This is a genomic window from Bradyrhizobium sp. AUGA SZCCT0182 (assembly GCF_018130185.1).
Taxonomy (GTDB): domain Bacteria; phylum Pseudomonadota; class Alphaproteobacteria; order Rhizobiales; family Xanthobacteraceae; genus Bradyrhizobium.
The window spans coordinates 1-56,142 of sequence record NZ_JAFCLY010000018.1 but is presented as its reverse complement, the minus strand read 5'-3'; the positions used below and the strand labels follow the sequence as shown (position 1 = coordinate 56,142).

Below are 56,142 nucleotides of genomic sequence, written 5' to 3'. Positions count from 1 at the left end.
TCCTGTCGACGGTGCAGATCGGGATCACGCTGATCGGCGTGCTGTCAGGTGCGATTTCCGGCGCCACGCTGGGCCAGCGCCTGACCAGCCTGCTGGTCGAATCCGGATTGTCGAAAGGCCTGGCTGACGCGATGGGCGTCGGCGTCGTGGTGAGCGTCATCACCTACGCCTCACTCATCATTGGCGAACTGGTGCCCAAGCAAATCGCCCTGCGTGACCCGGAATCGGTGGCGGTGCGCGTGGCGCCCTACATGATGCTGCTCTCGAAAATTTCGTCGCCCCTGGTGTGGCTGCTGGACCGCTCGGGCAAGGGGCTGTTGTGGCTGCTCGGTCACCGCGGTGAAGCCGAAGAAAAGGTCAGCGAAGACGAAATCCGCACCCTGGTGGTCGAGGCCGAGAACGCCGGCGTGCTCGAGCCCGGCGAGAAGGAAATGATCGCGGGCGTCATGCGTCTCGGCGATCTTCCGGTCGGCGCCGTCATGACTCCCCGCCCGGAAGTCAGCATGATCAATCTGGCGGATACGCCTGACGTCATTTTCGCGGCGCTCGCCGGCCGCAACCATTCCCGTTTTGTGGTGTTCGACGGGGATCCGGATGCGGCGCTCGGCATTGTCCAGGCCAAGGACATGCTGGACAGCTATCTGTCTGGGCAAGCACCGGACATTCGGAAGCTGGTCCGGGATGCGCCGATCATTCCCGAATTCCTGGATGCCAGGGATGTCGTTGCCATCCTGCGCGACTCCGCGGTGCATATGGGATTGGTGCATGACGAATACGGCGTCTTCCAGGGCGTGGTAACCAGCGCCGATATTCTCGAATCGATCGTCGGTGGTTTTCATACGGAGGAGGGGCCTCCCGAAGCGGCGGTCGTGAAGCGGGACGACGGCTCCTACCTGATCTCGGGCTGGATGCCTGCCGTCGAATTTGCGAATTTGCTCCAGATCGTTCTGCCGTCGTCGCGGCAGTATCAGACCATGGCCGGTTTCCTGCTCCAGCAGTTCGGCGCAATTCCGACTGTCGGTGAGCAGGTCGAGGCGCAGGGTTGGCGCTTCGAGATCGTGGATCTCGACGGCCGGCGTATCGATAAGACATTGGCGACACGAATCGACGATGGGGCCGCCGACGAGCAGGCGTGATGGCGCGATGCCGATTTTTCTGACGTCGGGGCTCAGAACTCGCCGTGCAAACGGCCCGAGAAGATCGAGACCGGGCCACGGTCGCCATTATAGGCGGGGTTTGCGATCAGCTGATAGTCGGCGGTGAAGGTGAAGGTCTTGTCGAGCGCGAACGCGTAGTAGGTCTCGAAGATGCTTTCATTGCGGTAGTTGAGCCGGCCGTCGCCGATGAGGAGGCCGAGGCCGCCCGCCGCCAGGAAGTCGCGATGGTCAGATGAAAGTCCATTGACGGCGCCCCCGATGGCGAACGTGTCGTTTGGACGGCCCCAATAGCTGCCCTTGACCGACAACCCGGCGGAGACGCTGCGATCCACATCGGTGAAGGACAGGATTTCGTTGCGCCCGTCGTTCCAGCTCGCGCGAGCGAATATCCCGACATCCCTGATGATCTGCTGTTCGGCGTTGATGTAGAATCCGTACTTGGTGTTTTCGCGCCGGATGCCGACGATGACGTCGTTGATATCGAGCGTTGGGTCCGCCGCTGCTATCCCCAGCGCGTTTCGGTAGCTGCCGGTGTTGCCGCGATTGCCGAAAATGCCGAGCCGGAGCTTGCCGGGCTGATCGAAGATCGTGTGACGTTCCTCGAATTCAACCACCGCGCCGCCGGACTTGAACACGAGGACGTCGCTGTTGGGCGCGTTGGGGACCTGGAACAGGCCGGCCCGGATCGCCCAGTCCTTGCGGTTGAGTTCGACCACCGCGCCGCGGGTGAAGCCTGGAAGGTCGGCAGGGAAGTCGTAAGCCGCGGCCGACCACATCGCCCAGTTCATGAAGTCGACGCGGGGATCCTTGGCGTAGGAATTGCCGTCGAAATAGTCGCCGACCGCAAAACGGCCGACCGTGACCGTGACGCGGTCGATGTCGCGCTTGCCCGCGAGTTGCATCGGAGCGTCGGTGACATCTTCCTGTTCGCCGCCGAGGCCGAAGGTCTGGCGAAAGACGTAGCGCTGCGGACGATATTTTGGATAGGGCGCGCCACCTTTCTGGGCCTCACCGTTGGGAAAGCCTGCAAGGCCCAGCGTGCTGTTGAGGCCAAAACCCTGCGCCAGTTCGGGGTTGAAATAGAACTCGCCGCCCTGCCACAGCCGCCAGCCAATGAATGCATCCGCAGTCCATGTCTGGCGGCCCTGGCCGCCGCCCGGAAGACTGTTGGTGCCCTCATAGGGCGAGCGCATGCGGGGATAGGCTTGCGCGATGACCGTGGTCTGCCCGTGTACGTTCCAGTTTTTCGGCTCGGCAAGCGCGGTGCGTCCATCGACCGGAGTGGGGCCCGCCCAGGGCGGCGTCTCCCACAGCCGGTAATTCAGTCCGAGCTTGATCAAGTGAATGTTGGGATCGACGTTGACGCGCGGCAATCCGACGTCGGTCAGGTCGTAGGTCCGCCGCGCCAGGTCGACGTAGTTGTATTCGGCCTTGGCGGTCCAGTTGCCGCCGACGGCCACCTCGATGCCCAGCCCGGCGGTCCAGCCGCCATGCGTGAGGTACCGCTTCGGCGGGATGATGATCCCGAGGTCGTTTAGGCTGACATGGGTGCTCCCCCATGCGAGGCCGCCCGTGACGTAAGGCATCCACGTTCCCATCGCGTAGCCGACCCGGCCGCGCGCGGTTGCGACATAATCAATGGTGGCGTCGAACGGAGCCGGCGCGAGCCGCGGAATGTCCACCGGGCTGCCGAACGATATGTCGGCCTCGATACCCAGCACCAGATTGTTGGCGAGTTGCCTGACATAACCGGCCTGGTAGCCGCCGGTCAGTCCAGTCACGCTGTGGGGGAGGAACACGCCCTGCAAGGGCTCGGTGTTGGTGCCCGGGCCAAGGCTGCCGGCGCCGTAACCGACATGGCCGCCCACATAGAAACCGGTCCAGCTGTAGACAGCCTTGAGCGCGGGCGCCTTGAGCGACATATCGGCCGCCAGGACGGGACTGGCGAGCGTCATGGCACCGACGGCGGCGCCAGCCAAAACATGCTGCAGGGATTGGTGGTACGAACCCATGGTGCGGCCTGTTCGAGCGCGAAGTGGGCTGCGGTCTCGCACCATCACTGCAGATTTGAACGCCTGCCGCCACCCAAGAAATGAAGTCATCAACCCCGCCGCCCCCGGTCGGCTTCTTCCCGATTCGTCGGCTCAAAGCCAGATCGGGAAAACGCACCATACACCCCCAATCCCAGTTGCAATTAATTCGCAACAATAAGGCGATGGAGTCCGTCTTGGATGGCATTGCTACATGACAGTTTTGCAACAGCGGTGGCGCAGGGATGGTTGGCCCAAAAAAAGTGACCCGCCCGGGGGGACAGCCGGGCGGGTCGGGTTCGGCACAGGGTGGATGAGGCGCCATGCCGGACACAGGAACCACGAGAGCAGCCGTAAGGCGGTCATCGTGGTCCGCACCCAGTTGGACGGAGCCATCCCGATTCCGGTTCGAACGAAGTTTCGGGAATCCGGATTGAAGACTATTCGGCAGTCAAAACAGCCGCTTAGAGGATGTAATCCGGCCCGGTCGCCAGCCGCTTCACGTCGAATTTATCGACCTCGTCAAGCAATTCGCAGAACGCGCGGGCGCCGTGATCGAGCAGCTTTTCGCCCTTCTCGGCGGAGGCCTGGGTAGCGTCTCCGACGGCGCCGCTGCCGTGCAGGTCCTGCGCCTGCCAGGCGAATGGCGCGGGCCGCTGCGTGGAAAGCCAGCGATGATCCTTTTCCATCGCGATACTGGTGGGCCGAAAATCCATGATCGCCTCCTGGCGCACGGTTTGCGGATATCGCGCCAGCATGATCGAGGTCTCAATCGCGCCGCCATGGATGCCGTGGCGCAGTTCTTCCGCCGAGAACAGTCCGTCCGGGACGCCGAAGCGCGACCAGCTTGTCGTGACCACGAGCAGTCCATGCTGCGCGCGAAGATCCTGCGCGACCAGCGTCATCGCCGCGCTGTTGCCGCCATGGCTCGTCACCATTATGAGCTTCCTGACGCCGGCGCGCGCGACGCTTTCGCCGAGCGCCATCCAGCTCTTCAGCGCGACTTCAGTGGGTAGCGTCAGCGTGCCCGGATAGTCGATATGTTCGGTGGAAATCCCGACCGGCTGCAGCGGCAGGAACGTGGCCGGAACGCTCGCCGGCAGCAGCTCGCGGACCCGCGCCAGATAGGCCTCGCCAATCATGACGTCGGTACCGAGAGGCAAATGCGGGCCGTGCTGTTCGGTTGCCGCCAGCGGCAGCACCGCGATCCAGCGCTCGGGGCCGCTGGCTGCGATCTCGGGCCAGTGGATGTCGGTCCAGTTGCGGGGCGGAACAGGCGAAGTCATCGAGCCAAGCGTTTCTTTGAATGGATTTGCAGGGTAGTTTGTTAGTCAACCAGGGACGATATCTCCCTCCTTGGGGGCGTGATCCACGTCCACACCCTCCTTATCATGGGCCAGAATGATCGACGGAGTCCAACCATGAACCCGGCCTTTTTGCCGCGAACGTTAACCGCAGCCCTATTGGCGCTGGTGGCCGCGCTGGTGCCTGCGCGCGGGCAGACCCTCGACAAGGTCTCGTTTGGAACCAACTGGGTCGCGGAAGCCGAGCATGGCGGCTTCTTCCAGGCGGTCGCCGACGGCACCTACAAGAACTACGGGCTTGACGTCACCATCGTGCCGGGCGGCCCCAACACCAACAACCGCATGCTGCTGATCGCCGGCAAGCTCGACTTCTTCATGAGCGCGAACACGCTGCAATCCTTCGATGCGGTCACCAACAAGGTGCCGCTGGTGGCGGTCGCCGCCATCTTCCAGAAGGATCCGCAGGTCTTTCTGACCCACCCGGAATTCAAGATAAGCAAACTGGAAGACCTCAAGCCGCTGACGCTGCTGGTGTCGAAGGAAGGCGTCGCAAGCTATTTCCAGTGGTTGAAGTCCGAGTATGGGTTTAGCGAGAGCAAGGTCAAACCCTACACGTTCAATTCACAGCCTTTCATCGTGAACAAGCAAAGCGCGATGCAGGGATATGTCACCTCCGAGCCGTATGCGGTCGAAAAGGCCGCCGGCTTCAAGCCGAACGTCGTGTTGCTGGCCGATTACGGCTTCAACGCCTATTCGACTCTGATCGAGACGCGCACCGAGATCGTCGACAAGAAGCCCGACCTGGTGCAGCGCTTCGTCGATGCGTCCATGATCGGCTGGTACAATTATCTCTACGGCGACAACACGCCGGGCAATGCCATGATCAAGAAGATCAATCCGGAAATGACCGATGAACTCTTGAAATATTCCACGGCCAAGATGAAGGAATACGGCATCGTCGATTCCGGCGACACCTTGAAGGACGGCATCGGCGCCATGACCGATGCGCGCGTCGCCAGCTTCTTCGACAAGATGGTGCGCGCCGGCGTGGTCCGCCGCGATATCGACTACCGCCAGGCCTATACGCTGCGCTTTATCAACAAGGGCGTCGGCCTCAATCTGCGGCCGAAGAACTAGGCGTGATGGCCGGACCCGCTTTGTCTGAAGCCGATGCGATGGCGGTGCGCCTTGGTGACGTCACCAAGGTCTATGACAACGGCGTGGCCGCGCTTGGACCGCTCGACCTCGACGTCAAGCGTGGCGAATTCGTCTCCTTGCTTGGTCCCTCCGGTTGCGGCAAATCCACCGCCTTGCGGCTGATTGCGGGACTGACGACGCCGAGTTCAGGTGTGGTCGGCGTTTCGCAACCCGCGAACGAAACCCGCGCGGGTCATGCCATCGGCTTTGTGTTTCAGGAGCCGACCCTGATGCCGTGGGCCAGCGTGCGGGACAATGTCCGTCTGCCGCTGAAGCTTGCCGGCATGCCGCCGACGGAAGCGGACAGGCGGATCAGCGAGGCGCTGGCGCAGGTGGCCCTGTCGGAGTTCGCCGCTGCATACCCGCGCGAATTGTCCGGCGGCATGAAGATGCGGGTATCGCTGGCGCGGGCGCTGGTCACCCGTCCGGATATCCTGCTGATGGACGAGCCGTTCGCCGCACTCGACGAGATCACGCGCTTCCGTCTCAACAACGATCTCTTGGAGCTGTGGCGCAAGCTGAATATGACGGTCATCTTCGTCACCCATTCGGTGTTCGAGTCGGTGTATCTGTCGCAGCGCGTGGTCGTGATGTCGTCACGGCCCGGGCGCGTCAGCGCCGAATTTCGTATCGACACGCCGGAGCCGCGGGTCGAGGACTTCCGGATGTCGGCCAGCTATGCCGCCTATTGCCGCGAGGTCTCACAGGCGCTGGTGCCCTCCTATTCGGGGCCAACAAGCGTATGAGTTCTTCACGGGATTTTGTTCGCTTTTTGCTACCCGTCGTGGTGCTTGCCGCCGGCATCGCGCTGTGGGAACTGGTGGTGCGCGTCAACGACATCCAGCCCTATGTGCTGCCGGGGCCATCAGCCGTGTTCCAGACGCTGGTCGCGGACTGGCCGGTGCTGTCGGAATCCCTCGGCGTCACCTTGCTGACCACGCTGGAGGGCTTCATCGCCGCCGCCATCGGCGGCGTTGCGCTGGCGCTGTTGTTCAACCAATCGAAATGGCTGGAATATTCGCTGTTTCCCTATGCGGTGATCCTGCAGGTCACGCCTGTGATCGCGATCGCACCATTGCTGCTGATTTATCTGCAGCAACAAACCGCGGTCATCGTTTGCGCCTGGATCGTCGCCTTCTTTCCGGTGCTGTCCAACACCACGCTCGGGCTCAATTCGGTCGACCGCAATCTGGCCGGCCTGTTCAGCCTCTATGGCGCGTCGCGGCTGCAGACGCTGCGTTACCTGAAATTGCCGGCAGCATTGCCCTTTATTCTCGGCGGATTGCGGATCGCAGGCGGGCTGTCCCTGATCGGCGCAGTGGTCGCCGAAATCGCGGCCGGCACGGCGGGCGCAGGCTCGGGCCTTGCGTTCCGTATTGCCGAGTCCGGCTACCGTCTCAACATTCCTCGAATGTTCGCCGCTCTGCTGTTGCTCTCCGTCGCCGGGATTGTCATCTATGGGCTGCTGGCGCTAATTTCGCATCTGGTACTGCGGCGCTGGCATGAAAGCGCGCTTCGAAAGGAAAACTGATGGCTGCCGGGAATATTTCGTCCGAAAAGATCGATTTGCTGGTCTATGGGCCAATCAGGCCGATCCTCGAAAACGGCTTCTCCGACCAATATGTACTGCACAAGGCGGAGAGCCGGGCGGATCTCGAACGGTTGACGCCGGACGTGCTGGCCAAGACCCGCGGCATGGCGGTCACCTATCATTCGGTGCCGGCCGACGCCAAGGCGTTGTCGCATTTTCCCAAGCTCGAGATCATCGCCAGCTTCGGCGTTGGCTACGACCACGTCGATTGCAACTATTCGCGTGAACACAATGTCGTGGTCACCAACACGCCCGACGTGCTGACTGAAGAGGTCGCCGACGTCGCGATGGGGCTGTTGATCTCGACCTTGCGCGAATTCGTCAAGGCCGACCGCTATCTGCGATCGGGCCTGTGGCAGACCCAGAACTATCCCCTGAGCGTCGGCTCGCTGCGCGACCGCAAGGTCGGCATCGTCGGCATGGGTCGCATTGGCCAGGCGATCGGCCGTCGGCTCGAAGCCTCGCTCGTGCCGGTCTCCTATCATTCGCGCAATCCGTCATCGGCTGTCTCTTACAAGCACTATGGCGACCTGATGGAAATGGCGAAGGCGGTCGATACGTTGATCGTGATCGTGCCCGGCGGCGCCTCTACCGCGAAGATGATCAACGCCGACGTCCTCAAGGCGCTTGGGCCGCGCGGTGTATTGATCAACGTGGCACGCGGCTCCGTGGTCGACGAAGAGGCGCTGGTCGCGGCGTTGAAATCGGGAACGATCCTGGCGGCCGGACTCGACGTGTTCGCCAAAGAGCCGAGCGTGCCGGATGAACTGAAGGCGATGCAAAATGTCGTGCTGCTGCCACATATCGGCTCAGCCTCGGTGGTAACGCGCAATGCCATGGATCAGCTCGTGGTCGATAACATCAAGAACTGGTTTGCCGGCAAGGCGCCGCTGACGCCTGTGCCGGAAACACCGATGAAGGGGCGCTGATGCAAGCTGGCTGCCGCCCGGGCGTCGCAGTTGCCGCGTTATCGGCGCTGCTCGCCGTTCTGCTTGACCCTGGATCGCCGGCGCGGTCGCAGGGGACTCCAAACCTGCAGAAGGACATGGTCGGCCAGTGGGAGCTCGCGACCACCGAGCGCAGCAAGACCTGCGTCGTCACGTTCAAGGGCGATGCGACGCCGCAGGGCTTGAAGCTCGAGCTCGAGCCCGGCTGCGCGGCGGCGCTGCCCTTCACCAAGGATATCACCGCCTGGAATATCAAGGGCCTTGGCGATATCGTGCGGATGCAGGACGCCGCCGGCCAGCCGGTGATCGATTTCACCGAAGTTGAGAGCGGTATTTTCGAAGGGCTGCGGACCGGCGAAGGCGTCTACATCCTGCAGAATCTGGCGGCCGCCCGCTCGCTCGCCAAATCCATGGACCAGATGATCGGCGACTGGTCGATGGTGCGCGGCAATGGCAAGGCCATCTGCGGCCTGACCCTCACCAACACCGAGGCGACTGGCGACAATTTCCAGGTGTTTTTGAAGCCGCGCTGCGATCCCGCGGTGGCCGCGTTCGCGCCTAACCAGTGGCGGCTCGATCACGGCCGGATGATATTGATGTCGGCCAGCGGCCAGACCTGGCAGTTCGAGGCCGACGACAATGCGCAATGGCGGCGGGTGCCCGACAGCGCCGATCCCCTGATCATGATCCGGGGCCAGTAGGCACCATCGGCGCCGGTCCCGACGACAGGAGGGTCCGGCGGAACCTTTTCGCTGTCGCCGCCTTTCTTCGAACCACCAAGCCACAGCGATCACCAATTGGTGTCGCCAGGTCCCGCGTACGCGGTCCAATCGTGTGGAAGCTGAACTGCGGCGGGCCGGGAACCATAGGGATCAGTCATGTCGCTCTTCCGCTATGTCAGGCGCATGTTGATGGCGCCCATTACGCTGCTGGTTTTGACGGCCGCTGGATCGGCATCGGCGCAGTCATCGGTTCCGCCCCACCTTGCGGGCTGGTGGATCGCGGTCGACAACGTCGCCTTTCCGCCGCTGTGGCGGGACGGCACCATCGTGCCGATGGAGGAGCTTCTCATCATCGAGAGCGACGGGCGGTTCGAGAACCGCATGATGGGATTCTATGGTGTCGACCCCGGCTATTGCGCCAAGGAAAATCTCTGCAGCGATGCACCGCTGGTGGCTACCGGACGGCTCGCGCTTTCCGGTTCGGCCCCCGCCACCGGCAAGGAACAGATCCTTGCGTCCGGAAGCAAACTCCTTTTCAGCGACGTCCGTACCGCCGCGAACCGAATCGACTCGCCGCGCGGCGATCCGATCATCCGCGCGCGCAGCGTGAGCGCAACCAGTGCCTGGATGGTCGAGGGTCGGCTGGATGTGGACGACGGCATGCTTTTGTTGCGTCGGACCGCAGGCGAGGAGCCGCGTGCCTTTGTCACGATTGCACCCGAGAAATTGCGACGGCTGCGCGCGGGCCTCATGGCGTCCGATCTCTCCGCCCTGCAGCATTGGCGCTGCTATCTCGCTTCGGCCACCGGCGGAGACGTCAGGTTGATGCCGCTGCGCAATGACAAGCCGATGCCGCCCGCGGTCCGCGACTACATCGCCGCTGCGCACTATTATTTGACCGCACTGACCTACGCGAACCGCCCAATGGTCGATGATCCCGATCCCGCCCAGCGTCGGCTTGCCGGGGTCGCGCTCGAGAACCTGATGGTCGGTTCGCTGGCAAAGCTGCCGCAGCCCAGGACCGTTCAGGAGCGGCGCGAGGTCAAGGCGGTTGCAAGATATCTCACCGTGGTGATCAAGGGCGAGCAGCCCGAGGCGGCAAAGGCCATGATGGCGCGGGAATTCCCCGGCGTCCCCTTGCGCCAGGATTTGACCGAACCGGAAATACTGGCGTTGACGACCTATTTGCGCGGCGGCGCAGATCGAAACCGGCTGTTTTGCACCGGGTGAGACCGGTATTATGGCCGGGCTTGCGCTGATCCCGGATCGGCGCGTCCATTAGTCCCCTCGAAAAATTGTCAAAACCGCTGTCGATTCCCGGCAATCCCGTTCGTCGTCTCAAATAGCGGGACAGTTCCGCGGGCTGGGTGCCTGCGGCTCGCCTCAAACAGGAGTTTTTCATGCGCTTCATGTCGATCGTCATGTCGTCCCATCCGCCCGCAGAGCCGCCGGCAGCAATGATGGAGGCGATGAACAAGCTCGCCGACAGGGAAATCAAGGCCGGCCGCATGCTGGACACCGGCGGGTTGATGCCGCTCGCGATGGGCGCGCAGGTGCGCATCACCGACGGCAAGCTCAGCGTCGTCGATGGGCCGTTCGTGGAGGCCAAGGAAGTGATCGGCGGCTACGCGATATCAGAACTGCGCAGCAAGGAAGAGGCGGTGGCGCTGGCGAAGGAATTCATGCAGCTCCACATCGATCACATGCCGGGCTGGGAAGGGACGTGCGAGATTCGCGCGTTCTTCGACGGCGCGCCGGGCGAGTGTTCCTGATCATCGCCGTTCGCCATCCCGGCCGCCGCTAACCAGCGATAGCGGTGGCTAACTCACAAGGGAGTTCTTCACGTGCGCTTCATGTATATCGTTACGCCTGTCCACCCCACACCGCCGACGCCCGAATTGATGGCGGCCGTGCACAAGCTTGCCGAACGCGAAATCAAGGCCGGCCGTATGGTCACCAGCGGTGCGCTACAACCGCGCACATTGGGCGCGCAAGTGCGGATCACGGACGGCAGGCTTGGTGTCGTGGACGGGCCGTTCGTGGAAGCCAAGGAGGTGATCGGCGGCTATGCGATCTTCGAACTCCGCGACAAGCAGGAAGCGATCGAGAAGGCGGTCGAGTTCATGCAGGTCCACCGCGACTACATGCCGGGCTGGGAAGGCACGTGCGAAGTCCGCGCTTTTGTGACGGCGGATTGGGAGGCGGCCTGCTCGGTCAGTGCGCGGGCCGCCTCTTGAAGCGGGTGCGGCGCGGACGGTGTTGGCGGCGATGACCGCCGCCGACATCCATCGCACCGTCGTCGCCGTCTGGCGCATCGAGCAGCCGCGGCTGCTCACCAGCCTGTCGCGGATGCTGCGCGACGTGCCGCTGGCCGAGGACCTGACGCAGGAAGCGCTGCTGGCGGCGATCGAGCACTGGCCTGTCACGGGCGTTCCGGAAAAGCCCGGCGCCTGGCTGATGGCGATCGCCAAGCGGCGGGCGCTGGATCAGCTGCGCCGCCGCCAGATGCTCACCCGCAAGCACGAGATCGTGGCGCGGGACATGGAGCAGGAACAGCAGGCCATGCCCGATTTCGACAGCGCGCTCGACGACGATATCGGCGATGAATTGCTGCGGCTGATCTTCATGGCCTGCCATCCGCGCCTGTCGCGCGAAGCCCGCGCCGCGCTGGCGCTGCGGATGATCTGCGGCCTGACAACGGACGAGATCGCGCGCGCCTTCCTGCTGCCGGAGGCGACCATTGCTCAAAGGATCGTGCGCGCGAAGCGGACGCTGTCGGAATCCGGGCTCGCTTACGAGACCCCGCGCGGCGAGGAGCTTTCCGAAAGGCTCGCTTCCGTGCTGGAGGTCGTCTACCTCATCTTCAACGAGGGCTATACGGCGGCCCGCGGCGACGAATGGCTGCGGCCGCAGCTTTGCAACGATGCGCTGCGCATGGGGCGCGTGCTCACCTCGATCGCACCGCAGGAATCCGAGGCGCACGGCCTGCTGGCGCTGATGGAGTTGAACGGGTCGCGCACAGCCGCACGGACGGATCAGGCCGGCGATCCCATCCTGCTGATGGACCAGAACCGCGGACTGTGGGATCAACTCCAGATTCGCCGCGGCCTGCTGGCGCTGGCGCGGGCGCGCGATCTCGGCGGCGCCGGTGGTTTCTATGCCCTGCAGGCGGCGATCATCGCCTGCCACGCGCAGGCGTCGGCGCCCAATGAAACCCCCTGGTCGCGCATTGCAGAACTCTACGCCGAACTGGCCGCGTTGGTGCGCTCGCCCATCATCGAACTCAACCGCGCCGTTGCGGTCGGCATGGCCGAGGGGCCGGCGGCAGCGCTTGTGATCGTGGACCGTCTCGCGGGCGAACCCGCGCTGAAGACCTATCATTTGCTGGGGAGCGTTCGCGGCGATCTCCTGCACAAGCTCGGACGCTTCGAAGAAGCGCGCGCCGCGTTCGAGGCCGCTGCCAGGCTCGCCGGCAACAAACGCGAACAGGAATTGTTGAAGCGGCGCGCCGTCGAAGCAGGCAGCGGCGCGCCGGCTTGAGCCTAGATGAAGCGGAACTGCGACCGTTCACGCTTCGCAAGTTTTGGAATCGCCTGACCCTGGATGATGTTCTTGAAGTGCGGCGTTTGCTGATGATCGGCGAACGCTGCTTCGCCAGCGAACACCTCATAGAAGAAATATTTGCGCGGCTCCGCCAGGTTCTGATGGATCTGGAATTCCTTCACGCCGGGCTCGCGCTGCGCCTGCGGCAGGAAGTCTTTCAGTAGATTCGCGACCGCCGCTTCCTCGCCCGGATTGACTTCCCAGAACGCGGTGACGACCAGGCTTTGGTTGGCGTTGTCGATTGCTGCCATGTTGTTCTCCTGTGAATGCAGCGCCGGTTCGATCCGGCGACTGCGATCATCATGGCAGGGGTTGCGACTTTAATGCTTCGACATCAATCGAATTGTCGTATGAGGACGGCGTGCGGAACCAGCGAAAGGATTCGATGCGACGACAGCGCCCCGCGCCAATCACCAACAGCACGGCATCGTCTCCGCCGGTTCGAACATCCTTCCCGCTAGCTTGCGGAGCCCGTGCGCGCGCTCGCACGCTTCTTTCGGTAGTCGAGCACGGGAAGGCCGCCCCAACCCCAATTGCCGGTGTCGACTTCGTCGATGACGACGAAGGTCGATTCCAGCGGCTTCTTCAGCACGTCGAGCAGCAGCTGGCTGACGCCCTTGATCAGGGCAGCCTTTTCTTCCGGCGTGGCCGCGTCGGCACCGCCTTCGGTGCCTTCGCGGGTGATCTGGATGGTGACGATGGGCATTTTTATTGTCCTTGCTGGAGTTGTTCCGAATGGCTGTCAGTGACCGGCACTCTGGCCGCCATCGACATGCAGGATCTCGCCGGTAACGAAGGCGGCGCTTTCCAGGAACAGCACGGCGTCGACGATGTCCTTAGCTTCGCCCATGCGCCCGACCGGATGCAGATTGGCCAGGAATTCGTGCGTTTCAGGTTTGTGCATCGGGGTCTTGATGACACCCGGGGAGACAGCGTTGACGCGGATGCCCCGCTTTGCGTACTCGATCGCGAGCGATTTGGTGGCGGCGTTCAAGCCGCCCTTGGTCAGCGAAGCAAGCACCGAGGGAACGTTGCTGTTGGCATGGTCGACCAGGCTGGTCGTGATCTGCACGATGTGACCGGAACCCTGCTTCAGCATCTCGGCCGCGGCGAGCTTGGAGAGGTGGAAGAAGCTGCCGAGATTGATCGCAATCACGTACGCGTAGTCTTCCGCGCTGTACTCGGTGAACGGCTTGGCGATGAAAATGCCGGCATTGTTGACCAGGGAGTCGATGCGGCCGAAACGCTCCAGCGCCTGCGACACGATTTTCTGCGCGGTCGCCGGGTCGGAAACGTCGCCTGCCACAGCCAGAACATCCGGATCGCTGGACGGCTTGATCGAACGGGAATTGGCGACGACGCGGTAGTTGCGGTCGCGATATCCCTTCACCAGATCCGCGCCGATGCCCTGCGATGCGCCGGTGATGATGACGACTTTCTGTTCCTTACCCATGGTAGCCTCCTGATCTCTGTGAAGCGGCAGGTTTGCCGCCGGGCCGTGTGGCGCCGATTGAGATCAGGCTAGTTCTTCCGGATTTCGATGCGAATGCCCGCTATTCGGAAGGCACCCTTCCGCCGCGCGAACGAATGGCGCTGGCGTTCTTGTCGGCCTCGTTCGAAAGCCGGGTGAAATACCGCTTCAGGCGCGGCGCGGCGAAATCGACAAAGGCCCGCACCTTCGGCACCGACAAACGCCCCTGCGGCGCCAGCAAATGAACCGGCAGCGGCGGGTGTTCGTCCTTGCCGAGCAGCAGTTGCAGCCGTCCGTCGCGGATTTCGTCGGCGATGTGATAGGAGAACAGCCGCGTGACGCCATGCCCTTCGGTCACCGAGGCGATCGCCGCGCGAACCGTGTTGACGACCAGCCGCGGCGCGAACTGGACCACCCGTGGAACGGAGGATCCCTTCAGCGGCGGGAAGCTCCAGGAATCCAGCCCGAAATGGGTGATGGCGACGATCCGGTGCTTTGCCAGATCGGCCGGTTCGCGGATGACGGGATGCCGCGCCAGATATCCCGGTGACGCCGCGATCACGCGGCGAACTTCGCCGACACGCACTGCGACGAAATTCGAATCGGCGAGATGCGCGATGCGGAGCGCAACATCGATGCCCTCGTCGATCAGATTCACCGGCCGGTCGAGCAGAACGAGCCGCGCCGACACCGCCTGATATTCGTTCATGAAGGCTTCGAGAATCGACCGCAGGATATCTTCACCGGTGATGATGGGCGCGGTGAGGGTCAGCGTGCCGCGTGGCGCCGAGCGCTCGCTGCCGGCGACGAGATCGGCCTCCTCGAGTTCGACGAGAACGCGGCGGCACGCAACGACATAGCGCTCGCCGGCCTCGCTCAGCTTCAGCGACCGCGTGGTGCGATGAAGCAGTTCAGCCCCGACATGGTTCTCGAGGAATGCGATCGCGCGGCTCACGGCGGCCGGTGACCGGCGCAGGCGTCTGCCGGCACCGGCAAGGCTGCCCTCGTCGACGGCGGAGACAAAGACTTTCATCGCGTCGATGCGGTCCATTTGTTCTTCCGCCCAGGGGAACACTGGCCGTCCGGTCATAGGCATTCTTCCGCAGATCGGCAAGGTGGGTAACCGGCTGACGAAATGTAGCTCCGGTGCCGACCTCGGTTGCGGTGCGCAACGGCGATTGACATTCCGATCCCAGGTCGCAAAAGTTTGAGCCCACAATCAAGCGGCGAGGCGTTCATGCCAAACATACGATCTGCCGTTTCAGGGTCCGCGCTCGGCATGCTCGCTCTGGCGGCCCTGATCTGCGGCCCCGCAGCAGTTGCGCAAGCGGAAGCAGAAGGCGTCTGGCCAACCCAGCAATGGCAAACATCCACGCCGGAAGAGCAGGGCATGGATTCGATGGCGCTCGCCAATCTGCTCGATTTCGGGAAAACCCGCAGCCTCGACAGCCTCCTGCTGGTTCGGCATGGACGTATCGTGCTGGATGCCTATTACGCGCCCTATACATCAGACATTCCGCACCGGATAAACTCTTCGACCAAGGCGGTCGTCGGGACGCTGGCGGCGATTGCCCACAAGGATGGTCTGCTTGATAGCTTCGACCATCCGGTGCTGGATTTCTTTGGCGATCGCAGCGTCGCAGATGCCGACGACAGAAAGAAAGCCATCACGGTTCAGCACCTGTTGGATATGACATCGGGAATCGACTGGAAGGAGCCGCTGGACGGGCGTCCGGAGTCGGTCATCGAAATGAGCCGCCAGCGGGACTGGATCAAATTCATTCTCGATCGTCCGATGTCGAGCGCGCCGGGAGAGGCCTTCAACTACAACAGCGGCGGCACGCACCTATTGTCCGGCATCATCACCAAGCTCACCGGCATGAGCGCCGCGGACTATGCGAAGGCCAAGCTGTTCGGGCCGCTCGGGATCACCGTCTCGAACTGGTGGCGTGATCCCCAGGGTAATTCGACCGGCGGATACGGTCTGGCCTTGCTGCCGCGCGACATGGCGAAGATCGGCTATCTGTATTTGCGCAACGGCCAATGGGAGGACAAATCGCTGCTTCCACCCGGCTGGATCGACAAGGTGAGCCACGCCACCGTGAACATGAATATGCCGAGAGCGCCGGATCTGCGGTATTCCAATTTGTTCTGGGCGCTTCCCGACAAGCACGTCTACATGGCGAACGGATACCATTGCCAGCTCATCATGGTTTTGCCCCGGCTTGATATCGTCGCGGTGACGACCGCCAGGGATTTTTGTCCGTTAGGCAGGCTGGCTGATCTGATTTCTGGCGCCGTCAGATCCGAAACGGCATTGCCCCCTGACACCACCGCCTCGAATCGGCTCGCGGACAAGATTCGCGAGATATCGACCGAGAAGGCGACGGAAATTGGCGAAACGCCGGGGACCGCAGCCGCGGTCTCGGGACGCTCCTACAAGTTTTCGGCCAATGCGCTGAACGTGAAATCGATATCGCTGATCCTCGCTCATCCGAGCCCGCACTACGACCTCGAGTTATACGCATCCGATCCGAGCCAGCCGTCGCGCCGGTTTATCGGTCCGATTGGACTCGATGGCCTGTATCGCAAGGCAGACTCGATCGCCGGCGGCGTATTTGCGACCAAGGGGAAGTGGTTGAACGGCTCCACGTTTGAGATTGAGCGGCAGGCGGTGGGGATGGACGAACTACAGAAGTGGACCCTGTCGTTTGACGGCGACAGGCTTCACCTTCGCGGCAGGGACAGGACCGGCCGCGAGGTTTCCGCTGATGGCGAAGCCGGCGGCTAATCGGGGAAAAGCCGGTTATGCGGCACGCGTTGGTCCAGGCCTCGATCTGGCCAGGCTGAAAACTATTCGACAGCGCTGATCGCGATGACGATCGCATCCGACGGGACGCCGCTGACCTGCAGGGTGAACGGGGTGGCACCAAGCTCCAGGCGCAGGCTTTTGCGCAATCCCGGGCAATCGCTTCGCCCGGTGCTGCCGACGGAGCGTGCGTAGCGGCTGTCCTGGACGATATCGATCCACGCGTCCTCCGAGAGGGTCACCTGATAGATGCCTGGCCGCTCAGTCGCCGGAAATCGAACGGCGCCGCCAAACCATCGTTCGATACGCGGCTTCCGCTCCGGCGGCATTTCGAATACGGCCTCACCGGCCGGCTGCAGACGAATCGCAATGGCGGCCTTCGGAAATGCTGCGAGCGTTACACCGGACGCGACGCTCGTTTTGTCGGATGCCGCAAACCATGCCCGCTCGCGTGCCAGCGACCACGCGAATTTTTCGCAGCCGTCGTCGGCCGCGGCCGCGGGTGCAACCAGAGCAAGGAGCGTGATGCCGAGCAGGCCGATACGGCGCATCTTCAATCCATCCCCTATGGCGCCGCGCCCGGCGCGGCAAAACCGTGCTTGGCGAGCAGCTGCTGGCCCTCGGTCGAAAGAATGAACAGCGCAAATTTGTAGGCGCTCGCCGACGCGTCGTTGATCACGGTCAGTCCGTAATCGGCGCCGACCGCCAGCGCGTCGGGAAGCGCGACGATCTGTTGCTGCGGATTTTCCTTCTGCGCGGCCAGCGCGCCGGTGCAATAGGCCAGGAAGATGTCGGCGGCGCCCTGTGCGAGCAAATTGCCATAGATCGAGCGGTCCGGAGGTGCCGGAGGGCTGGTCGGGCCACCGGTGAGCTGCAGCGCCTTGTTGTCGAGCAGGGCGTAGGCGCCGGGTTTGACCTTGTCGGCCTTGCGAAACACTTCCCAGGCATAGTCGCCTGACGGATCGGCGCGCGGTGTCGAGGTGCCAAGCTTGATCTCGGCGTTGAGCATCCGGTCGAGCAGCGTCGCGGGCTCGACTGCGAGCCCTGGCCTCACCAGCGCGCAGAGCTTGTTGCGTGCGAACAGCACCACCGGGCCGCTGCGTTTGGCGAGCGCCAATGCGCGCGGGTGCTCCATGTTGGCGGAAGCGAACACTTCAGCCCTGGCGCCGCCGGCGATTTCGTCCTTCAGCAGACCGGATGCGCCGAACTTTGCCTTCACCTTGGTCCCGGTTGCCGCCTCGAAACTGGCCGCAACGTCGGTCAGCGCGCCGCGCAAGCTGCCGGCGGCATGAAGCAGCACCAGATCTTCCGCAATGGCTGGTGCTGACATCAACGCGAGAACCGCAAGGCTTGCAAAAGGGCGAATGCGCATCAGGCGCCCGGATCGCTGGCGTTGGGATAGAACAGCTGCTCGCCGTTGATCTTGAAATCGGCGATCGCCTTCTGGCCCTCGGACGAAACCAGCCAGTCGATGAATTGCTGGCCGAAATCCTTCTTGACGTTCGGATGCTTCGCCGGGTTCACCAGCATGACGCCATACTGGTTGAACAGCCGCTTGTCGCCTTCGACCTCGATGACGAGTTCGCCCTTGTTCTTGAACGAAAGCCAGGTGGCGCGATCGGTCAGCACATAGGCGTTTGAAGCCGCCGCGGTGTTGAGCGCGGCGCCCATGCCCTGGCCGATCTCCTTGTACCAGGGGCCTTTGTCCGTCGCGATGTCGATGCCGGCGACCTTCCAGAGATTGAGCTCGGCCTGGTGCGTGCCGGACTTGTCGCCGCGCGAAATGAAGTCGATGCCCTTGTCCTTGAGCGTCTTGAACGCGGCGACGATGTCCTTTGACCCCTTGATGCCTGCAGGATCGCTTTTCGGGCCGACCAGGACGAAGTCGTTGTACATGACAGGGTAACGCTTGACGCCAAAGCCTTCGCTGAGGAATTTTTCTTCCGCCGCCTTGGCGTGGACGAACAGCACGTCGGCGTCGCCGCGGCGGCCGGTATCGATCGCCTGGCCGGTGCCCTGTGCAACCACCTTCACGTCGATGCCCGTCCTGGCCTTGAACATCGGCAGCAGATGGCCGAACAGGCCTGAATCCTGCGTCGAGGTGGTCGACGCCACCAGGATCGATTTGTCCTGCGCGAAAGCGGAGCCAGCGAAAACGGCGCTGACGGCAATCGCCATCAGCAAGCGGCGAGTAAACATTTCATGTCCTCCCAGAGATCGGACAAACGAGCAGTTCGCCGGCGATGAACGTTCTCGCTTCGCCGGTTTGTGGTGTGTTGAAGAACGACGCGGCCGGGCCGGTTTCGATCACGCGGCCGCGGTGAAGCATCACGATGTCGCCCGCCAGCCGCCGGGCTTCGCCGAGGTCATGGGTCGCCATGACTATCTTGATGCCGCGCTGGCTCACCGCGTGGACGATGTCCTCGATCGCCTTGGTGGCGGCGGGATCGAGGCTCGCGGTCGGCTCGTCCAGAAAGAGTATGGCGGGATCGCGGGCGAGCGCGCGCGCCAGCGCAAGCCGCTGCTGTTCGCCGCCCGACAGCCGCCGCGCGGGACGATCGGCCAGTTGTCCGAGGCCGACCAGTGCCAGCAGCTCATCGATCCGGCTTTGCTGCTCCGTCCGTCCGACGCCCGAGGCGCGCAGGGCGTAGCGGATATTGCCGCTTGCGCTACGCCGCAGCATGGCCGGGCGCTGCAGCACGATGGCACGCCGCGTCGGCGGGACATCTTCCCGACCGCTCCACGTCACGCGCCCCTGTGATGGCCGCACCAGTCCCATCGCCGTGCGCAGCAGCGTGCTCTTCCCGGAGCCGTTCGGGCCGATCAGGATGGTCGGCGTCCCCGGGTTCAGCGTGAGGCTGATGCCATCGAGGATCGTCACCGCCCCGGCGGTGACGGTGACGTTCTCGAAGCTGATTGGCAGATCGGAAACTGGCGCGCGCATGGTCACCCCGCCATTCGCTCGCCCGCGCGGCGGGCGGTCCAGGCGAGCGCGTTGACCGCGATCACGATCACGATCAGCACTATGCCGAGTCCGACGGCCAGCGGCAGGTCGCCCTTGGACGTTTCCAGCGCGATTGCGGTCGTCATGGTGCGGGTGAAGCCGTCGATATTGCCGCCGACAATGATGATGGCGCCGACCTCGGCTGCTGCCCGGCCAAACCCGGCAAGCAATGCGGTGACGAGACTGAAGCGCGCATCCCAGATCAGCGTTGCTACCCGGCCGACCGGGCCGACATTCATCGCGTTGAGTTCGTCGCGGTATTCGAGCCACAGATCTTCGATGGTCTGGCGCGTGAGGGCCGCGATGATCGGGGCCACCAGCACCGTTTGTGCGATGATCATCGCCTTCGGCGTGAACAGCAGGCCCCATGAGCCGAGCGGACCCGCACGCGACAGCGCCAGGAAAACCGCCAGCCCGACCACCACCGGCGGCAGGCCCATCAGCGCGTTGAGCACGACGATGACGGCCTGACGGCCGGGAAACTGGATCAGCGCCAGCGCGGCGCCGAACGGGATCCCAATAAGGGCGGCAAGGACGACGGCGGAAAGGCTCACGATCAGCGATAGCCGCACGATCGCCAGCAACGCCGGGTCACCGGTCAGCACGAGCTGAAGTGCAGAAGCATCGCCAATCATCCCAAATCCATCCTTTGCGCATCTTGTGCAGAAGCCGCGATTATGGTCAAACTTCGTAATATATTCATATATCTGCATGTTTATGCTGGTTCGTAATGGCCGATCTACTCACCACCGACGAGGCCGCGACCTACCTGCGGCTGTCCGAACGCAAGCTCTACGAGCTGGTCGCGCAAGGCGCGGTGCCGTGCACCAAGGTGACGGGACGGTGGCTGTTTCCGCGCGCGGCGCTTGACCGGTGGGTGACGGCCGGCCTGATCGCGCCTGCCGCGCTCAGCCACGTCGCTGCGCCCCCGATCGTTGGCGGCAGTCATGATCCCCTGCTGGAATGGGCGCTGCGCGAGAGCCGCTGCGGCCTCGCGAGCCTGCCGGAAGGAAGCGAAGAAGGATTGCGGCGGCTGACCCGCGGCGAGGTGATGGCCGCGGCGATTCATTTGCACGCCCAGGGAAATGGTGAGGATGATGAGCAGGTCAACATCGCAACCGTTGCCGGCGCGCCGGGATTGCACGATGCCGTCGTGATTTCGTTTGCACGGCGCGAGCAAGGCATCCTGGTCGCACCAGGCAATCCACTCGGGCTGAGCGACATCGCCTCGGTCGCGCGGTCCGGCCCGCGGATGGCGCAGCGTCCGCTCGGCGCCGGCGCGCAATTGCTGTTGCTCGCCTTGCTGGCCCGCGCCGGCCTTGCAGCGCATGATCTCACTTTGTTGAAGCCGGCTTGCCCGACCGGAACCGACGTCGCGCAGGCGGTGCGCTCCGGCCGCGCCGATTGCGGGATCGCAACAAGGTCGGTCGCGCTGGCCGCCGCGCTCGAATTCCTGCCGCTGACATGGGAGAATTTTGATCTCGTGCTGCGGCAGCGCGACTATTTCCTGCCCGGGCCGCAGCGCCTGTTCGGCTTCCTGCGGTCGGCGGCGTTCCGCGAGCATGCGACAGAACTTGCCGGCTACGACATCGACCGTGTCGGCGAAGTTTTGTTGGTGAATTAGGCCGTGGACTCATAAATCGAGTTTCACTAGCGCGGCGTAAGCGAAAGCATCTCTCGATTTATGGTGTGGAGAGAATGCTATGTGATCCGGATAAACTTCGCCTCGCCGAACCAGTCGGACCAACAAAGCCCGTCGATTTCATTCTCGGCAGCACGAAACCGGACCTGAGCGCGTTCACCCCGCGGTACCTCTGCGGCTGCTATTGCCGGCCAAGCCATGGCATCGCGATCACCCTGGTATTCCAAGCTCAAATCGGAATAGCGAACCAGCGGCCCGTCAAAGCCAGACAATCCATCGATCCGAAACCACAGATGATCGTTTCTCGGCTCGATATGCAGAGAACCAAAACCTTCGTGCTGGTAGTTGCCAATGAAGTCGTCCAGCCTCCAACGAGATGTGGAAACCGGCTCCTCGAATCTTTCCTTGTCGAAGCGGGCGATACGCTCGTTCAACTCGCCTTTTGCCATTTCGTCAAAATGCGCGATCCAGTCGGTAACGGCTTCTCCACGTATGGCTTGAATTATACGATTGGTGATCGCGAATTGAGCGAAGCCGGAACCGAGATTGGTCGTGACGAATATGCCGAGGCCACCCGCCAGATCACACCAGATGTTGGTGCGAAATCCACGAACGGCTCCGTCGTGCTGGATGCGCCGGTTGCGAACATGCCAGCCAAAGCCATATCCGTCGTTCGCAGCTTGATCTCTGCGCGCAACCTGCAAAAGGTGCGTTTCCCGTAGCTGTTGCGGAGAAACGAGCCGGGTGTCTTGGCGCGTCCCCTCATCAAGGTGAAACGCGAGCCATCTGGCTGCATCGCGCGCGCTCATAGCCTGGCCAATCGCTCCCGACAGGTTGTCCGTGGACATGGGCGGGACCACCTGAACCTTGCCGGCGACCTTGTAGTGCGGGGCCGCAACATTGCTGGTTGCCGTGCTCTGCACTTCGGAGACGGTGCTGGGCGTCACCCCAAGTGGCCTCCGAAGGTATTCGTCCATCACATGATCAAAGGGATGGCCAGCCGTCAGCGCCATGGCCTCGGCGGCAGCGGCGTAACCGACATTGCAGTAGGTGAACTGATCGCGAAAGCCGGCGATCGGCTGGATGTAGCGGGCCTGATGCAACAGCTCTGCACGGCTCAGGTCGGACCCATATTCTCCAACGCTTGCGCGCGACAATCCTGTCCGATTGGCCAACAAATCTCGGAGCGTTACGCGGTCGCTGATCCAGGGGTCATACAACTGGAATGATGGCAGATACTTCCGGATTGGATCGTCCCAATCGATCTTACCGGCATCTACCAATGCTGCGGCCAACCCGGAAGTGAAAGCCTTTGAACATGATCCGATCGCAAAGGTCGTATCGACATCCGCGGGAGCGGAACTGGTGACGCTACTTACGCCGTAGGCATGCACGTGCAGTGGCCCATCGCGCCGCACTATCGCTACCGCGACGCCAGGTACCTCCCAACGCTCTCTCACTTCCGCAACGAAGGCATCGACGTGTGAAGACAGTGAACTCAATTGGCAAACCTCCGAATGTCGGCATGACAAGATTTATATAACGACCGGTTATCGCACCGCCTGGCACTTCTCGAAGTGAGGGCTACCCAGACTTCCCTTCCAGGTTAGTTCCTGCCGGGCCGTGCCCAATGCTCCCTTGTCAGCATCAGGCGCATCAGTTCGGCCTGACGCGTCGTGCCGGTTTTCGCAAAGATGCGATGAAGATGGGTCCGCGCCGTCGCAATCTTGATACCGAGCCGGCCCGCGGCGGTCTGAAGGCTGCTGCCCCCGGTCAATTCGCGGATGAGGCCGACTTCCGCCGGGGTAAGCCCGAACTTCTTCTGCAATTGCTTGTCGTCGGGCAACACCACTTTGTCCGGATCGGTGACGAAGATGATCGCCGCCCGGTTATATCTCGCGATTGCCTCGATCTCGGATCGGAGGGGAATGACGAGCAGCGACAACGCGCTCTTGAACTCGCCTCGCGAAATCGACACCGAGTCCCGTGCGTCATCCTCGCCAGTCTGTGCGCTGGCCGCAATCGCCAGATGCAGGCCGGCGGTCTCTGCCGAGGAGGCGCCGCAAAGCACGCCGTCGTCGAGGCGCAGGCCATCGGCGAACGCGCTGTCGCAGGCCCGGTTGGCAAACAGGACGCGCGCCCGGGAGTCGACGACAAGCACGCCCTGACCGATGCTGTCGAGCGCGGCGAACGAATAATGGCGATCGAGCGCCAGGGCTTGCAGGCGATGGTTGAGCTGCACCGCCCGTTTCAAATGCGGCGCAATCGCCTCATAAAGCTTCAGCTGCTCCGGCCCAAATTCGTCTCTGCCGGGAACGACGAACTCGACGCGCCAGTCGTCGTCGGCCAGCAGGGTTGCTCCCATCACCGAGAGATACCCTTGCGGCCGCGACCATTCGTTGAAGAACGGGCTGGAACGCAGCGTCTCCTTTGGCAGCACCATGCGGTCGGTGACGATAGTTCCGACCGGCAGGCTCGCCGCCCGCTGCCAGAACAGATTCAGCGGGTGGTAGTACGCGCCATAGCTTTGCAGGAACGCCGGATCGGTGCGGGGAGCCACCAGCCACGGGACGTCCCGCTGCGAGACCGCACTGAGCGAGGCATCGCCGGCGCCAAACGCATCGGCGATGGTCTGCAGCACCACGGGCCAGCGGTCGATGTCCGCCGCCGCGCCATAGATCTGGTCGATCAGGGCGAGCAACTCGTCCTGGTTCATCGGCCCCCCGTGCCGCCATGGCGGCGGTCGCAATCGGACCAAAGCTTAGAGCCTGCAAGACGGCTGGCAAGGGCCCGCATCACAATTTGGCTGGATGCCGGAAATGAGATTTCGGCCGTTCGTGACGATCATACTCGATCACGATTCTGCGTTTCGCGCCCGCTTGGCGGATTGAACGATGATGTGCAATGTTCGGTCGGCGCAGCTTGAGTAACGGGCGAGACACGTAAGGCGTTGCATCGAGAAAATCATCCGGAGTGTTTTCGGTCGTGGGCAGCAGCGGTCTCTTGTCGATCGACCTCGGTCTTCGTGGCGCGGCGGCGGGGTTAGCGTTGCTGATCGCGGCTGTGGGGCTGCGGGATCTCCGTGACAGCACGGTCGCACGCCTCGGCGCGGCGGTCGCGATCAGCGCCGCCGCTTCCGCAATCTGTTCGGCGCCGAATTTTCCGCGGCCCTGGCAATGGTGGAGTCTGTTTCTGCTGGCGTTGACGGCCGGTAGCTCGGTCTTGTTCTGGCTTTGGGCGCGTGCGGCCTTCGATGACGACTTCGTGCTGCGGCGCTGGCATGGCGCCCTGTGGGTCGCGATGGCCGGCACCGAAGTGCTCGTCGCCGGCGGGGCCATCGAGTGGCCCATGCCCGGACAGGCGCTCGACCGTGCGGTGCAGGTCGCGTCTCTTGGCCTGGCTCTGTTGGCCGTGGCGCAGACGCTTGCGACATGGCCAGCGGACATGGTGGAGGGACGGCGGCGGCAGCGGCTGGTGGTCCTGATCGGGGCGTCGGTCTATATCGCCATTGTGACATTACTGAACATTTTTCCGTCGCCATTGGCTTCCGGTGCGTCGATAGCGAGCGTCGGTAAAGCTTTCGGCCTCTGCGTGCTGATGGGCCTCTATGGCTGGTTTCTGTTACGGGCGGTCGGAATGCCGGAAGGCCCCCGGCCTCTCCCGGCGACGGATATCCTCGGCGATATCAACGCCGTCGCATCTGACGCGGAGGACAAACCTCCCGTCGTCGAGCCGGCCTTGTTGCGCCGGCTGCAGCAACTGATGATGGTCGATCGCGCCTATCGGCGCGAGGGGTTGACCATTGGCGTGCTGTCCGCCGAGCTTGCCGTGCCGGAATACCGGCTGCGGCAGCTCATCAATGAAGGCATGGGTCACCGCAACTTCAATGCGTTCCTCAACCGCTACAGGATCGAGGAAGCCAAGGCGGCGCTGGCCGACCCCGGACAAAAGGAAGTACCGGTCTTGACGATCGCGATGGACACCGGCTTCCAGTCGATCGGGCCATTCAATCGGGCCTTCAAGGCCGCCACCGACCTGACCCCAACCGAATTCCGGCATCTTGCCATGGCGAAAAAGGCATCGATGCCGCCGAAGGCGCACGCCGTTTCAGGAAACGGCAAGCCGGACTGAGAAATCGGCTAACCGCATTTCAGGATTTGGCGAGAAGGAACCAAAACGATCGGGCAGGTTCTCCGGGCGAAGTATGGGAATCCCGGTTTGGGATCGTCTGAAAGGCTCCCCAATGAAAATCATCCAGGCATCCTGCGTGGCCGCGCTCACACTCTGTCTGGTGGGTACGGCGCTTGCTGACGATCTGCAGACCGTCGGCGATCCCAACACTACAGGCTTTTCGGCGCGGCGACTGGCGCGCATGACCTCCTGGTTCGAGGCGCAGACCAGAAACGGCGATCCCTCCGGCTTTGTCGTGGCGATCGCCCGCGGCGGAAAGCTCGCCTATTTGCAGCCCACCGGCTTTGCGGACCACGACAAGAAAATTCCGATGCGGCCGGATTCGATCTTCCGCATCGGCTCGATGTCCAAGCAGATCACCAGCGTCGCCACCATGATCCTGGTCGATGACGGCAAGCTCGAGCTTGATGCTCCCGTGGCGCAATACTTGTCGGAGCTCAGGGATATGCAGGTCGTCAAGAAGGATCCGGCGACCGGAGATGCAATCCTGATCGAGCTTGAACCGGCCAGGCGGGCGATGACGATCCGCGATCTCCTGCGCAACACGTCCGGCCTTGTCTATGCAAGCCCCGACTATGCCGATCCCGGATTTGGCAATGCGGCGATACATGCGCTTTACGGCATCAAGGCGCCGATGCGGCGCGACAAGACGATCGCACCCTTTGTCGCGAGTATCGGCACTCTTCCGCTTGTGCACCAGCCGGGCGCAGTCTGGGAATATTCTTTGGGATATGATGTTCTCGGCCGTGTCATCGAAGTCGTGTCGGGCCAGCCATTCGACCAGTTTCTGCAAAGCCGCCTGTTCGCGCCGCTCCATATGGTCGATACCGGCTTCCACGTGCCGGAAGATAAACTCTCCCGCCTCGTCGCCCTGCCGGGCGCGCAGCCCCCGCCGTTGACGGATGGAGACGTCGGCAAGCCGCAAACGTTCTTTTCGGGTGGTGGCGGGATCGTTTCGACGGTGCCGGACTTCCTGCGCTTCTGCCAGATGCTGCTCAACGGCGGTGAGCTTGATGGTGCGCGTATTTTGAAACCGGAAACGGTCCGGCTGATGACGACAAATTCGCTGCCATCGGACATCCACCTCGCGGGACACGAAGCCGGTCCAGCGTTTGGGACGGGGTGGGGGCTCGGCTTCGCCGTTCGCACCAACCCGGATTTCAGCCTGATCCCGGGATCTGTCGGCAGCTTCAACTGGCAGGGAAGCTGGGGCACGTTCTTCTCGGTCGACCCGGCCCAGAAACTGATCCTTGTCATGATGATGCAGCGACACCAGCACAGTGAGAACGGTTTCTATTTCAACGCGGTTCGCCGTCTACCCTATGCGGCGTTGAAGGCTCCGGAAGTTTCCGCGCCTGCCGCGTCAACGCAATTGAATGCGCGCGAGCTTACGGAATATGCCGGACGCTACGACTTCGGAGGATCCGCAAGTTCATTGGACAAACAGACCTCGCTTGTTGTCGATGGTAACGGCTGGACCGGTCTTGAGTCCGTTGTCGCAGAGACGGATGGCCTGAGGGTGATCAAACCGGCCAACAGGGGCCCCGCCGCGAGAGCCGGCGTGATGGCGGGAGATCTCATCACCGCGATCGACGATCGGTCGATCAAGGGCCTGGCCCTGGAAGCAGCTTTTCGACGGATTTCGGGTCCGTTCAACGCCCCGATCAAGCTCAAGATCATCCGTCAGAAAGAGACCGATCCACTCGTGATCGCCTTTGCCCGGGAAGCGGCGCCATCGCACAGTGTCGAGCTCCAGGTCCGTGTCGCGGACGGCATGCTTGTGGTTGAAGCGACCGGCACCTGGTCGATCCTTGATTTCGACAAGGGCCAGCCTGTGCCGGTGGCGGTCCGCTCAAAGGATGAATTCCAGGTCGAGAGTGGCGATCATACGCGGATCGCCTTCGTCAGGGACGCCGCCGGCAAAGTCAGCGGCGCGGTTCTCAATCCGGGACCATGGGAGCAACGCGGCGCGCTCGCCCAATAGGGTCACACTGCGAGCTGACGACATGACGCATCGCGGCGAGCTTGCGGGCTCAGATCAGCCGCATCCCCTTCAAACTCGCATGGCCGTTCTTGCCGACAATGATGTGGTCGTGCACGGAGATGCCGAGCGGGGCGGCGATGTCGACGATTGCTTTCGTCATCTGGATGTCCGCTTGCGAGGGCGTCGGATCGCCGGACGGGTGGTTGTGCACCAGGATCAGCGCGGTCGCCGATAATTCCAGCGCGCGCTTGATCACCTCTCGCGGATAGACCGGGGTGTGGTCGACGGTGCCGGTCTGTTGCACCTCGTCCGCAATCAGCTGGTTGCGTTTGTCGAGGAACAGCAGGCGAAACTGTTCCTTGTCGGCGAATGCCATGCTGCTGCGGCAATAGCCGATCACGTCGTTCCAGGACGATAGCGCGATGCTGCGCTTGATCTCGCCTTTTGCCACCCGGCTCGCGGCCGCCGCGAGCAGCTTGATCTGGTGGACGGACGCATCGCCGATGCCCTCGACTTCGCGCAGGCGCGCTTCCGGCGCGTGGACGACTTCGGCAAAGGAGCCGAACTTCTTCAGCAGTAGTTTGGCCAGCGGCTTGGTGTCGCGCCGGGGCAGGGCGGGGAATAGCGCCATCTCCAGCAGCTCATAATCGCTGAGCGCGTCCGGCCCGGCGCTGTAGAAGCGCTCGCGCAGCCGCTCGCGATGGCCGTGGTAATGCGGCGTTTCGTCGGGTTCGGGATTTGGGTCACGCGGCTTGGCGGGCATCGGCATCAAGCATGCCGTGCCGGCCAGCTTTTGCAACTCTGAAGTGCGGGGCGGCGGCGGATTTCGGATAGAGAAAAGGCGCCGCGCGACATGCGGCGCCTTTCATTTTTTTCGGACCAGCCCGCTATCAGGCCTTCACGGCCGCGAACGCATAGCCATTGCCATCCTTCGACAGGGTGCCGACATTCGGGAAGCCGAAATGATAGCCGGCGATCATGCCCTTCTCGGCGATGACGCGATCGAAGAAAGCGCGGCGCGTGGCTTCCGCTTTCGGCCCGTCTGCATCGAAGCTGGAGAACCAGCCGGGATTCCTAACGAACAGCTGGTGCATGCCGGTGACGTCGCTCTGGATATAGAGCTGCTGTCCGCCGGATGCCACCAGGAACGACATGTGTCCGACGGTGTGACCAGGCGTGGCGATCGCCTTGACGCCGGGCGCGAGGTCGGCGCCGTCGTTGTATTGCTTGACGTTCTTCCAGGTCGGGAACGTCGCCTGGATGCGCTTGACCATCGGACGGTTGGCTTCCGGCACCTTCTCCACCAGCGCCGGATCGGTCCAGTACTTGAACTCGACCTCGGGCATCATGATTTCCGCGTTCGGGAACACCGGCGCGCTCGTCTCCTTCACCCACAGGCCGGAGATGTGGTCGCCATGGAAATGCGAGATCACGACGGTGGAGACGGTCGCGGGATCGAGGCCGGCGGCCTTCATGTTGTCCGCGAGCTTGCCGACCGTGGCCGGACCGTTGCCGCCAAAGCCGGTATCGAACAGCACGACCTTGCCGCCGGTCCGGATCGCCGTGACGGTAAAGGGATTGTCGATCTTGTCAGGCCCGATGCCCGCCGCGCTCAGCGCCTTCTTGACGTCGTCGAGCGAGGCGTTCTTGACCATCGCTTCAGTGACGGTGCGCTCGACGGATCCCTCATGCAGGCTGAAGACCTCGATATCCCCGACCTTGTATTTGAGGCTGTCCGCGGCGCGCTGCGCGTGCGCCGCATCGATGAACGAAACCGGTCCCTTGAGGCCGAAAACGAGCGCGGCCCCCGTGCTTCCGAGAATCAGATCTCTGCGTGAAATCTCGAACATTGTTCTTGCTCCCTTGGTTGATCGCCCGTCGGAGGCTCGACCGAGAGCGTCCGCGTGAGTTCTACACCGTCGCGCGCGGCGTATTCCGCAGGGATTCAAGTTAAAGGACCGGCATCTTGCCGCAGGATATTGAGAACGATTTGCAACTGGGATTTTGGCCATCGTCCTCATGGCATCGGCATCCAGAATTTCGTGCTGTTGCAATCATCAATTGCCGCAACGGCAGGAAATCAGTTGGCCGGGGTTTCCATTCACCCGATGATCTCCCCGACCTGATGCAGGTCGATGGCCACGCCGATGCAAAGCGCCGCAATCTCCGGCGTCGGCGCTACCACATCCGGCACCATGATCACCATGGCGCCGGTGGCGTGTGCCGCGCGAACGCCGTTGAAGGAATCTTCGAGGACCAGGCAATCGCGAGGCTCGAACCCCAGCGCCGACATCGCCTTCAGGTGAACGTCCGGGTGCGGCTTGCCGCGGGCCACGTCGTCTCGCGCGGCGACGCTGCGGAAGAAGTGTTCGACCTCGCAGTGGTTCAGATGATGAAGCGCTTCCTTCCGCGTCATCGAGGTCCCGACCGCCATTGGCATTTCTGCCCTTGCCAGTGCTTCCAGCAATTCTGATGCGCCGGCCTTCAAGGGAACGCCGGCATCCAGGATCGGACCAAGCCGTGCCGAGACTGCGGCCATATAGGCAGGGAGCGGAAATGCCGTGCCATGATCGGTGCGAAGCTGCGCTTCCAGCTCAAGGCCGAGCAGCCCGACCAGCGACAGCACATAGTCTTTCGAGACGACGTGTCCGACATCATGGCCGGCCTCGACCATGGCGCTGACATAGGCGGGAATAGTGTCGATCAGCAGGCCGTCCATATCGAAGACGACGGCCTTGGGCTTGCGGGGCAGGGTTACGCGCCGGTCCAATTACGCCTTGGCCAGAGGCTTCTCGGCGTGGCGTTGCGACAGCGTGAAGATTTCGACGCCATCAGCGGTTACGCCGACCGAATGCTCGAACTGCGCCGACAGCGAGCGGTCGCGCGTCACCGCGGTCCAGCCGTCGGACAGGATCTTCACATGCGGCTTGCCGAGATTGATCATCGGCTCGATGGTGAAGAACATGCCGGGCTTCAGCGCCACGCCTTCGCCGGGCCGGCCGATATGGATGATGTTCGGCTCGTCGTGGAACATGCGTCCCAAACCATGGCCGCAGAAATCGCGCACCACGCTCATGCCCTGCGGCTCGACAAAACTCTGGATGGCGTGGCCGATGTCGCCGGTGGTGGCGCCGGGTTTTACGGCGGCAATGCCGCGCATCATCGCCTCATAGGTGACCTCGATCAGCCGCTCGGCCTTGCGGGCGATCGGGCCGATCACATACATGCGGCTGGAATCGCCGTACCAGCCGTCGACGATGAAGGTGACGTCGATATTGACGATGTCGCCTTCCTTCAGCGCGCGATCGCCGGGCATGCCGTGGCAGACCACGTGATTGATCGAGGTGCAGGTTGAATAGCGGTAGCCGCGATACATCAGCGTTGCCGGGTAGGCGCCGTGGCTGAACGCGAAGTCGCGGACGAATTCGTCGATCCGCGAGGTAGGAATGCCTTCCTTGACGATGTCGGTGAGCTCGTCGAGGCATTTGGCGACCAGGGCGCCCGCCTTGCGCATGCCGGCGAAACCGCTCGCGCCATGCAGCTTGATCTGTCCGGTCTTTCGCAAGGAGGTATCTGTTGCTTCGATATAGCTCATGGGCGGGTCATGCTTCGGGAATTGAGGGCGTCAAAGGCTGATTTGCCGCCTAATTTAATGATCGCAGCCAGCAGTGCAAGCCAAGGTTAGCGGGCTGGGGGGCATCTAAACGCTTGATTTCAGCTGGAAACCTCAACCACGGATTCGACCGGCAGTGCGCCGCCCCGGACCCGGATTTCACGCACCGGATAGGGAACCCGGATGCCCTCCCGTTTGAAGGCGTCCCACAGCGCCAGCATCACGTCGCTCTTCACGGTGTCCATGCCGTCGGGGTCGGCGATCCAGAAGGTCAGGGAGAATTTCATCCCGGCCTCGGCGAATTCGGTCAGGATGCAGTTCGGCGGCTTGTTCTTGATGGCGCGGGGCGCGGCCGCGGCGATCTCGACGGCCAGCTTGCAGACCAGCCGCGGATCGGCGTCGTAATTGGTCCCGAACAGCACCTTCACCAGCGTGTTCTTGTCGGTATAGGTCCAGTTCACGACCTTCTGGGTCACCAGATCTTCGTTCGGGATCAGGAACTCGCGGCCGTCGCCGGCGGCGACCGAAATGTAGCGCGTCTTCATCGCGCTGATGCGGCCCGAACTGTCGCCGATGGTGACGAGATCGCCGGGCTTTACCGACTTGTCCGCCAGCAGGATGATACCCGAGATGAAGTTGGCGACGATCTTCTGCAGGCCGATACCGATACCGACGCCGACCGCACCGGAGAATACCGCGAGCGCGGACAAATTGATGCCGACGGCGCTGAGCGCGATGATGATCGCCAGCACCATCAGGCCCATGCGGATCATCTTCACCAGCAGCACCTGGATCGACGGCGTCAGGTCCGCGGAGCGGGTGATGCGGCTTTCGACGAAATTGCTGGCGATGTTGGTCAGCCACAGCGCCACGATCAAGAGGGCGCCGAGCTTGATCAGGACCAGCGGCGTCAGCCGCAATCCGCCGAGCACGATCGAGGCCGCATCCGAATCCAGCAAGTCCAGGGTCGGTTGAAGCTGGCCGACGACGCTGAGCGCCGCGACCAGCCATGCCGACAGCGACACCAGGCGGACGATGAACTCGTTGCGAATGACCGACGTCACGAGGCGAATGACCAGCCAGGCCAGCGCCAGCTTGGCGCAGACCGCCAGCAGATAGCTGCGGCTCGGCCAGGTCGAATGGTACATCGTGATGCGGGCGGCGATCATCAGAACGGCGAACACCGCGGTGGAGGCGCTAAAGACCAGCACGCGAGCGAAGTGCCTGAGCGGCAGCGGCAAGCCCATCGCGAACGAGGTCATGTCGACGCGCGAACGAATGGCCGCGTCGCTCGCATAGGCGATGCCTGCGCCGGCGAGGATCAGGCCAAACTGCAGATAGAACCAGGGTGAGGTGACCTCCGCGCCGAGCGACCGCGCGGTGGTGTGCAGCAACTCGATAATCTCTTTCGGATCCATCGGCAAAATCTCGTTCGGGGCCAGGTCGCTTATCAAGCTGCCCCATCATGCAAAATTGATTCGAAGCGCTGGCAGACTCCCACAAGCGCGCTGCGGATGCCATCGATACGAGACGTCCGCAAGGGCAAGTCAGGCCGATAAACCGGGCACATTGCCGCTATCTTGGAGAAATGGGTTGGCGTTCAACTGTGGCGACGATAAGGATGCAATTGCAAGTATTTGCCCAACGTTGCAGAGCTGCAAATCTTCTCTAGATTCGAGGCTTCCCTAAATTTATGGCTTCTCTCGATTCAGTAAGTCTGGCGATTTTGCTCGGAGCCGTCCTGATAATGGCCGGAATTCTCTCGAGCCTGCTGGCGCTGCGCTTTGGCGCGCCGTTGCTGCTGGTCTTCCTGCTGATCGGCATGCTGGCGGGCGATTCCGGGCCCGGCCAGCTGAGCTTCGACGACGTGCGCTCGACCTATCTGGTGGGATCGGTGGCGCTGGCGCTGATCCTGTTCGACGGCGGTCTGAAAACGCGGTTTCAAAGTATCCGTGCGGTGCTGGCGCCGTCCACGGTGCTGGCGACGGTCGGCGTGTTGCTCACCGCCCTGGTCACCGCGCCGTTCGCCAAATACGTGCTCGATCTGAACTGGAGCGAGTCGCTGCTGGTCGGCGCCGTCGTCGCCTCGACCGATGCGGCGGCGGTGTTCCTGCTGGTGCATGCGCAGGGCCTGCGGCTGCGCCCTCGGGTGGGTGCGACGCTGGAGGCCGAATCCGGCACCAACGATCCCTTCGCGGTCTTCCTCACGCTGATGCTGGTCCAATACATTTCGCTCGGTCAAAGCTCGGCCGTGCATATCGCGCTGGAATTCATCCGCGAAGCCGGGCTCGGTGCCGTCGTCGGCGTGATCGGCGGCCGTCTGGTGGTGGTGGGGCTCAATCGCGTGGCGCTGCCGCAAGGCCTGCATGCGCCCTTTGTCGCCACCGCGGCGCTGGTGATTTTCGGGGCGGCGCAGATCGCGCACGCCAGCGGCTTTCTCGCGGTCTATCTCGCCGGCATCATCATCGGCAACCGGCCGACGCGCGCGCATAATTCGGTGGTGACGTTCCTCGATGCCGCGACCTGGCTGGCGCAGATCGTGATGTTCGTGATGCTCGGCCTGCTGGTCTCCCCACAGCGGCTGGTCGACAGCATCGGTCCGGCCGTGCTGGTGGCGCTGGTGCTGATGCTGCTGGCGCGGCCGCTGGCGGTGTTTCTCTGTCTCGCGCCGTTTCGCTTCAACTGGCGGGAAAAGCTCTTCATCGCCTGGACCGGCCTGCGCGGCGCGGTGGCGATTTTCCTGGCATCGATCCCGATGCTGGTGGGGCTATCGAAAGCCTATCTCTATTTCGACGTCGCCTTTGTCGTCGTCTTCATCTCGCTGCTGCTGCAGGGCTGGACGCTGGCGCCGGCGGCGCGGCTGCTGCATGTGGCGTTGCCCCGCGCGGACCGTGGCCCGCGCCGCGTCGAGCTCGATCTGCCCGGCCAGCTCGAGCAGCAACTGGTCGGCTATCCCGTGCGCTCAAAGAGCCTGTATTTCCGGCGCGGGCTGATCCCGTCCTGGTCGAAGCCGACGCTGGTGATCCGCGACGAGCGGATCCTATCGCCCACCGAGGCCGACCCGATCGCGCCCGGCGATTACATCTACCTGCTGGCGCCACCGGAAAAGGCCGAGGCGCTGGATCGGTTCTTTGTCGATATGGCGCCGAGCACGACGCCCGATCCGCATCTGCTCGGCGATTTCACGGTGTCGGGCGAGCACACGCTGGGTGAACTCGCCGAGATCTACGGCGTTGCGGTCGGTGAAGAGCAGGCCAAGCTGACGCTGGCGGATTATTTCGACATCCATCTCGACCACGCGCCAAAGGAAGGCGCGGAGCTGGTGCTGGATCCCATCGTCCTGGTCGCGCGCAGCCTTGGCGGCGGCCGGGTCAACGTCATCGGCCTTCGGCTGCCCGAGGAAGAGGAAGTGGCCGTGCCCTTGACGCGCATGCAGGCGTTCAGGCGCAAGCTCGCCGAGATATGGTCGCAGGTCGCGGGGGTCTGAGGCGTCGTCTCGAAAAGGCACAACCCGTTAATCAAACATGGCCGGGATCGAGCGACTTTTAGTCTGAGGCTCAAAAAAGCCTTTCAACCTCTCCGTGTAAATTCGGGTCCGTAAGGTCGCGCTCCCACCGGCGGCCATCGGGGCCGTTGATGAGTGTGACGCAAACAGATCCTCCGCCGCGACCGCCGCTGCTTGATCAGGTCATTCGCTTTCTTGTCTGGTTCACGGTGCTCGGTTTTATCGCCACGCCGCTTGTCGTGCTGACGATGACGTACGGGCACGTGCTCGGCTCGGTCGCCGGTCGCAACAATGACAGGTTTCAGCAGATTCTGGAGCAGGCCGGTCCCCGCGACGAGCCGGCATCGAAGCCAGGCATCGTCACTTCGGTGTTGGATAAGGAACGCGGGCGGCAGATCGCGAGGCTCAGGGCGCTGACCGGCAGGCCGGAAATGGCCTCCGGCACGACAGCATCGCTTCAAATTATCGCGGTCGCATTCGACAGCACAAAGCCGGGTGGCGGGGGAACGTCGTCGCAGGCGCGACAGGCTGTCGATCAGGACGGCTATCGGATTCTGCAACTCGACCTCAAACAGGCTCCGCGCGATGCGGTCGTCATCATCGCCGATCAGCCGATCCGCTGGCGCCTGCAAGGCTTGACGCCGGGATCGGCGCCCCGCGTCGGATTTGAAGGTTATGCGGCGTTTGACGTTCTCGACGCTCAACCGGGCTCGCTGGCGGGCTTTCGGATCGGCGCGTTTGGCGCTCCCAGTTTCGCGCGCCCCGTGGACCCGACCGGCGGCGAAGTCAGCAACCGTCAGGGATTGTGTACGTCGTTGCAGAACTGGGCCGATCATTTTGGTCTGCCGTTCGATGCTATCCGCTACACTCTGTTGCTCAATCCATCCCGCATCACGCCGACTTCGGGTCTGGCACAGAGCGACGGCTCTACCGACAAAACCATGTACGCCGGCGACCTGGATCGCCTGTGCAAGCAGCGCGCGCGCCGCTGATCGAAAGGGAAAGACCATGAGTCGACAGAACGGCGATTTCGGCCGGCGAGGGATACAGCCGGCGCCGGAGGCGTCGCGGCCGATCCCGGCGTCTTCCGGCGGCGGGATGCCGCCGCTGGTCAAGCAGGTCGGCGGCATGGCGCTCGGAGTCGCACTGGCATTCGCCATCGGAGGCGCCAGTGTCTACTTCATGAAGCAGGCGGGTAAGGCGCTCGACCGGGGTTTCGTAGAAACCGCCAACGCCGGCAACCCGGCGGCGGCGATCGAGCAGGCCGGCGGCGGTGACGCGCTGTTGCAGCGGGTTCATCGCATCTGCACCGACCGCGCCGCTACGGCCGAATTGACTGCGACGCAGAGGAACGCAGCTTTCGATAGCCTCTATATCGTCGAGCACCGGGTCGTGCGCGGCGGCGCCTATGTGGCGTGCCTGACCAGGGAACAGCCGCAGCGCTTCTGTCAGAAGCCGCATCGGGATCATTTGTACGAGGCGGTTCGGCAGTATGCCAAGCTGGTCGTTCAGGCGCGTGAAGAATGGCAAATACAGGCGGGCAGCCCATCGGCAATGATTGCCGGCGGGCCGATCGATTACAAGCAAGACGCGGCCGGCATGCCCAGCGCCCGGATCGATCCGCAACTCAAGGAAGGACTGGTCGCGCTCGAAGCCGACGGTTACATCCCGGCCAGCGATGTTGCCCGGCTCATGTCGAACCGAACGCCGGGCGTCTTCGGAAGTCCGCCGCCGCCGCGCGGGATGCCCGCGATGCCTGTCGTAGGCCCTGCTCAACCCAGCAAGAACGCATGCGGATGAGCATGCTCGAACAAGGCTTGCCTTCGGGCTTCTTCACCCGCTGGCGCGCGGTGGCCACGGGTCTGGCCGTCGGCGGCATCGCGATGGTCGGTTTCGGTGTTTTCGCTCGCGTGGAGAGATACATGTCCGAGCCGAAGACGGCGCCGGCCTGCTACGGCCGCCAGCACGTCGCTGGAACGAAAGCCATTCCCTCGCGCGGCTCGCGCGACCGCGGCGGGCGCTCGATCGATGATCGTATCGCCAACTTTGATCCCGACAAGATTACGCTGGCTTTGCGTGTCTGTACGCCGCAGTCCTGCCCGAAAGACGCCTTGAAGGAATACCGCTCGGCGATGTTCTGGTATCTGTCCTCGCGCTTGCAGCACACCTCGAATCTGTACCGCGACTATGGCGATTTGGGTTTGTTGCGTGCGCGCGAAATCTTCCGTGATCCGATCGACGCCAGGGTGGAACAAGGCCTGCGCGAACGCTACGCCGCCGGAATCTTCCGCCTCAACGATTTCCGGCAGAATCATGCGGCGGTCTCGATCATCGTGCTCAAGGGCGGCGATGCCTTGCGCCCGTGCAGAATTGGTGAGCCGGCCGAGGAGGACGACTAGGTCGCGCCGCGCTGCCGTGTTGCCGGCACGCGCACGGCAAAACAAGGTACCAGCCCCCGGTTAGGGCCTGCTGTCCCGGCCGTGGCGCGCATGGTCATTGGTCCTGGCTCGTGCAATATCCGCTGTTGAGGAACAGGCTGACTATCACTAGCTTAGGCTCAAGCCAGATCAGCGCCCTCACGGTGGAAACGCAGGAGACACAACAATGTCCGGCCCGTCCGACGATCAACTGGGCTTTGCGCCCGACTACGATGCTCCGGTCCCCTATATGCAGCGGACCCGCGATTATTACGCGGCGATCGGCTACACCACGGCGTACCGCTGGGCGCATTACGTCGATGCGCCATTCCAGCCGCTGAAAAAGCCGCTGGCGCAATCGCGGGTGACCATCGTTACGACCGCCGCGCAATATGATCCCGCCAAGGGCGATCAGGGTCCGGGTGCGGCGTATAATGGCGGCGCGAAATTCTACACTGTCTATGACGGCGATACTTCGAAACAGCACGATCTGCGGATCTCGCATATCGGCTATGACCGCAAGCACACGTCGGCAATCGACAGCGGCACCTGGTTTCCGCTGCCGCAGCTTCTGAAGGCGCAAGCCGCGGGGCGGGTCGGCGAGGTGGCGCCGCGCTTCTTCGGCGCGCCGACCAATCGCAGCCATCGCGTCACCATCGACACCGACGCGCCGGAGATTCTTGAGCGTTGCCTCGCCGACAAGGTCGATGTCGCAGTGCTGGTGCCGAACTGCCCGGTGTGCCACCAGACCTCGGCACTGGTCGCGCGCCACCTCGAAGCCAACGGCATTGCCACGGTGGTGATGGGCTGCGCCAAGGACATCGTCGAGCACGCCGCCGTGCCGCGCTTCCTGTTCTCGGACTTTCCGCTCGGCAACTCCGCCGGCAAGCCGCAGGATGTGGCCTCGCAGGCGCAGACGCTCGAACTGGCACTGCGCGTTCTGGAAACCGCGTCCGGCGCGCGCACCACGATGCAGTCGCCGCTGCGCTGGAGCGAGGACGCTTCCTGGAAGCTCGACTACAACAACATCGCGCAGATGAGCCCGGAAGAACTGGCCCGCCGCCGCGCCGAGTTCGACAAGCAGAAAGAAATCGCGCGCGGCAACCGCGCGGCGTGACGCGGTCTTCCTTCTCCCCTTGTGGGAGAAGGTGGCGCGAAGCGCCGGATGAGGGGTCTTTATCCGCACGTTCGGTGTTCGCCAAGACAAACCCCTCACCCGTCCGCGATGCTCCGCATCGCGTCCACCCTCTCCCACAAGGGGAGAGGGCAAGAAGAGCCAGGGAGAACGCTGCGTGACCCGACCGTTCGAAGGCGTGAAGATTCTCGACTTCACGCAGGTGCTGGCCGGCCCCTATGCGAGCTACCAGCTCGCGCTGCTCGGCGCCGACGTCATCAAGGTGGAGCGGCGCGAGGGCGAGGACATGCGCCGCACGCCGCTCTCCCGCGAATGGGCCGAGCGCGGACTTGCGCCGGGCTGGCAGGCGGTCAACGGCAACAAGCGCAGCCTGACGCTCGACCTGCAAAAGCCGGAAGCGATCGCGATCGTCAAGCAGCTCGCGGCGCAAGCCGACGCGGTGATGGAGAATTTCCGTCCCGGCGTGATGGACAAGCTCGGCATCGGCTATGCGGCGCTCTCGGCGATCAATCCGCGGCTGATTTATTGCGCGATTTCGGGTTTTGGCCAGACCGGTCCGGCGCGGCTTGGCGCCGGCTATGACGGCAAGATCCAGGCTCTATCAGGCATCATGTCCATTACGGGCCACGCCGAGACCGGACCGACCCGCGCCGGCTTTGCGGTCTGCGACGTGTTGTCCGGTTCGACCGCGGCGTTCGGTGTCTCCAGTGCGCTGTTCCAGCGCACCCATACCGGCAAGGGACAGATGGTCGACGTCTCCATGCTGGAGGCTACGCTGGCGTTTCTTTCAGGTCAGGTGGCGGATTACGCGGTCGCCGGCCATCGCCAGCAACTCTCCGGCAATCAGGCCGTCAGCCGCCGGCCGACCGCCAACCTGTTCAAGGCTGGCGAAGGATATTTGCTGCTCGCCGTCAACAGCGAGAAGCAATACCAGTCGCTGATGAAGGCGCTCGGCCGCGCTGATGCGCTGGAGGACCCGCGCTTCGTCGACTGGTTCGCGCGGCAGGAAAACGAGCCGGCGCTACGAGCCATCATCGAGGACGCGCTGTCTAAGAAGGATCCCCGCGAGTGGGAGACCATCCTGGAAGCGGCCGGCGCGCCCTGCGCCAGCATCTGGAAGGTCGAGGAAGTGATCGATCATCCGCAGATTGCAGCGCGCGGCGCCATTCAGGAGATCGACACGCCCTATGGCCGGCTTCGTTTCGCCGGCAGCGGATTTCAGCTCGCCCATGGTGGCGGCAAACTCGACCGCATGGCGCCCGAACTCAGCGCCCATACCGACGAGGTGCTGGCCTCGCTCGGCTACGACGCGGCCGCGATCGCAGATTTGCGCGCGCGCGAAATCGTCTAGGTGGCGGCCTCGATGATGATGAAGTCGGCATCCGCGTTCGCCTGGCGGATCGCCTTTGCCTTCTGATATTCGTCGCTGCGGTAGCAGGCGGTCGCCGTCGCGAAATCGGCGAACTCGACGACGACGTTGCGTTCCCGCGCCTGTCCCTCCATCAGTTCGAACGCGCCGCCGCGTACGACAAACCGGGCGCCGAATTTTTCGAAGGCCGGACGCGCTGCGGCGAGATAATCCGGGTATTGCGCTGGCTGATGAACGCTGACACGCACGATCCAGTATGCTTTGGGCATGGTAGTTTCTCCGTTCCAGGGGTTAAGCGGCTGCAGCGATGAGAACTCAGATCAGTCCGGTTGACTTGGTCGGCCGCGCGTAGCGCTTGGCGGAAAGGCGTACCTGTTCGTCGATGTAGCTTCTCGCGATACCGATATCTCTCAGCGAGTAGTCGCTCAGGCTGTGCAGTTCCGAGGCCGCCAGCCGCTGCTGCCGCCAACGCCAAAGTCTGGCGCAGACCGTTCGCAGGGCACGAAAGGCGTCCGCGGCAAGAGAGCCTGTGTTGAGCCGAGCCGGCTTCATGATGGTGATCAGCATGGTCGCGTCTCTTTCGGAGTTTGCGCCGGTGGTGGCGTCGGGGTCACTGATGGTGATTGGGATGGTGCGTTCGGCTGCCTTCACGCGCCGGCATGAGGGTGTCGCGCAAGGCGAACGCGGTGCGGACCACCGACACCAGCACGCGCACGCCGCGCACTGCCCGCGTGAACGTTCGAACGACAGCGTCACCGATCGCCGCGGCCCGAGCCTCTCGGGCGATCCGCTCTGTCAGCAAGAGAAACTCGGCTGGCGAGGCCCGGCGGATGTCGGACGGGCAGCCCTGCATTCCATGTCCTGCTGGCATCGTGACCTCCATCGATCGCGATTGGCGCCTCCATACTTCCGGGCGTTGCGACGGGGTCTCTTTACGACGTGGCGATGATCACATAAAATGAATAATAAAGATGATTATGATCCCGTGGAGAGATGTATGGATCTGTCCGATTTGAAGATTTTCAGCGCGGTTGTCCGCGAGGGTGGCGTGACGCGGGCCGCGGAGCATTTGCATCGCGTTCAATCCAATGTCACGACGCGCATCCAGCAGCTCGAGGACGACATCGGCGTTCCGCTCTTTATTCGCGAGGGCAAGCGCCTGCATCTTTCACCGGCGGGGCAGGTGCTGCTCGACTACGCGGACCGGCTGCTCGCGCTGGCCGACGAGGCGCGCAACGCGGTGCAGGATCCGAGGCCACGCGGAATCTTTCGGCTGGGGGCGATGGAGAGCACCGCGGCCGTCCGCTTGCCGGGACCGGTCAGCGAGTATCATCGCCTTTATCCGGAAGTGGAGCTCGAACTTCGCACCGGCAATCCCCCGACGCTTTCAAAGGCGATCCTGGCCGGCGAGCTCGATGCTGCGCTGGTGACGTTGCCGATTGCGGATGCGTTGTTTGAAAAGGTTGCGGTGTTCGAGGAAGAACCCGTGATCGTGTCCGCTGCCGGCACGCCGGCGATCGGCCAAGGCAGGAGTAAAGGCAAGGACAAAGGCAAGAAGGAGTATTTCCCGCGAACCATCATTGCCTTCGAGCATGGTTGTCCGCATCGCAAACGGCTGGAGGATTGGTACGCGCTTCGCGACCAGATGCCGGAGCGCACGATTGAGCTCGGCTCCTATCACGCGATGCTCGGATGCGTCGCTGCAGGAATGGGCGTCGCGCTGCTGCCCAAAAGTGTTCTCACCACGTTTCCGGAGAGCAAACGCTTGCGGGTGCACCGGTTGCCGCCGGGCGAGAACAGGGCGGATACCTACCTGATCTGGCGCAAGGGCGCGGGTTCGCCGAAGATTCAGGCGCTGCGCGACTTGCTGGGTGAGCATCCTGCGGGCAAACGCACGAGCTAGGATGTCGCTTCGCCAAACTTCGTCACGGCGAGCGCTGCAGAAAGGGAGAAGGCCCCAGCCTTCGGCTGAGGCCTTCTTGCGATGGCCGTCAGCTTACAGATAGCGACCGCAGACGTAGATGCGACGCGGTCCGAAGTCGGACCACACCGTCTTCCAGCAGCTTCCGCCGATGTAGAACGATCCGAAGTGATGATGACCGTGGTGATGATGGCCGTGATGGTGATGATGGCCATGACCGTGATGATGATGACCATGATGATGGCCGTGATGGCCATGACCGTGATGCCCACCATGACCGTGGCCACCCTTACCACCGGCCGAAGCCGGGGCAACAGCAGCAGCGGTCAGAGCGATCGCGGCAGCAGCTGCAAGAGCGATTTTACGGAACATAGTTGTAGTCTCCATTGTGCTAGGCGTGATTGCCTGATGCGTTTATGAGACGCGTCGCCCGCGAAAATAGTTCGAAAGATTTTTCTGAACGGGTGTTCAGGAAGTGCTTATAAACACAGGATTTCTTGAATTCCGTGCCGATCGAACGTGATCTGGATCACGGACGAAATCAGGCAGGCGTGCTGCTCGTCAGCACCTTGACGCCGCCGAGCGCGGTGACGCGTCCATTGCGCAGCATCACGATCTGCGTTGCGAGCTGGCGCAGCTCCGCGGCATCGTGGCTGACATAGACCATCGGGATGCCTTCGTCGCGCAGTCGGATCAGATAGGGCAGGATTTCGATCTTGCGTCCCTCATCAAGCGATCCCAGCGGTTCATCGAGCAGCAGCAATCGCGGCTTCGACAACAGCGCGCGGCCGAGCGCGACGCGCTGACGCTCGCCGCCGGAGAGTTTTCCGGGCCGGCGATCCAGCAAGCCGCCGATGTCGAGCAGGTCGGTGATGCGCGCATGCTGCGCCGGATCCTCGGCGAGGCTGTTCATGCGCCGGCCGTAGTCGAGATTTTGCCGCACATCGAGATGCGGAAACAGCCGGGCATCCTGGAACACGTAGCCGATGCGGCGGCGGTGCGGCGGCACGTGCGCGCCCGTCGAGGTGTCGTCGAGCGTTTCGCCGTCGAGAATGATGACGCCGCGGTCGGGCCGCAGCAAGCCCGCGATCATGTTGATCAGCGAGGTCTTGCCGGCGCCGGACGCGCCGAACAGGCCGGTGACGCGGCCCTCGCTGGTGAAGGAGGCTTCCAGCGAGAACTCGCCAAGCTGCTTTGTGACCTCGACGCGCAGCATGGTCAGTTCCCGTGCAGGCGCTGCGTGGCGCGCCGTGCGAACCACTCGGATGCGATCAGCGCGCCCATCGCGATCACGATGGAGATCAGCACCAGCCGCCCCGCCGCGCGGTCGCCGTCGGGCGTCTGGATCAGCGAATAGATCGCCGAGGAAATCGTCTGGGTCTCGCCGGGAATATTCGAGACGAACGTAATGGTGGCGCCGAACTCGCCGATCGCCTTGGCAAAGCCGAGCACCATGCCGGCCAGGATGCCCGGCAGCGCCAACGGCAGGGTCACGGTGGCAAACACCTGCCACGGTGCCGCGCCGAGCGTGCTCGATGCCTGTTCCAGCCGCCGGTCGATCGCCTCGATCGACAGCCGGATCGGCCGCACCAGAAGCGGAAACGACATCACGCCGCAGGCCAGCGCAGCTCCGGTCCAGCGAAACGCGAACACGATGCCGAGATTGTCGGCCAGCCACGCGCCGACCATGCCGCGGCGGCCGAAGGTGAGCAGCAGCAGATAGCCTGTGACGACCGGCGGCAGCACCAGCGGCAGATGGACCAGTGCGTCGAGAATGGATTTGCCCCAGAAATTGTGCCGCGCCAGCAGCCACGCCAGCGCGATGCCGAACGGCGTCGCCACCAGCGTTGCGATGATGGCGACCCGCAGTGAGAGCAGGATCGCCGTCCATTCCGTCGGCGAGATATCGAACATCAGCTCGAGGGACTGACCAGGAACTTGAAGCCGTATTTTTCAAGGATGTTCTTGGCCGCGGTCGAGCGCAGGAAGGCAAGATAATCCGACGTCTCCGGCCTGGCGGTCGTGGTCGCTGCGACCGGATAAATGATCGCGGGATGGGAATCGCCCGGGAAGGTACCCACCACCTTGACGCCGGGCTCGACCCTGGCGTCGGTGGAGTAGACGATGCCAAGTGTGGCTTCACCGCGCGCCACCAGCGTCAGCGCCGCGCGCACGCTGTCGGCCATCGCGAATTTCGGCTCGGCCGCCTGCCAGGAGCCGAGTTTCTCCAGCGCGGCCCTGGCGTACTTTCCGGCCGGCACGGATTTGACGTCGCCGGTCGCGATCCTGCCGTCACCCGCGAGCTTGGCGAGGTCGAAGCCCGCGCCGATGCTGACATTGTCGATCTTGGAATCCTTCGGCGCGATCAGCACGATGGAATTGCCGAGCAGGTTGACCCGGGTCGGCTCGTTGATGGTTTTCTTTCCGATCGCGTAATCCATCCAGTCGGTGTCGGCGGAGATGAAGACGTCGGCCGGCGCGCCCTGTTCGATCTGTTTTGCCAGTGCCGAGCTCGCGGCATAGCTTACCGTGACCTTGACGCCGGTCTTGGCCGTATAGGCGGCGTCGATGTCGTCGAGCGCATTCTTCATCGAGGCGGCGGCGAACACCGTGATGGTCTTGTCCTGTGCCGCAGCGGGCGAATGGATCGCGCCAAACAGAATGAAAAAGGCGGCAAAAATTCCGGCGGGACGATACATGTTGGCGCTCCGTGCGAGTCCGCGGCGCGGTTGGCGCGCGCAAATCAGGCATTGGTTGGGTCAGGGATGCGACAGGCGGAAGCGCCGTTCCGGCAATCCCGATGACTTACGGTCGGTCGGGATATCGCTGACCGGAACAATAGCAGGCTGACCGGCCGGGTAAAGAGACCTCAAAGGGACTTCTCGTCTGACACCTTAGCCTATTCGGTCGGCAGGATCGCGATCGAGATCGAATTCTCCCTGGTCCCGCTGATCTGCAGCACGAACGGGTTCGCCGACAGCTCGAATTTCATGGTCTTGCGGATGCCGTCGCAGTCGGTGGCGCCGCTGTGCGCCTTCGGTTTCAGGAAGCTGCCGTTTTGCACCACGTCGACCCAGCCGCCCGAGGACAGGCTGATGCTGTAGAGGCCCGCTTTCGGCGGCGCCTTCACGCTGACGAAGCCGGCAAAGCTGCCTTCCTTCGGCGCGCGCTCCGGCGGCGTCGGCAGCCTGGCGTCCGCGGGCGCGACCATGGCGAGTGTCAGGCCCGTTGACGGCAATGTCCCGAGTTCAACGCCTGACGCAAGCGTGGCGCGATCCGGCGCGGTCAGCATCGCGCGTTCGCGCTCGATCGGCCATTTGAACTTGTCGCAGCCGCTCGGCTCTTCGGCGGCAAGAGCGGGCGCGGCGCCGAACAGCAGCGCCACCAGCAGGATTACGCGCATGTCAGTCCACCGCGATCATGACATCCGAGGCCTTGATCACAACGATGGCCTTGCCACCCGTCTTGATGCCGAGGTCATCGACGGCTTCGTTGGTGATCGAGGAGGTGATGATCTGGCCATTGCCGATATCGACGCGGACATGCGAGGTGGTCGCGCCTTTCCTGACTTCGACGACGGTGCCCTTGATCTGGTTGCGTGCACTGATGCGCATGACGGTCCTCACGAATTGATGCTGCGCGCAGCTTGGCCGCGCACAGGGTGGCTATCGGTTGAGATGTGAAGCTAAGGACCGTCGTCCAGGAAGTCCGCCCGCGCTTACGGCGTGAGGCGCTTCAACACTAGCGCATTGCGGACGAGAATGAAATGGCGGCTATTGCTTTGCATCCGGTGCGGTCAGCACCGCTTTGCAGGCCGGGGGGAGCTGCGCCATCGTCATCGGCGGCTTTGGTTTCGGCGGGATGAGCGGCGGCTTCGGATGGAGCACGGAATCCTTGAACCAGAAGGCGAGGTCGCCGGCGCTGCAGCCTTCGCCTTCGGTCGGATCGGGCTGGCTCTCGCATTCACCGGCGCCGGGCGGGCATTTGATCCGGATGTGGAAATGATAGTCGTGGCCGTACATCGGCCGCACCTTGTGCAGCCAGCTGCGATCGCCCTTGGCCTCGCGGCACAGCGCCTTCTTGATCGCGGCATTGACGAAGATGCGCTGCACCGTCGGCTCCTGCGCGGCGGCGCGGATCACCACCAGATGGCTTGGTGTGAACACTTTGGGATCGATGTCGAGCCGGTCGGAGCGCACCATCATGACCGCCGACGTTTCCTCGCGTTCGTTGCGCGAAAAGCGGCGGTTCGGCATCGGCGTCAGCCAGATGTCGGCGTCCAGCCCCACTTGATGGCTGGCATGGCCTGTCAACATCGGGCCGCCGCGCGGCTGCGACATGTCGCCGACCAGAATGCCGGGCCAGCCGGCATCCTTGTGCGCCTTGTTGGCCAGCCGCTTCACCAGCGCGACCATGTCCGGATGCCCCCAGTAGCGGTTGCGCGACAGCCGCATCACCTGCCAGGTGTCGCCGTTGATCGGCAGTCCCTCCGCGCCCGCGATGCAGCCATGGGCGTAAAAGCCGAGCACCCGCGTCGGCGCCGCCGCCGGCAGCAGCTTGCGGCCGAACAATTCCTTGGCGCCGATGTTGGGGTCGTTGGGGTTGGCCAGCGGCGGCAGCGGCTTGGGGTCGACGCTGCCCTTGTCCTGCGCCCATGCCATGGTGGCATTGGCGAGACCGATCAAGACCAGGAGCGGGATCAGAATCAGGCGGGGTGTCATCGGATCACTCTAGCTGCCCAAGACGTAACATGGAATCGGCAGCGCGGGACAACCGTGCCAATCGCAATTGTTTGATCTCCCACAGCATCTGCTCGCGCCATTTCCACGCTATCCCGGTTGCCCCGGGTTAAGATTAATTCGGACCCTTTGCGCCCGGCCGGCCCGCCGCTCTTTACAAAGGCGCGTTTCCAAAACACATCATGCCGCCATTAGAGAGTTTTCTGGGCGGCAGGGCTCATTATGAAATTTCGGTTGGGTATGCGGCTGTCATTTGCGGCCGCGATTTTCATGTCGGCATTGGCACTGAGCCCGGCACGCGCCGCTGTCGTGGTCCAGATCGATAAATCGTCCCAGCGCATGGCTGTCAGCATCGACGGCGCGACGCGGTACAGCTGGCCGGTCTCGACCGGCCGCAGCGGCTATGGCACGCCGAGCGGGATATTCCGTCCGCAATCGATGCATCGAAGTTATTTCTCGCGCAAATATTACAATTCGCCGATGCCGCACGCGATCTTCTTCTATTACGGATTCGCCATTCACGGCACCACGGATATCAAGCGGCTCGGCGGCCGCGCCTCGCATGGCTGCATCAGGCTGCACCCGTCGCATGCGGCGGCGCTGTTCGCGCTGGTCCAGCGTAACGGCCAGCGCAATACGCGGATTCAAATCAACTAGGGCCGTGACCTGGGCCGCCAGCGCGCCACTCGTTTGATGTCTTATTGCAGCTGGATGTTGGCCGACTTGATCACCGCGGCCCATCGATCGACTTCCTCCCGCATGTATTTGGATGTCTTGTCGACGGATCCGCCGAAAATATCGGCGGACAGTTTCCGCAACTGCTCCTGTACTTCGGGTTGACGCAGTACCTCGTTCACGTCGGCATTGATCTTGTCAGTGATGTTCTTCGGGGTGTCCGGCGGCGCCACGATGCCATACCAGGCGACCGCCTCGAAACCAGGCAGCGTTTCGGCGATCGTCGGCACGTCGGGCAGCGCCGGCAAGCGGGCGGGCGAGGCGACCGCCAGCAATTTCAGCTTGCCGGCCTGGACCAGCGGCAGCGAGACGCCGAGATTGTCGAACATCACGTCGACGTCGCCGGCGAGCAGGCCCTGCAATGCCGGCGCCGAACCGCGATAGGGAATATGGCGCAGTTTCACCCTGGTCATGAGTTGAAACAGTTCGGACGTCAGATGCGAGGTCGTGCCGTTGCCTTGCGTGGCGCAGGTAAGCTTGTCGGGATTGTTGCGCAGATATTCGATCAACTCGGTCACGCTCGACGCCTTGACCTTGTCCGGATTGACGATCAGCGCGTTTGGCACCTGCGCCATCACGATAACAGGCTCGAACCTGGTCGGATCGAAGCCGAGCTTCGGGTACAGGCTTTGGTTGATCACCAGCGGTGGCGGCGGTGACGAGAGCAGCGTGTAGCCGTCCGGCGCCGAACGATAGGCAGTTTCGGAGCCGATGTTTCCGGCCGCACCCGTTCGGTTCTCGATCACGACCGGCTGGCCCCATTTTCGTGACAGCCATTCCCCGACAATCCGGGGAACGGCGTCAGCGGTCCCTCCGGCGGGAAAGGGCACAACGATCTTGACAGTGCGATCCGGATAATCTCCGGCCAATGCCGGTGCGTGAACATGCGCGGATAAAGCCAGTAGCAATGGCAGCACCGCCAAATGCCGGCCGTTCGGGGCCAGAGCCGTAAAGCCGTGCATTGAAATGCTCCCGCTGTCGCTTCTCTTCCGCCGGTCTGCGCTGCCGGCGATGGCGCTTGGTGTTTCCTGCAGGGAAGGATAGCCTGAACGGACAGGCTTCCGAAGCCTTTTCGGTTTCGGAGCCGAAGGATAATACGATGCAACGAAAACGGCTCAGGGTTGTCATCGTTGGCGGTGGAATCGGCGGGTTGTTCGCGGCGAACGCGCTGATCGCGCGCGGTTTCGATGTCTCAGTCTACGAGCAGGCGTCCGCGCTCGGTGAAATCGGGGCAGGCGTGTTTCTGACGCCAAACAGTGTTCGCCAGCTGCAACGGGTGGGCCTCGGGCCATCGGTGGAGAAGTTCGGCGTCAGGGTCGGCTCCGGTTCGCATTATTTCCGTCATGACGGAGCGCCCATAGCGCCGGTTCAGGTGACCGACTCTTCCGGCTGGAACGCGACATTCGGCATGCACCGCGCCGACATGGTCGAGCTGCTGGCGGCCGCGCTGCCTGAAGGTATCGTGCGCACCGGACACCGCGGCGTTGGCCTTGAGCAAACCGGCGACGTCGCGCGTGTATCGTTTGCCAATGGCGCAACTGTCGAAGGCGACATCGTCATCGCGGCGGATGGCATCCACTCCGATCTCCGCCACTATGCCGCGCCGCCGTCGCGCCCGGTGTTTCATGGATCCGTCGCCTATCGCGGCGTGCTTCCGCATCACCTCATTCCGCACTGGCCGGCCGATCGCTGGTTGATGTGGCTCGGCAAGGCGAAACACTTTCTCACCTTTCCGGTGCGATCAGGCGAACTCATCAACTATGTCGGCTTCGTGCCGGCCGACGCGGAGATGAAGGAATCGTGGTCGGCGCCGGGTGACCCTGACATGCTCCGCCGCGAATTCGAGGGCTGGGACCCGCGGATCGGGACGCTGCTCAGCCAGGTTCAAAAAACATTCCGCTGGGCTCTGTACGATCGCGAGCCGTTGCCGGCGTGGACCAAGGGTCGGCTGACGCTGCTCGGCGATGCCGCGCACCCGATGCTGCCGCATCTCGGGCAGGGCGCCAACCAGTCGATCGAGGATGGCATGGCACTGGCGACAATTCTGGCGCGTGCCGGGCCCGTCAACGTTCCGGCGGCACTGCTGGCCTATGAGCGCCTGCGGCGCGAGCGGGTGGCGGCGGTTCAGCGCGGCGCGCGTGAGAACGGTATGCGCTACAACTCCTCCTACGCTGATCTCGGCGTACGCGACGCCGAGATAACGGCGCATGCGGCGTTTCGCAGACAGCTCTACGATCATGATGTCGTACCGGAGGCGGAAGCCGCAGCAACCGCGCTGACGCCAATCGCTGGCGCCTCACCGGCATCTTAACCCCTCGATAACCTTGCCGGTCACCGCAAGAATTTCGGACACTTGTCGCTGATCCGCGCAAGTGACGATTCTGCTTTGGGTATTTCCTGGGTAGCTGGTCGATCGCCTTGTGCGGCCATAGGTGCAACCCGGCCGTGAACCTCGCCTCGATTCAGCAACCGTACAAATACGCACCGGTCAAATCATTAATCTGTTCTGAAGCTATCGGGTGCACAATCGCAACGCAGTGTTGCTGTGTCGTCATGCCAGCGATGACCCGAGCCAGCAGATCCGTTCGACCATTACACCCGCCAAAGGACAATTCATATGCGAGCTATTCCGTTCAACGCCTTCCTTGCTGCGTCGGCTGTTCTCCTCGCGACGAGCATTCCCGCATCCGCCGAAAACGGCGTGTCGGCCGACAAGATCGTGTTTGGTCAAGCCGCGGCGCTTGACGGTCCGGCCTCGGCCTTGGGCCAGGGCATGAAGATCGGGCTGGAAGCTGCCTTCGCCGAGATCAACAAGGCCGGCGGCGTCAAGGGCCGCAAGCTCGAACTCAAGAGCGTCGACGACGGCTATGAGCCGACCAAGTCGATCGAAGCGGCCAAGAAGCTGCTGGAGGAAGACAAGGTGTTCGCGCTCGTCGGTGCGGTTGGCACCCCGACATCCGCCGCCACCCAGCCGATCGCAACGGCGGCAGGCGCGCCTTTCATCGGTGCCTTCACCGGCGCCGAATTCCTGCGCGAGCCGCACAAGCCGCTGGTGATGAATATTCGCGCCAGCTACTTCCAGGAAACCGAAGCCATGGTCGAACGGGTGACCAAGGACCTCGGCGCGACCAGGATCGCGATCATGTACCAGGACGACGCTTTCGGTCAGGCCGGCCTTGCCGGCGTCAAGAAGGCGCTCGAAAAGCGGCAGATGCAGCTTGCCGGCGAAGGCACCTTCGAACGCAACACGGTGGCCGTGAAAGCCGCGCTGCTGGCCATCAAGAAGGCCGAGCCCCAGGCCGTGATCATGATCAGCCCCTACAAGCCCGCGGCTGAGTTCATCAAGCTGGCCAAGCAGATCAAGCTCGACGCCACTTTCGTGAACATCTCCTTTGTCGGGTCCGATGCGCTTGCAAAGGAACTTGGCGCGGCCGGCACCGGCGTCGTGATCACGCAGGTCGTTCCGTTCCCGAAGGATGCGGCGATCCCGGTGGTCGGGCGCTATCATGCTTCGCTCAAGGCCAGCGCGCCCGACGCGCAGCCCGGCTTCGTTTCGCTCGAGGGTTACCTCGTCGGCCGTGCGATTGCCGCAGCGCTCGAGAAGGTTGATGGCGCCCTTACCCGCCAGGCCATGATCGACGCCGTGCAAAAAGCCGGCAGCCTCGATCTCGGCGGCTTCAAGCTCTCCTACAGCCCCACCAGCAACCGCGGCTCGAATGAAGTGTTCCTGACCGTGATCCAGGCGGACGGCAGCTTCAAGGCAGTCGAGCGGCTCGAGAAGACCGGATCGTAAGTTCAGAAAGCCGCGAGCACCGGGGTAACGCCCGGCTGCTCGCGGCACTATTTTATTTTGCCGTTGTTATTTGGAGTTTTGCGATGAACGCTGGCATGTCGTGGTATCGCCTCGGCCTTCGCGGTCGCTTGTTTATGGCCTTTGGCGTCGTCGCTGCGCTCACGGTGCTCGCAAGCGGCAGCGCGATCATCTCCTACGACAGCCTCGGGCGTTCGCTGGGCGCGATCTCCGAGAAGAGCCTGCCTGAGATCACGCGGGCCTCCGAGGTCGCCAGGGCCGCCGGCGACGTCGCCGCCGCGGCACCGCGCCTTCTCGCCGCGACCGATCAGGCCGAGCGCGATCACGCCTCCAAAGTTTTGACCGCCGCGCGGCAGGAGCTCAAGCAGAGCATCGGCGCGCTCGCTCCCGATGACGTTGCCAAAGTCAGCAAGACCGCCGATCGCATCCTGGTCAATCTCGACCGGCTGCTGCAATCCGTCACCGAGCGCCAGACCATTGCCGCCTCGCGCGACGCGCTGGTCGCGAGCCTGCGCAAATCGCATCAGAAGCTTGCCGAAAAACTGTCGCCGATGGCCGATGACGCCGGGTTCAGCCTGACGATGGGCCTGCAGACCGCGGCCGACAACAAGGATCTGGAAGTCATTCAGAAGACGCTGTCCGCGCTGGCCGACAACGAACTGGCATCGCTGCAAGCCATTCTGGACCTGCGCGCGGAATCCAATTTGATACTGGGAATCCTGGTGGAGGCCGCCGACCTGCCGTCCGCCGATCTGCTGCCGCCGGTCAAGGACCGCTTCACGGCGACCGCAGGCCGCCTTGGCAAAGCAGCCGCGGCCTTCAAGAATCCCGAGGCGTCGAAACTGGTCGATGAGCTGGTCAAGACCGGCAAGGACGCCGGCAATATTTTCGAGCTCAAGCAACGCGAACTGGTGGCCGCGAAGGCCGGCGCCAATGTGGTGACGGAGAACCGCACGCTCGCCCAGGAGTTCGAGAAGGAAGTCGCCAGCTTGCGAAAGCGCAGCGAAGCGGGCGCTGCCACCGCGGTCCGTGAATCGGAGGCGGAGATCGGGCAGGGACGCATCATCCTGATCAGTCTTGCGCTCGTCAGCCTTTTAACGGCGCTGGTCATCGGCTGGTACTATGTCGGGCGCGGCGTCGTGCGCCGCCTGGTGCATCTGCAGAACAGCATGAAGTCGATTGCCGCGGGCGATCTGGGGACCAACATCTCGACCGGCGGCTCGGACGAAATCGCCGACATGGCGGGCGCGCTGCAGGTCTTCAAGGACAACATGCTGGAATCGAACCGGCTGCGCGCGGAACGTTCGGAATCCGAAAAACACGCGCATGCCCAGCGAAGGGCGGAAATGCAGAAACTCGCGGCCGAGTTCGAGGCCGCGGTCGGCGAGATCGTGCAGACCGTATCCTCGGCCTCAACGGAGCTGGAAGCCTCGGCGACCAGTCTGAGCCGGACCGCCGAAGAGACGCAGCAGCTCTCCGGCAGGGTGGAGGCGGCCTCTGAGGAGGCCTCCTCAAACGTCAGATCGGTCGCCGCCGCGACGGAAGAAATGACCGCCTCGGTCGCTGAAATCAGCCGCCAGGTCCAGGAGTCGAACCGGATCGCCGGCGAAGCCGTCAATCAGGCTGAAATGACCGACGCCCGCATCAACGAGCTGTCGAAGGCAGCCTTGCGGATCGGCGACGTCGTCAACCTGATCACCACGATCGCCGAACAGACCAATCTCCTGGCGCTGAACGCCACCATCGAGGCCGCGCGCGCGGGCGATTCGGGACGGGGCTTTGCGGTGGTCGCCCAGGAAGTGAAGGCGCTCGCCGCGCAGACCGCCGGGGCCACCAAGGAAATCAGCAGCCAGATTGCCGGGATGCAGGTGGCGACCCAGGAATCGGTCGTGGCGATCAAGCAGATCGGCGCCACCATTGGCCGGATCTCGCAAATCGCGGCGACGATCTCGACCTCGGTGGAGCAGCAAGGCGGCGCCACGCAGGAGATCGCGCGTAATGTCGAGCAGGCCGCAGTGGGCACTTCCGATGTCGCCACCAACATTGTCGATGTGAACCAGGGCGCCCGCCGGACCGGCTCCGCTTCCGCGCAGGTTCTTTCCTCGGCTCAGTCGCTGTCCGGCGAAAGCAACCGCCTCCGGCTGGAAGTCGGCAAATTCCTCGACACGGTGCGCGCGGCCTAAGCTTTTTAGACGGCTTGCACTGTGCGGCGATCAGCTCCGGCTTAACGCTTCAATAACCCTGTCGACCATTGGCGCATATTGATGCGCCAGCGCGAGATTTCGCGCATTCCGTGTGCAATCCGAATGCGTGTCGCGTGTTCTTCGTGCGCTGGTTGAGATTCTGCGTGTGCATTTGCGTTTGGTCTCGCGCGCCTGTTGCAGCAACACACGCATAGCGTGAACCAGCCTTTTTAGCGGGCACCAGAGAGCCGGGCACGGGGCGCTTCGAATCGGCAAGAGATACCATTTTTTCAGACACTTATCGGAGAACATTGCACGCAGAAGGCGGGTGAGGCGCAGCAATGCCGAAGATAAGGCCAAAGACAATCAAGAAACCAAAGCGGACCTCGATTGCTCGCCTTTTCGGTCGACCGGTAAAACCCAGCCCAAAGCTTTCAGGTAATCGCCGCCATGGCCCCGCCGAGCGCAGCGAAATCGTGCGCACGCGCGCCGAGGCGGAGGCTGCGATTGCGGACGCGCGCAAATCGCATGAACGGCTGCGCGAGGCGATCGACATCCTGCCCCAGGGCATCGTGTTTCTCGACGCCGAAGGCCGCTACATTCTCTGGAACAAGAAATATGCGGAGATCTACACCCGCAGCGCGGATCTGTTCAGGCCGGGTGCGCGGCTGGAGGACACCATCCGCGTCGGCGTCGAGCGCGGCGATTATCCGGAAGCGATTGGCCGCGAGGAGGAATGGCTCACCGAGCGTCTGACCAGGCTTCACCAGCCCGGCGATCGTCACGAGCAGACGCTGGCCGATGGCCGCGTGATCCTGATCGACGAGCGGCTCACCGAAGACGGCGGCGTCATCGGTCTGCGCGTCGATATTACCGAGCTGAAACAGCGCGAGGCGTCGTTCCGCCTGCTGTTCGACAGCAACCCGGTGCCGATGATCGTTTGTTCGCTGGATGGCGAGCGCATTCTCGGCGTCAACGACGCCGCGCTCCAGCACTATGGCTATAGCCGCTCCGAGTTCGAGCGACTGACGATCCGGAGCCTGCAGGCGTTCGATCCGGAATTGCCGTGGGCGGGCGATCGCAGCAGTGACGAACAGGCGGCACGGACCTGGAAGCATGTCAGGGCCGACGGCGCGCTGATCGATCTGGCGATCTATTCGCGCCAGCTGGTTTACGGCGACCAGCCAGCCGTGCTGCTGGCGTTGATGGACATCACCGAACGCAAACGTGCCGAAGCGCGGCTTACCTTCATGGCCCAGCACGACGGCCTGACCGGATTGCCGAACCGCACCCTGCTGCGTCAGCAGATGGACGACCTCCTGCTGCATACGCGGCGCAGCGCCGAGAAGGTGGCGGTGCTGGTGCTCGGCCTCGACAATTTCAAGGCGGTCAACGATACGCTCGGCCATGGCATCGGCGACAAGCTGCTGCGCGGCGTCGCCAAGCGCCTGCGATCGACGCTGCGCGAGGAAGACGTGCTGGCGCGCCTCAACTCCGACGAGTTCGCGATCGTCCAGAGCGGGGTGACGCGCCCCGAGGACGCCGTGCTGCTGGCCAGGCGCCTGCTGGAGGCAATCGGCGACCCCTACCTGCTCGACGGCCATTCGGTGGTGATCGGCGCCAGCATCGGCATCGCGATGTCGCCGGGCGACGGCGACGAGTCCGAGAGATTGCTGAAGAATGCCGACATGGCGCTGTCGCGCGCCAAGAACGAGTTCCGTGGCACGTTCAGCTTCTTCGAAGCCGAAATGGACGCCCGCGCCCAGTCCCGCCGCAGGATCGAGATCGAGCTGCGCCACGCGATCGAGAACGATTTGCTGCGGCCGCATTATCAGCCGCTGGTCGATCTTTCGACCGGTCGCGTCACCGGCTTCGAGGCGCTGGTGCGCTGGCCGCATCCCGAACGCGGCATGGTCTCGCCCGGCGAGTTCATCCCCGTTGCCGAAGAGACCGGCCTGATCAACGCCGTCGGCGGCTTGATGCTGCGCCGCGCCTGCATGGATGCGGCGCAATGGCCCGACGACGTCCGCGTCGCGGTCAATCTGTCGCCGCTGCAGTTCCGCGTCGGCAATCTGCTGTCGATGGTGATGGAAACGTTGAAACAAACCGGTCTGGCGGCGACGCGGCTCGAACTCGAGATCACCGAGACACTGGTGCTGGAAAAGAGCAGCCAGGTGCTGGCGACCCTGCATGCGCTGCGCTCGCTCGGCGTCCGCATCTCGATGGACGATTTCGGCACCGGCTATTCCAGCCTGAGTTATCTCCGCAGCTTTCCGTTCGACAAGATCAAGATCGACCAGTCGTTCGTGCGCGATCTCGGCTCCAACCGTGACGCGCAGGCGATCGTGCGTTCGATCATCAGCCTCGGCAAGGGCCTCGGCGTCACCATCACCGCCGAAGGCGTCGAGACCGAAGCCGAACTGAGCTGCCTGCGCAACGAAGGCTGCCACGAAGGCCAGGGTTTCCTGTTCAGCCGCGCGCGGCCGAACGCCGAGATCGTCAGCCTGTTGAAGGCGCAGCGCGGCGAGGAAGCCGGCGGGGATGCGGCGCTGGTGGCGTAGCTCAACCGTTCCGTCGTCGCCCCGGCCTTGCGCCGGCGCCCATACGCCGCGGCCCATCGGCTAGAGCGCTGGCGTTGGAGACTTTCCGCAAAACGACCGCCGCGGCGTATGGGTCCCGGCGTTCGCCCGGACGACGCGTTGATGGAATTTGGAACGCAGCGGAGAGTCATTTCGTCCCACCGCCCTTCCGCTTGCCCAAATGATACGTCAGCAAGTTCGTAGGATCGGTAGAGCGAAGCGAAACCCATCATTTCATCCCGTGCAAGCATTGATGGGTATCGCTTCGCTCCACCCATCCTACGCGCCCCGGAATGACTGCGACAAATTAACTCGACGGGCAAATCAGTTCGGATTTACGGAAATCGTGTCAAGCCCCAAAATAAAAAATATTTCTGTTTACCAGAAGACAAATCAGGTGCATATGTTTGCCCATCCCGTCCCACTCAGAGGGCGTCGGCCGTCGTCACGGACGTTGGACGGGTTGCGGTGGACGCTGGTTTA

At 63.2% G+C, this 56,142-nt stretch carries 56 protein-coding genes (1 of these 56 only partly in view); 27 read left to right on the top strand and 29 right to left on the bottom strand.

All coding sequences use genetic code 11. The features are described 5' to 3' along the window. Positions 1–1,136: the 3' portion of a hemolysin family protein gene (locus JQ611_RS19910; RefSeq protein ID WP_212265757.1), read on the top strand. Its footprint begins 172 nt before the window's first position; the window shows 1,136 of its 1,308 coding nt (coding positions 173–1,308); its start codon lies beyond the left edge, outside the window; its stop codon occupies positions 1,134–1,136. A 32-nt stretch (positions 1,137–1,168) separates the two neighbouring features. Here JQ611_RS19910 and JQ611_RS19905 read toward each other — a convergent pair whose 3' ends face one another. Together JQ611_RS19905 and JQ611_RS19900 are read right to left on the bottom strand one after the other, a co-directional pair. Next, positions 1,169–3,169: a carbohydrate porin gene (locus tag JQ611_RS19905; protein WP_212466363.1), complete on the bottom strand. Its 2,001-nt coding sequence runs from the start codon at positions 3,167–3,169 to the stop codon at positions 1,169–1,171. Positions 3,170–3,651: 482 nt separating this feature from the next. Beyond that, positions 3,652–4,473, bottom strand: coding sequence for a creatininase family protein (locus JQ611_RS19900; protein WP_212466362.1), 822 nt, complete (start codon positions 4,471–4,473; stop codon positions 3,652–3,654). Positions 4,474–4,608: 135 nt separating this feature from the next. Here JQ611_RS19900 and JQ611_RS19895 point away from each other — a divergent pair, with 135 nt between their 5' ends. From JQ611_RS19895 to JQ611_RS19855, 9 genes are all read left to right on the top strand, one after another. Next, positions 4,609–5,628 (top strand): ABC transporter substrate-binding protein, encoded by a 1,020-nt coding sequence (locus tag JQ611_RS19895; RefSeq protein WP_212466361.1) that lies wholly within the window; start codon positions 4,609–4,611, stop codon positions 5,626–5,628. A 5-nt stretch (positions 5,629–5,633) separates the two neighbouring features. Next, complete coding sequence (locus JQ611_RS19890) at positions 5,634–6,434, top strand: ABC transporter ATP-binding protein (RefSeq protein WP_212386627.1); 801 nt, start codon at positions 5,634–5,636, stop codon at positions 6,432–6,434. Next, complete coding sequence (locus JQ611_RS19885) at positions 6,431–7,219, top strand: ABC transporter permease (protein WP_212466360.1); 789 nt, start codon at positions 6,431–6,433, stop codon at positions 7,217–7,219. The genes JQ611_RS19890 and JQ611_RS19885 overlap by 4 nt, the downstream gene beginning before the upstream one ends. Continuing rightward, positions 7,219–8,208, top strand: coding sequence for a 2-hydroxyacid dehydrogenase (locus JQ611_RS19880; protein WP_212466359.1), 990 nt, complete (start codon positions 7,219–7,221; stop codon positions 8,206–8,208). The genes JQ611_RS19885 and JQ611_RS19880 overlap by 1 nt, the downstream gene beginning before the upstream one ends. Beyond that, a complete protein-coding gene (locus tag JQ611_RS19875) occupies positions 8,208–8,927 on the top strand; it encodes an AprI/Inh family metalloprotease inhibitor (protein ID WP_212386630.1) in 720 nt (239 codons plus the stop codon). The genes JQ611_RS19880 and JQ611_RS19875 overlap by 1 nt, the downstream gene beginning before the upstream one ends. 177 nt (positions 8,928–9,104) lie before the next feature. Further along, on the top strand, positions 9,105–10,178 hold the full coding sequence (locus tag JQ611_RS19870) for a hypothetical protein (protein WP_212386631.1): 1,074 nt from the start codon (positions 9,105–9,107) through the stop codon (positions 10,176–10,178). 170 nt (positions 10,179–10,348) lie between these two features. After that, entirely contained in the window at positions 10,349–10,720 is a 372-nt protein-coding gene (locus JQ611_RS19865; protein WP_212415132.1) for a YciI family protein, read from the top strand. 81 nt (positions 10,721–10,801) lie between these two features. After that, on the top strand, positions 10,802–11,185 hold the full coding sequence (locus tag JQ611_RS19860) for a YciI family protein (protein WP_249133311.1): 384 nt from the start codon (positions 10,802–10,804) through the stop codon (positions 11,183–11,185). A 31-nt stretch (positions 11,186–11,216) separates the two neighbouring features. Further along, a complete protein-coding gene (locus JQ611_RS19855) occupies positions 11,217–12,488 on the top strand; it encodes an RNA polymerase sigma factor (protein ID WP_212466358.1) in 1,272 nt (423 codons plus the stop codon). Between the two features lie 2 nt (positions 12,489–12,490). Here JQ611_RS19855 and JQ611_RS19850 read toward each other — a convergent pair whose 3' ends face one another. The 4 genes from JQ611_RS19850 to JQ611_RS19835 all read right to left on the bottom strand — a co-directional run bounded on the left by JQ611_RS19850 (position 12,491) and on the right by JQ611_RS19835 (position 15,073). Further along, on the bottom strand, positions 12,491–12,802 hold the full coding sequence (locus tag JQ611_RS19850) for a putative quinol monooxygenase (protein WP_212386737.1): 312 nt from the start codon (positions 12,800–12,802) through the stop codon (positions 12,491–12,493). 206 nt (positions 12,803–13,008) lie between these two features. After that, positions 13,009–13,257, bottom strand: a complete 249-nt coding sequence (locus JQ611_RS19845; protein WP_212466357.1) for a 4-oxalocrotonate tautomerase family protein — start codon at positions 13,255–13,257, stop codon at positions 13,009–13,011. A 36-nt stretch (positions 13,258–13,293) separates the two neighbouring features. After that, on the bottom strand, positions 13,294–14,004 hold the full coding sequence (locus JQ611_RS19840) for an SDR family NAD(P)-dependent oxidoreductase (protein ID WP_212466356.1): 711 nt from the start codon (positions 14,002–14,004) through the stop codon (positions 13,294–13,296). Between the two features lie 100 nt (positions 14,005–14,104). Next, the gene (locus tag JQ611_RS19835; RefSeq protein WP_212466355.1) at positions 14,105–15,073 is read right to left on the bottom strand and encodes a LysR family transcriptional regulator; all 969 of its coding nucleotides are present in this window, start codon (positions 15,071–15,073) and stop codon (positions 14,105–14,107) included. A gap of 186 nt (positions 15,074–15,259) precedes the next feature. Here JQ611_RS19835 and JQ611_RS19830 point away from each other — a divergent pair, with 186 nt between their 5' ends. Further along, a complete protein-coding gene (locus tag JQ611_RS19830) occupies positions 15,260–16,813 on the top strand; it encodes a serine hydrolase (RefSeq protein ID WP_212466354.1) in 1,554 nt (517 codons plus the stop codon). Positions 16,814–16,875: 62 nt separating this feature from the next. Here JQ611_RS19830 and JQ611_RS19825 read toward each other — a convergent pair whose 3' ends face one another. Genes JQ611_RS19825 through JQ611_RS19805 form a run of 5 tightly spaced genes read right to left on the bottom strand, consistent with a single transcriptional unit; the run spans position 16,876 to position 20,470 of the window. Next, complete coding sequence (locus JQ611_RS19825; RefSeq protein WP_212466353.1) at positions 16,876–17,382, bottom strand: hypothetical protein; 507 nt, start codon at positions 17,380–17,382, stop codon at positions 16,876–16,878. A gap of 14 nt (positions 17,383–17,396) precedes the next feature. Next, positions 17,397–18,203: a molybdate ABC transporter substrate-binding protein gene (locus JQ611_RS19820; protein ID WP_283816766.1), complete on the bottom strand. Its 807-nt coding sequence runs from the start codon at positions 18,201–18,203 to the stop codon at positions 17,397–17,399. After that, positions 18,203–19,030: an extracellular solute-binding protein gene (locus tag JQ611_RS19815; RefSeq protein ID WP_212466351.1), complete on the bottom strand. Its 828-nt coding sequence runs from the start codon at positions 19,028–19,030 to the stop codon at positions 18,203–18,205. The genes JQ611_RS19820 and JQ611_RS19815 overlap by 1 nt, the downstream gene beginning before the upstream one ends. 1 nt (position 19,031) lies before the next feature. After that, positions 19,032–19,775, bottom strand: a complete 744-nt coding sequence (locus JQ611_RS19810) for an ABC transporter ATP-binding protein (RefSeq protein WP_212466404.1) — start codon at positions 19,773–19,775, stop codon at positions 19,032–19,034. Between the two features lie 2 nt (positions 19,776–19,777). After that, the gene (locus JQ611_RS19805; RefSeq protein WP_212265774.1) at positions 19,778–20,470 is read right to left on the bottom strand and encodes an ABC transporter permease; all 693 of its coding nucleotides are present in this window, start codon (positions 20,468–20,470) and stop codon (positions 19,778–19,780) included. Positions 20,471–20,565: 95 nt separating this feature from the next. Between JQ611_RS19805 and JQ611_RS19800 the strand changes: the two genes are divergently transcribed. Further along, on the top strand, positions 20,566–21,459 hold the full coding sequence (locus JQ611_RS19800; RefSeq protein WP_212466350.1) for a helix-turn-helix transcriptional regulator: 894 nt from the start codon (positions 20,566–20,568) through the stop codon (positions 21,457–21,459). A 77-nt stretch (positions 21,460–21,536) separates the two neighbouring features. On the opposite strand, the gene JQ611_RS19795 is transcribed toward JQ611_RS19800, so the two are convergent. Beyond that, complete coding sequence (locus JQ611_RS19795; protein ID WP_212265776.1) at positions 21,537–22,979, bottom strand: serine hydrolase; 1,443 nt, start codon at positions 22,977–22,979, stop codon at positions 21,537–21,539. Between the two features lie 104 nt (positions 22,980–23,083). After that, on the bottom strand, positions 23,084–24,193 hold the full coding sequence (locus JQ611_RS19790; protein ID WP_212265777.1) for a hypothetical protein: 1,110 nt from the start codon (positions 24,191–24,193) through the stop codon (positions 23,084–23,086). 269 nt (positions 24,194–24,462) lie between these two features. On the opposite strand from JQ611_RS19790, the gene JQ611_RS19785 reads away from it, so the two are divergent. Both JQ611_RS19785 and JQ611_RS19780 read left to right on the top strand, forming a co-directional pair. After that, positions 24,463–25,608 carry an AraC family transcriptional regulator gene (locus tag JQ611_RS19785; protein ID WP_212466349.1) on the top strand — a complete coding sequence of 382 codons (1,146 nt, stop codon included), beginning with the start codon at positions 24,463–24,465 and terminating at the stop codon, positions 25,606–25,608. A 112-nt stretch (positions 25,609–25,720) separates the two neighbouring features. Beyond that, entirely contained in the window at positions 25,721–27,652 is a 1,932-nt protein-coding gene (locus JQ611_RS19780) for a serine hydrolase domain-containing protein (protein WP_212466348.1), read from the top strand. 49 nt (positions 27,653–27,701) lie between these two features. Here the strand turns inward: JQ611_RS19780 and radC are convergent, their stop codons facing one another. Further along, entirely contained in the window at positions 27,702–28,415 is a 714-nt protein-coding gene (gene radC, locus JQ611_RS19775) for a RadC family protein (protein WP_212466403.1), read from the bottom strand. Positions 28,416–28,542: 127 nt separating this feature from the next. Then, positions 28,543–29,502 (bottom strand): MBL fold metallo-hydrolase, encoded by a 960-nt coding sequence (locus tag JQ611_RS19770; protein ID WP_212265780.1) that lies wholly within the window; start codon positions 29,500–29,502, stop codon positions 28,543–28,545. Between the two features lie 54 nt (positions 29,503–29,556). Between JQ611_RS19770 and JQ611_RS19765 the strand changes: the two genes are divergently transcribed. Further along, complete coding sequence (locus tag JQ611_RS19765) at positions 29,557–29,778, top strand: hypothetical protein (protein ID WP_212466347.1); 222 nt, start codon at positions 29,557–29,559, stop codon at positions 29,776–29,778. On the opposite strand, the gene JQ611_RS19760 is transcribed toward JQ611_RS19765, so the two are convergent. The 3 genes from JQ611_RS19760 to JQ611_RS19750 form a co-directional block, all read right to left on the bottom strand. Continuing rightward, a complete protein-coding gene (locus tag JQ611_RS19760) occupies positions 29,754–30,422 on the bottom strand; it encodes an HAD family phosphatase (protein WP_212466346.1) in 669 nt (222 codons plus the stop codon). The two genes, JQ611_RS19765 and JQ611_RS19760, sit on opposite strands and share 25 nt — an antisense overlap. Beyond that, the gene (gene map / locus JQ611_RS19755) at positions 30,423–31,247 is read right to left on the bottom strand and encodes a type I methionyl aminopeptidase (RefSeq protein WP_211998364.1); all 825 of its coding nucleotides are present in this window, start codon (positions 31,245–31,247) and stop codon (positions 30,423–30,425) included. Between the two features lie 119 nt (positions 31,248–31,366). Beyond that, positions 31,367–32,683: a mechanosensitive ion channel domain-containing protein gene (locus JQ611_RS19750; protein WP_212415117.1), complete on the bottom strand. Its 1,317-nt coding sequence runs from the start codon at positions 32,681–32,683 to the stop codon at positions 31,367–31,369. 275 nt (positions 32,684–32,958) lie between these two features. Between JQ611_RS19750 and JQ611_RS19745 the strand changes: the two genes are divergently transcribed. The 6 genes from JQ611_RS19745 (at position 32,959) to JQ611_RS19720 (ending at position 39,673) form a co-directional block, all read left to right on the top strand. After that, on the top strand, positions 32,959–34,752 hold the full coding sequence (locus JQ611_RS19745; RefSeq protein ID WP_212386658.1) for a potassium/proton antiporter: 1,794 nt from the start codon (positions 32,959–32,961) through the stop codon (positions 34,750–34,752). A 149-nt stretch (positions 34,753–34,901) separates the two neighbouring features. Continuing rightward, the gene (locus JQ611_RS19740) at positions 34,902–35,762 is read left to right on the top strand and encodes a hypothetical protein (RefSeq protein WP_212386659.1); all 861 of its coding nucleotides are present in this window, start codon (positions 34,902–34,904) and stop codon (positions 35,760–35,762) included. 16 nt (positions 35,763–35,778) lie between these two features. Continuing rightward, positions 35,779–36,570, top strand: a complete 792-nt coding sequence (locus JQ611_RS19735) for a hypothetical protein (protein WP_212386660.1) — start codon at positions 35,779–35,781, stop codon at positions 36,568–36,570. Next, a complete protein-coding gene (locus JQ611_RS19730; protein ID WP_212386661.1) occupies positions 36,567–37,169 on the top strand; it encodes a hypothetical protein in 603 nt (200 codons plus the stop codon). Before JQ611_RS19735 ends, JQ611_RS19730 begins: the two co-directional genes overlap by 4 nt. 205 nt (positions 37,170–37,374) lie before the next feature. Then, positions 37,375–38,304 (top strand): glycine reductase, encoded by a 930-nt coding sequence (locus JQ611_RS19725; RefSeq protein ID WP_212466345.1) that lies wholly within the window; start codon positions 37,375–37,377, stop codon positions 38,302–38,304. Positions 38,305–38,479: 175 nt separating this feature from the next. After that, positions 38,480–39,673, top strand: coding sequence for a CaiB/BaiF CoA-transferase family protein (locus JQ611_RS19720; protein WP_212466344.1), 1,194 nt, complete (start codon positions 38,480–38,482; stop codon positions 39,671–39,673). Here the strand turns inward: JQ611_RS19720 and JQ611_RS19715 are convergent. From JQ611_RS19715 to JQ611_RS19705, 3 genes are read right to left on the bottom strand one after another with little or no spacing between them, the layout of a single operon-like run. Then, on the bottom strand, positions 39,670–39,960 hold the full coding sequence (locus tag JQ611_RS19715) for a DUF1330 domain-containing protein (RefSeq protein WP_212265786.1): 291 nt from the start codon (positions 39,958–39,960) through the stop codon (positions 39,670–39,672). The two genes, JQ611_RS19720 and JQ611_RS19715, sit on opposite strands and share 4 nt — an antisense overlap. 46 nt (positions 39,961–40,006) lie before the next feature. Continuing rightward, positions 40,007–40,258 (bottom strand): DUF1127 domain-containing protein, encoded by a 252-nt coding sequence (locus JQ611_RS19710; RefSeq protein ID WP_212265787.1) that lies wholly within the window; start codon positions 40,256–40,258, stop codon positions 40,007–40,009. Positions 40,259–40,301: 43 nt separating this feature from the next. Next, positions 40,302–40,562, bottom strand: a complete 261-nt coding sequence (locus JQ611_RS19705; RefSeq protein ID WP_212466343.1) for a hypothetical protein — start codon at positions 40,560–40,562, stop codon at positions 40,302–40,304. Positions 40,563–40,688: 126 nt separating this feature from the next. On the opposite strand from JQ611_RS19705, the gene JQ611_RS19700 reads away from it, so the two are divergent. Continuing rightward, the gene (locus JQ611_RS19700; RefSeq protein WP_212466342.1) at positions 40,689–41,594 is read left to right on the top strand and encodes a LysR family transcriptional regulator; all 906 of its coding nucleotides are present in this window, start codon (positions 40,689–40,691) and stop codon (positions 41,592–41,594) included. Here JQ611_RS19700 and JQ611_RS19695 read toward each other — a convergent pair. The 7 genes from JQ611_RS19695 to mepA form a co-directional block, all read right to left on the bottom strand. Further along, positions 41,591–41,887, bottom strand: coding sequence for a hypothetical protein (locus JQ611_RS19695; protein ID WP_212466341.1), 297 nt, complete (start codon positions 41,885–41,887; stop codon positions 41,591–41,593). The genes JQ611_RS19700 and JQ611_RS19695 overlap by 4 nt on opposite strands. A gap of 266 nt (positions 41,888–42,153) precedes the next feature. Then, positions 42,154–42,828, bottom strand: a complete 675-nt coding sequence (gene modC / locus JQ611_RS19690; protein ID WP_212265791.1) for a molybdenum ABC transporter ATP-binding protein — start codon at positions 42,826–42,828, stop codon at positions 42,154–42,156. 2 nt (positions 42,829–42,830) lie between these two features. Then, positions 42,831–43,526: a molybdate ABC transporter permease subunit gene (gene modB / locus JQ611_RS19685; protein ID WP_192739217.1), complete on the bottom strand. Its 696-nt coding sequence runs from the start codon at positions 43,524–43,526 to the stop codon at positions 42,831–42,833. After that, positions 43,526–44,311, bottom strand: coding sequence for a molybdate ABC transporter substrate-binding protein (gene modA / locus JQ611_RS19680; RefSeq protein ID WP_212466340.1), 786 nt, complete (start codon positions 44,309–44,311; stop codon positions 43,526–43,528). Before modA ends, modB begins: the two co-directional genes overlap by 1 nt. Before the next feature lie 200 nt (positions 44,312–44,511). Next, the gene (locus JQ611_RS19675) at positions 44,512–45,015 is read right to left on the bottom strand and encodes a hypothetical protein (protein WP_212386673.1); all 504 of its coding nucleotides are present in this window, start codon (positions 45,013–45,015) and stop codon (positions 44,512–44,514) included. Between the two features lies 1 nt (position 45,016). Continuing rightward, a complete protein-coding gene (locus JQ611_RS19670; protein ID WP_212265795.1) occupies positions 45,017–45,226 on the bottom strand; it encodes a molybdopterin-binding protein in 210 nt (69 codons plus the stop codon). Positions 45,227–45,385: 159 nt separating this feature from the next. Next, positions 45,386–46,333: a penicillin-insensitive murein endopeptidase gene (mepA, locus tag JQ611_RS19665; RefSeq protein WP_212466339.1), complete on the bottom strand. Its 948-nt coding sequence runs from the start codon at positions 46,331–46,333 to the stop codon at positions 45,386–45,388. Positions 46,334–46,573: 240 nt separating this feature from the next. On the opposite strand from mepA, the gene JQ611_RS19660 reads away from it, so the two are divergent. Then, entirely contained in the window at positions 46,574–47,008 is a 435-nt protein-coding gene (locus JQ611_RS19660) for a L,D-transpeptidase (protein WP_212386677.1), read from the top strand. A 41-nt stretch (positions 47,009–47,049) separates the two neighbouring features. On the opposite strand, the gene JQ611_RS19655 is transcribed toward JQ611_RS19660, so the two are convergent. Continuing rightward, positions 47,050–48,048: a tripartite tricarboxylate transporter substrate binding protein gene (locus tag JQ611_RS19655; protein ID WP_212386679.1), complete on the bottom strand. Its 999-nt coding sequence runs from the start codon at positions 48,046–48,048 to the stop codon at positions 47,050–47,052. A 137-nt stretch (positions 48,049–48,185) separates the two neighbouring features. On the opposite strand from JQ611_RS19655, the gene JQ611_RS19650 reads away from it, so the two are divergent. The 4 genes from JQ611_RS19650 (at position 48,186) to JQ611_RS19635 (ending at position 55,641) form a co-directional block, all read left to right on the top strand. Next, positions 48,186–49,397 carry an FAD-dependent monooxygenase gene (locus JQ611_RS19650; protein WP_212386681.1) on the top strand — a complete coding sequence of 404 codons (1,212 nt, stop codon included), beginning with the start codon at positions 48,186–48,188 and terminating at the stop codon, positions 49,395–49,397. A 306-nt stretch (positions 49,398–49,703) separates the two neighbouring features. Then, positions 49,704–50,879 carry an ABC transporter substrate-binding protein gene (locus JQ611_RS19645; protein WP_212466338.1) on the top strand — a complete coding sequence of 392 codons (1,176 nt, stop codon included), beginning with the start codon at positions 49,704–49,706 and terminating at the stop codon, positions 50,877–50,879. A gap of 83 nt (positions 50,880–50,962) precedes the next feature. Then, positions 50,963–53,080, top strand: coding sequence for a methyl-accepting chemotaxis protein (locus JQ611_RS19640; RefSeq protein WP_249133303.1), 2,118 nt, complete (start codon positions 50,963–50,965; stop codon positions 53,078–53,080). 341 nt (positions 53,081–53,421) lie between these two features. Beyond that, entirely contained in the window at positions 53,422–55,641 is a 2,220-nt protein-coding gene (locus JQ611_RS19635; protein WP_212386690.1) for a bifunctional diguanylate cyclase/phosphodiesterase, read from the top strand. The last annotated feature ends 501 nt before the right edge of the window (positions 55,642–56,142 follow it).

Bases quoted from the DNA above. Each gene is read 5' to 3' on its own strand.
- JQ611_RS19905 (WP_212466363.1), bottom strand. From the start codon at position 3,169: ATGGGTTCGTACCACCAATCCCTGCAGCATGTTTTGGCTGGCGCCGCC.
- JQ611_RS19900 (WP_212466362.1), bottom strand. From the start codon at position 4,473: ATGACTTCGCCTGTTCCGCCCCGCAACTGGACCGACATCCACTGGCCC.
- JQ611_RS19895 (WP_212466361.1), top strand. From the start codon at position 4,609: ATGAACCCGGCCTTTTTGCCGCGAACGTTAACCGCAGCCCTATTGGCG.
- JQ611_RS19890 (WP_212386627.1), top strand. From the start codon at position 5,634: ATGGCCGGACCCGCTTTGTCTGAAGCCGATGCGATGGCGGTGCGCCTT.
- JQ611_RS19885 (WP_212466360.1), top strand. From the start codon at position 6,431: ATGAGTTCTTCACGGGATTTTGTTCGCTTTTTGCTACCCGTCGTGGTG.
- JQ611_RS19880 (WP_212466359.1), top strand. From the start codon at position 7,219: ATGGCTGCCGGGAATATTTCGTCCGAAAAGATCGATTTGCTGGTCTAT.
- JQ611_RS19875 (WP_212386630.1), top strand. From the start codon at position 8,208: ATGCAAGCTGGCTGCCGCCCGGGCGTCGCAGTTGCCGCGTTATCGGCG.
- JQ611_RS19870 (WP_212386631.1), top strand. From the start codon at position 9,105: ATGTCGCTCTTCCGCTATGTCAGGCGCATGTTGATGGCGCCCATTACG.
- JQ611_RS19865 (WP_212415132.1), top strand. From the start codon at position 10,349: ATGCGCTTCATGTCGATCGTCATGTCGTCCCATCCGCCCGCAGAGCCG.
- JQ611_RS19860 (WP_249133311.1), top strand. From the start codon at position 10,802: ATGTATATCGTTACGCCTGTCCACCCCACACCGCCGACGCCCGAATTG.
- JQ611_RS19855 (WP_212466358.1), top strand. From the start codon at position 11,217: ATGACCGCCGCCGACATCCATCGCACCGTCGTCGCCGTCTGGCGCATC.
- JQ611_RS19850 (WP_212386737.1), bottom strand. From the start codon at position 12,802: ATGGCAGCAATCGACAACGCCAACCAAAGCCTGGTCGTCACCGCGTTC.
- JQ611_RS19845 (WP_212466357.1), bottom strand. From the start codon at position 13,257: ATGCCCATCGTCACCATCCAGATCACCCGCGAAGGCACCGAAGGCGGT.
- JQ611_RS19840 (WP_212466356.1), bottom strand. From the start codon at position 14,004: ATGGGTAAGGAACAGAAAGTCGTCATCATCACCGGCGCATCGCAGGGC.
- JQ611_RS19835 (WP_212466355.1), bottom strand. From the start codon at position 15,073: ATGGACCGCATCGACGCGATGAAAGTCTTTGTCTCCGCCGTCGACGAG.
- JQ611_RS19830 (WP_212466354.1), top strand. From the start codon at position 15,260: ATGCCAAACATACGATCTGCCGTTTCAGGGTCCGCGCTCGGCATGCTC.
- JQ611_RS19825 (WP_212466353.1), bottom strand. From the start codon at position 17,382: ATGCGCCGTATCGGCCTGCTCGGCATCACGCTCCTTGCTCTGGTTGCA.
- JQ611_RS19820 (WP_283816766.1), bottom strand. From the start codon at position 18,203: ATGCGCATTCGCCCTTTTGCAAGCCTTGCGGTTCTCGCGTTGATGTCA.
- JQ611_RS19815 (WP_212466351.1), bottom strand. From the start codon at position 19,030: ATGTTTACTCGCCGCTTGCTGATGGCGATTGCCGTCAGCGCCGTTTTC.
- JQ611_RS19810 (WP_212466404.1), bottom strand. From the start codon at position 19,775: ATGCGCGCGCCAGTTTCCGATCTGCCAATCAGCTTCGAGAACGTCACC.
- JQ611_RS19805 (WP_212265774.1), bottom strand. From the start codon at position 20,470: ATGATTGGCGATGCTTCTGCACTTCAGCTCGTGCTGACCGGTGACCCG.
- JQ611_RS19800 (WP_212466350.1), top strand. From the start codon at position 20,566: ATGGCCGATCTACTCACCACCGACGAGGCCGCGACCTACCTGCGGCTG.
- JQ611_RS19790 (WP_212265777.1), bottom strand. From the start codon at position 24,193: ATGAACCAGGACGAGTTGCTCGCCCTGATCGACCAGATCTATGGCGCG.
- JQ611_RS19780 (WP_212466348.1), top strand. From the start codon at position 25,721: ATGAAAATCATCCAGGCATCCTGCGTGGCCGCGCTCACACTCTGTCTG.
- radC (WP_212466403.1), bottom strand. From the start codon at position 28,415: ATGCCCGCCAAGCCGCGTGACCCAAATCCCGAACCCGACGAAACGCCG.
- JQ611_RS19770 (WP_212265780.1), bottom strand. From the start codon at position 29,502: ATGTTCGAGATTTCACGCAGAGATCTGATTCTCGGAAGCACGGGGGCC.
- map (WP_211998364.1), bottom strand. From the start codon at position 31,247: ATGAGCTATATCGAAGCAACAGATACCTCCTTGCGAAAGACCGGACAG.
- JQ611_RS19750 (WP_212415117.1), bottom strand. From the start codon at position 32,683: ATGGATCCGAAAGAGATTATCGAGTTGCTGCACACCACCGCGCGGTCG.
- JQ611_RS19745 (WP_212386658.1), top strand. From the start codon at position 32,959: ATGGCTTCTCTCGATTCAGTAAGTCTGGCGATTTTGCTCGGAGCCGTC.
- JQ611_RS19740 (WP_212386659.1), top strand. From the start codon at position 34,902: ATGAGTGTGACGCAAACAGATCCTCCGCCGCGACCGCCGCTGCTTGAT.
- JQ611_RS19735 (WP_212386660.1), top strand. From the start codon at position 35,779: ATGAGTCGACAGAACGGCGATTTCGGCCGGCGAGGGATACAGCCGGCG.
- JQ611_RS19730 (WP_212386661.1), top strand. From the start codon at position 36,567: ATGAGCATGCTCGAACAAGGCTTGCCTTCGGGCTTCTTCACCCGCTGG.
- JQ611_RS19725 (WP_212466345.1), top strand. From the start codon at position 37,375: ATGTCCGGCCCGTCCGACGATCAACTGGGCTTTGCGCCCGACTACGAT.
- JQ611_RS19715 (WP_212265786.1), bottom strand. From the start codon at position 39,960: ATGCCCAAAGCATACTGGATCGTGCGTGTCAGCGTTCATCAGCCAGCG.
- JQ611_RS19710 (WP_212265787.1), bottom strand. From the start codon at position 40,258: ATGCTGATCACCATCATGAAGCCGGCTCGGCTCAACACAGGCTCTCTT.
- JQ611_RS19705 (WP_212466343.1), bottom strand. From the start codon at position 40,562: ATGCCAGCAGGACATGGAATGCAGGGCTGCCCGTCCGACATCCGCCGG.
- JQ611_RS19700 (WP_212466342.1), top strand. From the start codon at position 40,689: ATGGATCTGTCCGATTTGAAGATTTTCAGCGCGGTTGTCCGCGAGGGT.
- JQ611_RS19695 (WP_212466341.1), bottom strand. From the start codon at position 41,887: ATGGTGGGCATCACGGTCATGGCCATCACGGCCATCATCATGGTCATC.
- modC (WP_212265791.1), bottom strand. From the start codon at position 42,828: ATGCTGCGCGTCGAGGTCACAAAGCAGCTTGGCGAGTTCTCGCTGGAA.
- modB (WP_192739217.1), bottom strand. From the start codon at position 43,526: ATGTTCGATATCTCGCCGACGGAATGGACGGCGATCCTGCTCTCACTG.
- modA (WP_212466340.1), bottom strand. From the start codon at position 44,311: ATGTATCGTCCCGCCGGAATTTTTGCCGCCTTTTTCATTCTGTTTGGC.
- JQ611_RS19675 (WP_212386673.1), bottom strand. From the start codon at position 45,015: ATGCGCGTAATCCTGCTGGTGGCGCTGCTGTTCGGCGCCGCGCCCGCT.
- JQ611_RS19670 (WP_212265795.1), bottom strand. From the start codon at position 45,226: ATGCGCATCAGTGCACGCAACCAGATCAAGGGCACCGTCGTCGAAGTC.
- mepA (WP_212466339.1), bottom strand. From the start codon at position 46,333: ATGACACCCCGCCTGATTCTGATCCCGCTCCTGGTCTTGATCGGTCTC.
- JQ611_RS19660 (WP_212386677.1), top strand. From the start codon at position 46,574: ATGAAATTTCGGTTGGGTATGCGGCTGTCATTTGCGGCCGCGATTTTC.
- JQ611_RS19655 (WP_212386679.1), bottom strand. From the start codon at position 48,048: ATGCACGGCTTTACGGCTCTGGCCCCGAACGGCCGGCATTTGGCGGTG.
- JQ611_RS19650 (WP_212386681.1), top strand. From the start codon at position 48,186: ATGCAACGAAAACGGCTCAGGGTTGTCATCGTTGGCGGTGGAATCGGC.
- JQ611_RS19645 (WP_212466338.1), top strand. From the start codon at position 49,704: ATGCGAGCTATTCCGTTCAACGCCTTCCTTGCTGCGTCGGCTGTTCTC.
- JQ611_RS19640 (WP_249133303.1), top strand. From the start codon at position 50,963: ATGAACGCTGGCATGTCGTGGTATCGCCTCGGCCTTCGCGGTCGCTTG.
- JQ611_RS19635 (WP_212386690.1), top strand. From the start codon at position 53,422: ATGCCGAAGATAAGGCCAAAGACAATCAAGAAACCAAAGCGGACCTCG.